General features: G+C 73.4%; 39 protein-coding genes and 1 pseudogene (1 of these 40 running past the window's edge). 23 read left to right on the forward strand and 17 right to left on the reverse strand.

The window, feature by feature from the left end; genetic code table 11:
• Window positions 1-409: 409 nt before the first annotated feature.
• From ACZ3YL_RS24265 to ACZ3YL_RS24280, 4 genes and pseudogenes are all read right to left on the reverse strand, one after another.
• Window positions 410-1,054 carry a dihydrofolate reductase family protein gene (locus tag ACZ3YL_RS24265; protein WP_465659814.1) on the reverse strand — a complete coding sequence of 215 codons (645 nt, stop codon included), beginning with the start codon at window positions 1,052-1,054 and terminating at the stop codon, window positions 410-412.
• Between the two features lie 129 nt (window positions 1,055-1,183).
• A pseudogene (locus ACZ3YL_RS24270) lies at window positions 1,184-1,786 on the reverse strand (transposase); the annotation flags it as partial.
• Between the two features lie 226 nt (window positions 1,787-2,012).
• A complete protein-coding gene (locus ACZ3YL_RS24275; RefSeq protein WP_465659816.1) occupies window positions 2,013-2,207 on the reverse strand; it encodes a DUF397 domain-containing protein in 195 nt (64 codons plus the stop codon).
• Window positions 2,200-3,066 carry a helix-turn-helix domain-containing protein gene (locus ACZ3YL_RS24280; RefSeq protein ID WP_465659818.1) on the reverse strand — a complete coding sequence of 289 codons (867 nt, stop codon included), beginning with the start codon at window positions 3,064-3,066 and terminating at the stop codon, window positions 2,200-2,202. The genes ACZ3YL_RS24275 and ACZ3YL_RS24280 overlap by 8 nt, the downstream gene beginning before the upstream one ends.
• Window positions 3,067-3,328: 262 nt before the next feature.
• On the opposite strand from ACZ3YL_RS24280, the gene ACZ3YL_RS24285 reads away from it, so the two are divergent.
• The 3 genes from ACZ3YL_RS24285 to ACZ3YL_RS24295 are packed head-to-tail and all read left to right on the forward strand — an operon-like array spanning window position 3,329 to window position 4,028.
• Window positions 3,329-3,649 (forward strand): ATP-binding protein, encoded by a 321-nt coding sequence (locus tag ACZ3YL_RS24285; protein WP_465659895.1) that lies wholly within the window; start codon window positions 3,329-3,331, stop codon window positions 3,647-3,649.
• Entirely contained in the window at window positions 3,646-3,891 is a 246-nt protein-coding gene (locus ACZ3YL_RS24290) for a hypothetical protein (RefSeq protein ID WP_465659820.1), read from the forward strand. Before ACZ3YL_RS24285 ends, ACZ3YL_RS24290 begins: the two co-directional genes overlap by 4 nt.
• Window positions 3,888-4,028, forward strand: a complete 141-nt coding sequence (locus tag ACZ3YL_RS24295; RefSeq protein ID WP_465659822.1) for a hypothetical protein — start codon at window positions 3,888-3,890, stop codon at window positions 4,026-4,028. The genes ACZ3YL_RS24290 and ACZ3YL_RS24295 overlap by 4 nt, the downstream gene beginning before the upstream one ends.
• 68 nt (window positions 4,029-4,096) lie before the next feature.
• Here ACZ3YL_RS24295 and ACZ3YL_RS24300 read toward each other — a convergent pair whose 3' ends face one another.
• On the reverse strand, window positions 4,097-4,669 hold the full coding sequence (locus tag ACZ3YL_RS24300; protein WP_188309351.1) for a hypothetical protein: 573 nt from the start codon (window positions 4,667-4,669) through the stop codon (window positions 4,097-4,099).
• 145 nt (window positions 4,670-4,814) lie between these two features.
• On the reverse strand, window positions 4,815-5,810 hold the full coding sequence (locus ACZ3YL_RS24305; RefSeq protein WP_465659824.1) for a helix-turn-helix domain-containing protein: 996 nt from the start codon (window positions 5,808-5,810) through the stop codon (window positions 4,815-4,817).
• Window positions 5,811-5,862: 52 nt separating this feature from the next.
• Between ACZ3YL_RS24305 and ACZ3YL_RS24310 the strand changes: the two genes are divergently transcribed.
• A complete protein-coding gene (locus tag ACZ3YL_RS24310) occupies window positions 5,863-6,258 on the forward strand; it encodes a cupin domain-containing protein (protein ID WP_188309353.1) in 396 nt (131 codons plus the stop codon).
• Window positions 6,259-6,360: 102 nt separating this feature from the next.
• On the opposite strand, the gene ACZ3YL_RS24315 is transcribed toward ACZ3YL_RS24310, so the two are convergent.
• Window positions 6,361-6,777 carry a nuclear transport factor 2 family protein gene (locus tag ACZ3YL_RS24315; RefSeq protein WP_188309354.1) on the reverse strand — a complete coding sequence of 139 codons (417 nt, stop codon included), beginning with the start codon at window positions 6,775-6,777 and terminating at the stop codon, window positions 6,361-6,363.
• A 222-nt stretch (window positions 6,778-6,999) separates the two neighbouring features.
• On the opposite strand from ACZ3YL_RS24315, the gene ACZ3YL_RS24320 reads away from it, so the two are divergent.
• From ACZ3YL_RS24320 to ACZ3YL_RS24330, 3 genes are all read left to right on the forward strand, one after another.
• Window positions 7,000-8,286: a hypothetical protein gene (locus ACZ3YL_RS24320; protein ID WP_465659827.1), complete on the forward strand. Its 1,287-nt coding sequence runs from the start codon at window positions 7,000-7,002 to the stop codon at window positions 8,284-8,286.
• 10 nt (window positions 8,287-8,296) lie between these two features.
• A complete protein-coding gene (locus ACZ3YL_RS24325) occupies window positions 8,297-8,914 on the forward strand; it encodes a hypothetical protein (protein WP_188309356.1) in 618 nt (205 codons plus the stop codon).
• 147 nt (window positions 8,915-9,061) lie between these two features.
• Window positions 9,062-9,499 carry an SSI family serine proteinase inhibitor gene (locus tag ACZ3YL_RS24330; RefSeq protein WP_188309357.1) on the forward strand — a complete coding sequence of 146 codons (438 nt, stop codon included), beginning with the start codon at window positions 9,062-9,064 and terminating at the stop codon, window positions 9,497-9,499.
• A gap of 97 nt (window positions 9,500-9,596) precedes the next feature.
• Here ACZ3YL_RS24330 and ACZ3YL_RS24335 read toward each other — a convergent pair whose 3' ends face one another.
• Window positions 9,597-10,802 (reverse strand): serine hydrolase domain-containing protein, encoded by a 1,206-nt coding sequence (locus ACZ3YL_RS24335; protein ID WP_465659829.1) that lies wholly within the window; start codon window positions 10,800-10,802, stop codon window positions 9,597-9,599.
• A gap of 223 nt (window positions 10,803-11,025) precedes the next feature.
• On the opposite strand from ACZ3YL_RS24335, the gene ACZ3YL_RS24340 reads away from it, so the two are divergent.
• Window positions 11,026-11,745 (forward strand): GbsR/MarR family transcriptional regulator, encoded by a 720-nt coding sequence (locus ACZ3YL_RS24340; RefSeq protein ID WP_465659831.1) that lies wholly within the window; start codon window positions 11,026-11,028, stop codon window positions 11,743-11,745.
• A 66-nt stretch (window positions 11,746-11,811) separates the two neighbouring features.
• Here ACZ3YL_RS24340 and ACZ3YL_RS24345 read toward each other — a convergent pair whose 3' ends face one another.
• The 3 genes from ACZ3YL_RS24345 to ACZ3YL_RS24355 all read right to left on the reverse strand — a co-directional run bounded on the left by ACZ3YL_RS24345 (window position 11,812) and on the right by ACZ3YL_RS24355 (window position 17,516).
• Window positions 11,812-13,065 carry a cytochrome P450 gene (locus ACZ3YL_RS24345; protein WP_411293093.1) on the reverse strand — a complete coding sequence of 418 codons (1,254 nt, stop codon included), beginning with the start codon at window positions 13,063-13,065 and terminating at the stop codon, window positions 11,812-11,814.
• 120 nt (window positions 13,066-13,185) lie between these two features.
• Entirely contained in the window at window positions 13,186-14,139 is a 954-nt protein-coding gene (locus ACZ3YL_RS24350; RefSeq protein ID WP_465659832.1) for an ankyrin repeat domain-containing protein, read from the reverse strand.
• A gap of 170 nt (window positions 14,140-14,309) precedes the next feature.
• The gene (locus tag ACZ3YL_RS24355; RefSeq protein WP_465659833.1) at window positions 14,310-17,516 is read right to left on the reverse strand and encodes a M28 family peptidase; all 3,207 of its coding nucleotides are present in this window, start codon (window positions 17,514-17,516) and stop codon (window positions 14,310-14,312) included.
• A 386-nt stretch (window positions 17,517-17,902) separates the two neighbouring features.
• Here ACZ3YL_RS24355 and ACZ3YL_RS24360 point away from each other — a divergent pair, with 386 nt between their 5' ends.
• The 6 genes from ACZ3YL_RS24360 (at window position 17,903) to ACZ3YL_RS24385 (ending at window position 34,345) form a co-directional block, all read left to right on the forward strand.
• Window positions 17,903-19,327: a helix-turn-helix domain-containing protein gene (locus tag ACZ3YL_RS24360; RefSeq protein WP_465659834.1), complete on the forward strand. Its 1,425-nt coding sequence runs from the start codon at window positions 17,903-17,905 to the stop codon at window positions 19,325-19,327.
• 265 nt (window positions 19,328-19,592) lie between these two features.
• Window positions 19,593-20,450 carry a sterol desaturase family protein gene (locus ACZ3YL_RS24365; protein ID WP_465659835.1) on the forward strand — a complete coding sequence of 286 codons (858 nt, stop codon included), beginning with the start codon at window positions 19,593-19,595 and terminating at the stop codon, window positions 20,448-20,450.
• Window positions 20,451-20,588: 138 nt separating this feature from the next.
• Window positions 20,589-29,918 carry a non-ribosomal peptide synthetase/type I polyketide synthase gene (locus tag ACZ3YL_RS24370; protein WP_465659836.1) on the forward strand — a complete coding sequence of 3,110 codons (9,330 nt, stop codon included), beginning with the start codon at window positions 20,589-20,591 and terminating at the stop codon, window positions 29,916-29,918.
• The gene (locus tag ACZ3YL_RS24375) at window positions 29,905-31,584 is read left to right on the forward strand and encodes a phytoene desaturase family protein (protein ID WP_465659837.1); all 1,680 of its coding nucleotides are present in this window, start codon (window positions 29,905-29,907) and stop codon (window positions 31,582-31,584) included. Before ACZ3YL_RS24370 ends, ACZ3YL_RS24375 begins: the two co-directional genes overlap by 14 nt.
• Window positions 31,581-33,263 (forward strand): phytoene desaturase family protein, encoded by a 1,683-nt coding sequence (locus ACZ3YL_RS24380; protein ID WP_465659838.1) that lies wholly within the window; start codon window positions 31,581-31,583, stop codon window positions 33,261-33,263. The genes ACZ3YL_RS24375 and ACZ3YL_RS24380 overlap by 4 nt, the downstream gene beginning before the upstream one ends.
• A 26-nt stretch (window positions 33,264-33,289) precedes the next feature.
• Complete coding sequence (locus ACZ3YL_RS24385; RefSeq protein WP_188302678.1) at window positions 33,290-34,345, forward strand: zinc-binding dehydrogenase; 1,056 nt, start codon at window positions 33,290-33,292, stop codon at window positions 34,343-34,345.
• Window positions 34,346-34,502: 157 nt separating this feature from the next.
• On the opposite strand, the gene ACZ3YL_RS24390 is transcribed toward ACZ3YL_RS24385, so the two are convergent.
• Window positions 34,503-35,720 (reverse strand): threonine synthase, encoded by a 1,218-nt coding sequence (locus ACZ3YL_RS24390; RefSeq protein ID WP_188302672.1) that lies wholly within the window; start codon window positions 35,718-35,720, stop codon window positions 34,503-34,505.
• Between the two features lie 116 nt (window positions 35,721-35,836).
• Here ACZ3YL_RS24390 and ACZ3YL_RS24395 point away from each other — a divergent pair, with 116 nt between their 5' ends.
• Window positions 35,837-36,139: a hypothetical protein gene (locus ACZ3YL_RS24395; RefSeq protein ID WP_188302671.1), complete on the forward strand. Its 303-nt coding sequence runs from the start codon at window positions 35,837-35,839 to the stop codon at window positions 36,137-36,139.
• A gap of 117 nt (window positions 36,140-36,256) precedes the next feature.
• Here ACZ3YL_RS24395 and ACZ3YL_RS24400 read toward each other — a convergent pair whose 3' ends face one another.
• Window positions 36,257-39,076, reverse strand: coding sequence for a penicillin acylase family protein (locus ACZ3YL_RS24400; protein ID WP_465659839.1), 2,820 nt, complete (start codon window positions 39,074-39,076; stop codon window positions 36,257-36,259).
• Between the two features lie 226 nt (window positions 39,077-39,302).
• A complete protein-coding gene (locus tag ACZ3YL_RS24405) occupies window positions 39,303-40,316 on the reverse strand; it encodes a zinc-binding dehydrogenase (RefSeq protein WP_465659840.1) in 1,014 nt (337 codons plus the stop codon).
• A gap of 101 nt (window positions 40,317-40,417) precedes the next feature.
• Here ACZ3YL_RS24405 and ACZ3YL_RS24410 point away from each other — a divergent pair, with 101 nt between their 5' ends.
• On the forward strand, window positions 40,418-41,077 hold the full coding sequence (locus ACZ3YL_RS24410) for a TetR/AcrR family transcriptional regulator (RefSeq protein ID WP_465659841.1): 660 nt from the start codon (window positions 40,418-40,420) through the stop codon (window positions 41,075-41,077).
• Window positions 41,078-41,277: 200 nt separating this feature from the next.
• Here ACZ3YL_RS24410 and ACZ3YL_RS24415 read toward each other — a convergent pair whose 3' ends face one another.
• Window positions 41,278-41,958, reverse strand: coding sequence for a macro domain-containing protein (locus ACZ3YL_RS24415; RefSeq protein WP_465659842.1), 681 nt, complete (start codon window positions 41,956-41,958; stop codon window positions 41,278-41,280).
• 204 nt (window positions 41,959-42,162) lie between these two features.
• Here ACZ3YL_RS24415 and ACZ3YL_RS24420 point away from each other — a divergent pair, with 204 nt between their 5' ends.
• The 6 genes from ACZ3YL_RS24420 to ACZ3YL_RS24445 all read left to right on the forward strand — a co-directional run bounded on the left by ACZ3YL_RS24420 (window position 42,163) and on the right by ACZ3YL_RS24445 (window position 50,066).
• Window positions 42,163-43,788: an ADP-ribosyltransferase domain-containing protein gene (locus ACZ3YL_RS24420; protein ID WP_188302667.1), complete on the forward strand. Its 1,626-nt coding sequence runs from the start codon at window positions 42,163-42,165 to the stop codon at window positions 43,786-43,788.
• 537 nt (window positions 43,789-44,325) lie between these two features.
• Complete coding sequence (locus tag ACZ3YL_RS24425; RefSeq protein WP_465659843.1) at window positions 44,326-45,057, forward strand: thioesterase II family protein; 732 nt, start codon at window positions 44,326-44,328, stop codon at window positions 45,055-45,057.
• Between the two features lie 87 nt (window positions 45,058-45,144).
• Window positions 45,145-45,336, forward strand: coding sequence for a hypothetical protein (locus ACZ3YL_RS24430; protein WP_465659844.1), 192 nt, complete (start codon window positions 45,145-45,147; stop codon window positions 45,334-45,336).
• Window positions 45,333-46,895: a lyase family protein gene (locus ACZ3YL_RS24435; RefSeq protein ID WP_465659845.1), complete on the forward strand. Its 1,563-nt coding sequence runs from the start codon at window positions 45,333-45,335 to the stop codon at window positions 46,893-46,895. The genes ACZ3YL_RS24430 and ACZ3YL_RS24435 overlap by 4 nt, the downstream gene beginning before the upstream one ends.
• Complete coding sequence (locus ACZ3YL_RS24440) at window positions 46,892-47,830, forward strand: GHMP family kinase ATP-binding protein (RefSeq protein WP_465659846.1); 939 nt, start codon at window positions 46,892-46,894, stop codon at window positions 47,828-47,830. Before ACZ3YL_RS24435 ends, ACZ3YL_RS24440 begins: the two co-directional genes overlap by 4 nt.
• The gene (locus ACZ3YL_RS24445) at window positions 47,820-50,066 is read left to right on the forward strand and encodes a pyridoxal-phosphate dependent enzyme (RefSeq protein ID WP_465659847.1); all 2,247 of its coding nucleotides are present in this window, start codon (window positions 47,820-47,822) and stop codon (window positions 50,064-50,066) included. The genes ACZ3YL_RS24440 and ACZ3YL_RS24445 overlap by 11 nt, the downstream gene beginning before the upstream one ends.
• An 89-nt stretch (window positions 50,067-50,155) precedes the next feature.
• Here the strand turns inward: ACZ3YL_RS24445 and ACZ3YL_RS24450 are convergent, their stop codons facing one another.
• Both ACZ3YL_RS24450 and ACZ3YL_RS24455 read right to left on the reverse strand, forming a co-directional pair.
• Window positions 50,156-55,060: an amino acid adenylation domain-containing protein gene (locus ACZ3YL_RS24450; protein WP_465659848.1), complete on the reverse strand. Its 4,905-nt coding sequence runs from the start codon at window positions 55,058-55,060 to the stop codon at window positions 50,156-50,158.
• 52 nt (window positions 55,061-55,112) lie between these two features.
• Entirely contained in the window at window positions 55,113-56,387 is a 1,275-nt protein-coding gene (locus tag ACZ3YL_RS24455; RefSeq protein ID WP_465659849.1) for an MFS transporter, read from the reverse strand.
• Window positions 56,388-56,688: 301 nt separating this feature from the next.
• On the opposite strand from ACZ3YL_RS24455, the gene ACZ3YL_RS24460 reads away from it, so the two are divergent.
• A protein-coding gene (locus tag ACZ3YL_RS24460) for a non-ribosomal peptide synthetase (protein WP_465659850.1) crosses the window boundary here: on the forward strand, window positions 56,689-57,671 show its 5' portion. The gene runs 2,260 nt beyond the window's last position; the window shows 983 of its 3,243 coding nt (coding positions 1-983); it begins with the start codon at window positions 56,689-56,691; the stop codon falls past the right edge of the window.

Genomic DNA, 57,671 nt, shown 5'->3' on the forward strand with positions numbered 1-57,671 from the left:
CTCAAATCCCTCGCCGACTACCTCGCCAAGATCAACCCAACCAGCCCATCCTCATAGAAATAATTACCCTCGTGATTTGCGGCGCATGACACTAGTGCTCTGGCCGGGAAGGTTTGCCGGGTTGGTGGTCGCGTTCGGAGGCCAGAGCGGGTTGGATGACGGGGCGTGCATGCGACGTGGTGTCAGGGGGCGCGTGGCGGCGAATGAGGAGGACGGCGGCTGTGGCAGGTCGTGGTTCGCGGCGGCCGTATTTGAACCTGTTCAGCTGAGCACCGCTCGCGAACGGTACGGCTGTTTGAGAGTTGCGGACGAGTACCGCGGTCTGTATCGGTAACTCGCCCGCAACTACGTGATCATCTATTGAAACGCGCGCATCGGCCGTGCTGACGTCCCCGAGTGGGCTCTCGTGTCACTTTCGCCAGAACAGGTGGTGCGTCACGCCGCTCGGGCTGGGCACGACCTCGAGATGGAACCGGTCGAGCAGCTCATCGGGTGACTCCCAGAGTCGTAGTCCGGTCCCGAGCTTCACCGGTGAGACCGCCACGTGCATGGTGTCGACGAGGTCGGCGTCGAGGAACTGCCTGATGGTGGCGACCCCGCCGCCAAGTCGGATGTCCTTGCCCTGCGCCGCCTTCCGCGCTTGTTCGAGGATCGTGGCCGGGGCGCCGTCGACGAAGTGGAACGTGGTGTCGGAGAGCGTGAACGAAGGACGCTTGTGGTGGGTCATGACGAACACCGGGGTGCGGAACGGGGGCTTGTCACCCCACCAGCCGCGCCACTCGTGGTCGCGCCAGGGCCCGCGCTGGGGCCCGAACTTGTTGCGACCCATGATCTCGGCGCCGATGTTGCGCGCGTAGTCCCGCGTGAGGTAGTCGTCGAGGCCCCGGCTCCCTCCGGGGTCGGTGCGCATGGGCCAGCTCGCCGTGGCGCCGGCCCAGGCGAACAGCCTCTCGGGGTGGACGTGGCCGAACGGACGCTCGAGGCTCTGGTCCTCACCGGCGCCGATTCCGTCACTCGAGACGTTGAAGTTCTGGACTCTCAGTAGCTGAGCCACGTGTTCCTCCTGTGTTGTCGATAACGGTGGTAAGACACTCCGGGCCGGGAAAACTCATCGCTGCGTCCGTGACCGGCCGAAATTGGGCTACCTGGTGCTCTGGCTGGCAACGTTCCACCGGTTGTCTGATCAAGCGGCGAGGACGGGTCTGCCGCCCCAGCGGATGCCTTTCTCACTGCGGATGCGGGCGCGCTCCTTGCGTTGGGCAGTCAGGACGTCGGGGTGGCGGGCGTTGGCGTTGCGCCAGCGCAGGCAGGTGTGCAGCACGCGGGTCTGGACCGCGTGGTTCGGATGGTTGGAGTTGGCGAGGGTGAACTGCCGCAGTGGTCCGAAGTGCGCCTCGATCGGGTTGGCCCAGGACGTGTTGGTCGGGGTGAAGCAGAGGTGGACGTTGTTGTTCTTCGCCCAGCGGAGGACCTTCTTGCCGTTGTGGGCGGAGAGGTTGTCCAGGATCACGTAGACCGGGGCGCCGTCGGAGCGGGCGGCCCGGATCGAGCGGAGCGCGGCGAGGGTGTTCGCGGTGCCCTTGCCGCGGCGGTTGACGCCCCAGAGGGTGTCGTCGCCGACCGAGTAGCAGCCGTGGAAGTAGGTCACGCCGTGGGTGCGGTGGTAGGTCGCCGGGAGCCGGTCCGGCTTGCCTTGTTCGGCCCAGCACGTGCCTGCAGTGGGGCGGATGCCGAGTGGGCCGAACTCGTCGAACGCGAACGTGCGGTCGGGGAAGCGTTCCAGGACGCATCGCCCGCCGATAGCGCACCGAGCTGGTACTACCCCGGCGCACGATCCGCTGTAACTGCTGGCCCTCTTGATCGGTCAGTCTCCGAACCTTGACCAGCTCCGCCACCCACGCCTCCCCGCACCAGATCGGATGTCCACCGACATCCAACCGGTTCAGACGTCACCACCGCCAACCCGGTGAACCTTCTCGGTCACAGCACTAGCCATCCCGGCCGCCCCTCACTCAGGTGGAGTGGTGGTCGAACTCGCCGCCCTTGGCGGCTTCGAGGAACCTGGCGAATCCGGCGGGCGTGGTGCGGACGACTATGTCGGTGTCGTCGGACTCGCGGAGTTCCACCAGCCCGTCGGCAGTGCGGATTTCGACGCAGTTGTCGTTTGCGGCGGAGTAGCTGGACTTTTGCCACGAGAGACTAACCATGCTTGTCTTCCAGTTCATCTTTGAGGGACCGAATGAGTTCGCGTGACTCTCCCTCGGGGAGAGCACTCGACTCCATCTGAGCGATGAGAGCCCGGAATCTCGCCAGGTGGGCAGGTGTCTCAAAGAGTTGGCCGCCGTGGCCCGTATCCATCTGTGCCGTATCCAGCTCCGTGATCGGCCCTGCCGCGTAGGTGAAGTTCTCGCTGGGGCTCGGGACGACGCTCGCGCCGAACGGTACCACTCGAACCGAGATGTTCGGATGCTCGGAGTCGGCGATAAGGGCCTTGAGCTGGGCAGCCAAGATATCGGGCCCACAGAACTGCATGCGCAGGGTCGTCTCGTGGATGAACGCCGCGTATGGCGTCGCTCCGGATCGGACTATGTGCTGCCGTTGCATGCGGAAGGTCGTCCGGAGATCGACTTGGTGTTGCGGTAGTGGCGGATAGGTCTGGGCGAACAAAACCTGTGCGTAGTCGCTGGTCTGAAGCATCCCTGGCACAAAGGTGGACGTGTATGTCGTCAGCCGCTGCGCGCCGGCTTCGAGCTCTGCGATCTCAAGGAAGTCGGTGGTGAGGCTCTCGCGGTACTCCTCCCACCAACCACCCTTCTCACGAAGCGTGATGATGTTGGTCAAAGCATCGATCAATGGCTGGTTGGCGCACATGCACGTCGCGGCGATCGCGTGCAGGCGATCCAAGCTCACGCTGGTCTTGCCGGTCTCCATCTGTGTGACGTGGGCCGGACTCACGCCGAGTGCTCGTGCGAGCTGAGTGCCGCCGAGGCCAGCTTGCTCTCGCATCCTCCGTAGCTCTGCTCCCAGGCGGCGTTGTCGAAGAGTTGGGTTCTGGCGACCGGGCATGGCTTCCTCTCGGCGTTACGTGGAGATCAATGTGCCTCGTGGTCCGGAGGAAGGACCATCCATCACTCGGGAGAGGGAACTTCCCCGCAACTACCTAAGTTTAAGTCGCGGTGCTCTATGGTTGATGTCACGTCGATCCGACGGATCGTCAGCAACGCCCCGCGCCTGCCGTTCTCGCGGCGCACCTCTCCCCACACCACAGCCTCATGGAGGTTCCCGTGTGCACCCGTAACACCCCCTCCCTCGCCCCTCCCGGCAGGCCCTGCGCAACGCCATGACCCGTAGCGGCGGGTGGGACGCCGACACCATCTTCAACGCCGAACTCGCCCTCACTGAGCTCATCTCCAACGCCTGGCGGCACGGCGACACCGCCTCCCCGGTCGTCTACTTCTCCATCCTCGACCACACCCTGCCCGTCTCCGTCTCCGACGAGAGCGACGCCCTTCCCCAGCCGCGAACGTCCTCCGGCCTCGCCGAGACCGGTCGGGGCCTCCAACTCGTGGAAGGCCTCACCCACCGCTGGGGTGTCGACCCCCAGAAGCGCGGCAAGAGCACCTGGTTCGAGCTGGACTCCACCTCGTGACCCGCGACCCGATCGCGCCCGACGACCCCCGGATGTGCGACTACACCAAGCCCCAGATCACCACCCTCCTTGGCGAGTTGCACCGCCGTGGCCTCCCCGACGGCCTCCTCTGGGGCTCCGCCGACGCCCCCGAGTCCACCCTCGACGGCCGCATCCTGGTCGACTTCGGCAACGCTCCCGTCAGTACTCTGCTCAATCTCCTCGGTCTCCTCCGCGAGATCGAGGGGAGCGGGCGCGGATGAGGTTCCTGATCGGCGCCGCCTTCGCCGTGCTCCTCGCGCTCGCGTTCGCCACCGTCGTCCTGGGCGTGGTCACCGGCCTCCGGATGCCGGGGACGGAGGACCGCACGGACCCCGAGCGGCAGGAGGCCGCAAGGTGAAGCGCGCATCGGCCCCTCGCCTCCGTGGGGGCGAGGGGCCGATGCGAAGGGGGGTCAGGGCTGCCGGTTCAGCAGTTGACGACGCTGTGGACCGGCGACCAGTTGCCGTTCGGGTCCTGGCTGTGGGCGGGCTGGGTGGAGAAGACCCAGGCGCCGCTGGGGCCGTACATGCGGGCGACGGTGCCGCCGGTCTGGTTGTTGTCCCAGGAGCCGGAGCCGGACCAGGTGCTGAAGTAGTAGCGGCCGCAGTTGTACATGTCGACCTCGTCGCCGGAGTACCAGGTGCCCCGGTAGGCGCACATGTGCTTGAAGTCGGCGCCGCCGCCCGCGCACGGGTCGTAGGAGGCGGCTCCGGCGCCGGTCAGGTCGCGGGGGTGGTCCTCGCCGGGGACGGTCAGGTAGACCGTCGCGCCGGCGAGCTGGATCCGGTTGGGGGCGACCTGGGCGCCGCCGGCGGTGGCGAGGTAGCTGTCCGCCTTGGCTTGGAGGGAGGCGGCCTGGTCGGCGCTCAGGCCGGCGGCGCGGGCTTGGGCGGTGAAGGTGGCCGTACCCGGGGCCGCTGTGGCCTGGGCGCCGCCGAGCAGCGCTGTGAAGAGGGCCAGGAAGGCGGCGCTCAGTAACACCGTGATCTTGGATCGCATGGGGCGACTCCTCGTCAGAGTGGTGTTCGTTCGCAGCAGTGGATTGCTGACGGGACGGAGTCTTGTGGCGACGGTCGGTAGCGTCAATCCGAAGAATCGGCCATCATGGACATGGCGAGTTCATCGAAGGGTGCGCCCCGCCCCGTCAGTTTGCCTCCGGCCCGAAGCGCTGCCGGTACGCCGACGGGGAGATGCCCGTCGCCCGGTGCATCAGCGCCCGCAGGTTGGCGGCCGTACCGAGCCCGCTGCGCCGCGCGACCACCTCCATCCGGGGCTCGCCGCGCTCGATCAGCCGGCAGGCCAGGGCGAGCCGCTCCCCGGTGAGCCACGCCAGCGGGGTCGTCCCCAACTGGGCGCGGAACCGGCGGTGCAGGGTCGCCGGGCTGACCGCCGCGCGCGCCGCGAGGCCGGTGACGGTGAGGGGCGCGTCCAGCCGTTCCTGGGCCCAGGCCAGCAGCGGCGCCAGCGACTCGTCGGGCCGGTCGGGCACCGGCCGTTCCACGAACTGCCGCTGGCCGCCGTCCCGGTGGGCCGCGAACACCAGCCGTCGGCTCACCGCGTTGGCCACCTCGGCGCCGTAGTCACGGCGGACGATGTGCAGCCCGAGGTCGAGCGCGGCCGCGCTGCCCGCGGCGGTCAGGATGTCGCCGTCGTCCACGAACAGCACGTCCGGTTCGAGCCGTACGGACGGGAACCGGGCCCGGAAGGAATCCGCCCACTGCCAGTGCGCGGTGGCCCGGCGCCCGTCCAGGACCCCGGCCTCCGCCAGGGTGAACGCGCCGCTGCAGAAGCCGACCAGGCGCGCGCCGCGCGCGTGCGCCCGCCGGACGGCGTCCAGTACGGCGGGCCGGCGGGGCACCTCGACGTCGGGGCGGTTGGGCACGATCAGGGTGTCCGCCGTGTCGGCCGCCTCCAGGCCGGCGACCCCGGTGAGGGTGAAGAACCCGTCCCGCATCAGGATGCCGGGCTCGGGGGAGCAGAGCCGGAAGTCATAGAGGTCACGACCGACCTCCGGCCTGCGCAGGCCGAACACCTCGGTCGCGCAGCCGAGTTCGAAGGGGTTCGAGTTCTCGTCGACGATCACGACGACCCGGTGCACGCCGCCCGCCGGGCGCGCTGACTGCGAGGATCCTTGCGGCATACGCCATTTCTAGCACTCACACCGAGCACCCCGGGCGGCCCAGGATGAGCCCATGAGCAACGAACCCATCGCCCTCGGCCAGGCCCTGGCCTCCTTCGACGCCCTGTGGAGCCCCCGCATCGTCACCCGCGTCAACGACTACGACGTCCGCATCGCCAAGGTCGAGGGTGAACACCTCTGGCACGCCCACGACGACACCGACGAGTTCTTCCTCGTCCTCGACGGCGAACTGCGGATCTCCCTGCGCGAGCCCGCCGGCGAACGCACCGTCGTGCTCCCCCAGGGCGCCGTCTTCACCGTCCCGCGCGGCACGGAGCACAAGCCGCACGCCCCGACCGGCGCCGCGATCCTCCTGTTCGAACCCACCGGAACCCCCACCGTGGGCGACCGCCACGACCCCGTCCCGGCCCACGTGGACGCGACCACCGGGCACGCCCTGGACGCCTGACGGGCCGGACGGGCCTGACGCGCTGGGCGAGCCTGACGCGCTTGGCAGGGCTTGACGCGCCGGACGGGCCTGACGCGCCTCCGCCGTCTCCGGCGCTCGTGATCAGTCGGACCGGGTCATCCCGCCCAGGGGAGCACGCCGGGCCGACACCGTGCGGTGACTGATCCGCCAACCCTCCGCCGTACGCACCACGGTGTCGTCGTAGGACACGGACCCGCAGGAACCGTCCGCCCTGATCCCCAGCCCCTTCGACCGGACCCGCACCCGGCCGTCCGGCGACGCCGTGACGACGACGTTGGTGACGTGATGCGCGAGGGGGTTGGCCGCCCCCAGCGCCCAGGCCGCCTCGCGGACGGCCGCGACCCCGTTCAGCGGCCCCTGGCCGAAGTCGGTGAGGTCGTAGACGACATCGGAGGTGAACACCTCCGCCAACCGGTCGAGGCTCCCGTCGTCGACCAAGTGGCCGTGCAGGGAGACCAGTTCGGTGATGGCCAGGCGGTCGGCCAGGGCGAGTGCCACGCGCGTCCTCTCCGGCCCGCCGTGGAGGGCCGAGCCGAGCGTCGATCCGTCAGCGGTACGGCTCCGAAGCGGCGAACCCCGGCGGTACCGGGGGGCGAACGAGCCATGCCCCCGTGATCCTTCCGCACAACCGGGCGGTCCGCCACCGGGTTTCACCAGCGACGGACGGCACAGGCCGAAAGCCGTTCGCCACCTGCCCGTCGGTGTCGGCAGAATCGCCCGGTGCACCTACCCCCGCTGCTGACCGCCGTCGAGCGCGGCGACGACCCCACGGTGTTCGACCTCCTGGACGAGGTGCCCGGGCACGAACTCGCCGGTGACGACGGGGTCGCCTTGCTGGCCGCCGCCGCGCGGGCCGGGCGCCACGAGGTGGTCCAGCGGCTCGTCGAGGACGGCGTCGACGCGGCCCGCCCCTGGCCCGGTGGGATCGACCCGGTGACCTGGGCGGCCGAGCGCGGGGCATACTCGGTCCTGCTGTCGCTGCTGATCTCCAGCGGCGACCCGTTGAGCGCGGACAGCCCGCACCGCCGGGCGCTCCGGGTGGCCCAGGGGCGCATCGTCGCCGACATCGACATCGACATCGACATCGACGCCGACGCCGACGTCGGCATCGACGCCGACGCCGATGCCGACGCAGGCCCCGGCGACGAGTCCGGGCCGCCCCCGGCCCACCGGGCGATCGTCGGCCACCTGGAGGCCGCCCTCGGGATCCACCGCTCGCGGGACGAGTTGTTGGCCCGCGCCCTGGTCCACGCCCGGCCGGACCACGACGACTGGTCCGAGTCGGTGTTCCAGCTCGCCTGCCGTGTCCGGACCGACCCCGGGCTGTTCGACTGGGCGCGGCAGCTCGCCGAAGACCGGTCCTCGCCGGCCCGCCGGCGATTCGGGCTCGACACGATCAACCTCATGGGCTTCGGCATCGATCCGCCGACCGAGGAGGAACTGCGTGGGGAGCCCGCACCCGACCTGCCGTTCGAACGGGAGGCCGCCGAGTTCCTGCGCCCGCTGCTGACCAGCGAGCAGGACCCGCGCGCCCTGCGCACTGTCATCTCCGCCTACTCCGGCTACTGCTCCGGCGACGAGTTCCGGGCCGTCCTGGTGCACGCCGGCCACCCCGACCCGGACGTCCGTCGACAGGTCGCCTCGGAGCTGTACACCGGCCGGGGCCTCCGCTCGCCTGACGACGCCGAACTGCTGGGCGCCCTGCTGCGCCTGGCCGCCGACCCCGAACCCGACACCCGGGTGTCAGCGCTCCACGCGTTCACCCTGGCGCCCGTCGACACCCCCGAGCTGCGCGCCGTCCTGGCGGGCCACCTCGTGGACCCGCACCCCGCCGCCAGGGTCGAGGCCGCCGCCGCCCTGGCGCTGCGCGGCGACGAGCGCGGCACGCCGGTGCTCGAAGAGACCCGCCGCGGCATCAGGAACCACCGCAGCCCCGGCGCGGGGCGGCTCAGCGAGATCGATCACATGCTGCGCATCCGGGCCGAAGCGGGCGGCCGGGGTCGGTAGCGTCGGGCGCATGAGTGAACTCGGCGACTGGACGTACGTGGTGACGGACATCGAGGTCGACGGCCCGTGGGCGGGGCCCAACTCGATGCGGTCCTTCGCGTCGGTCGCCACGGCGATGGACGGGCGGACGTTCGGCGAGTTCGAGGCCGTCCTCGAACCGCTCCCGGGCGCGGCGCCGAACCCGCGCACCAGGGAGTGGTTCGACTCCGAACCGGGCACCTGGGAGGCCGCGACCGCGAATCCGGAACCCGTCGTGGAGGTGATGGGCCGCTACGTGGAGTGGATCCGGTCGCTGCCCGGGCTGCGGGCGTTCGCCGCCGCGCCGCTGTCCTTCGACGGGACGTGGATGGACTACTACCTGCGCCGGTTCACCCCGTACGGGCTGCACCAGGGGCCGTACGAGGAGGATCGGCTCTTCGACGGGCCTGCGCTGTGCCTGCGCTCCTATACGGCGGCGTTGACCGGGCGCCCGGCGGCGGATCTGCCGTCGCCGAAGCTGCCGCCGCACTGGCTGGGCGGGGTGGAGCACACCCACAAGGCGATCGACGACGCGCGGGGCTTCGCCAATCTGCTGCACTTCCTCGCCCGGAACGCCGGGTCAGCGCCGGTGATCTCCTCGGATGTGTGAGCCAGGTGACAGAAGTGAGGCGTTGACATGCGCCCGACATGAATGTTCATCTGAGCGTAACGCTTCGCTCGCTTTCGGTTGATTGCGTAGCGCACGCAGCTGCCCGGACACACAAAGTCCGGGCAACGTAGAGGAAAGGCATCACAAATGCGACGCATGACAATGGCGGTCACCAGCCTCCTGGCGACCGGCGCGGCCTCGATGATCCTCATGGCCGGCACCGCCCAAGCCGCCACCACGGACACCACGCAGCTCGGCTCGATCCACCTGACCAAGACCGACCAGGCGGGCAACACCACCTCGGCGGACCTGTCCTGTTCCGCCACCCAGGACGGCTCCGGCTTAACCACCATCACCGGCACCGGCACCGTCACCGACCCGAACGCCGCCTGCGGCGAACTGGCCCACGTCAACGGTGACTTCAGCAAGCTGCTGGTGCACCCGACCTGGATGGTCATGGCCCTCCAGGCGCCGATCACCGCCACCGCCCAGGGCAACTGGGGTGCCGGCTCCGTCAACTGGTCGCACACCTACGTCAACGGCAGCGAGCTGACCAAGTTCACCGGCGACGTCCTCGGCTTCTGAGGTCGACTCTGACTCGCCCGCACACACGGCGTGGCCGCTCCCGGGTTCGGGAGCGGCCACGCCCGCGTTTCGGCCCGACGCCCGGCTGGGCCGGCGGTCAGGCCTCGGGGGTGGCGCAGAACTCGGCCTCGAGCTCCTTGTCGAAGACCGAGACCGGGCCGAACGGGAGGCCGTCCGCCCAGTCGCCGTTGACCGAGGTGGCGAGCAGGTGGCGGCCGTCGCGGGTGCCGAAGGTGTAGGACCAGGAGCCGTTGATGGCGCCGCCCATGCCCCAGACGGTGCCGCAGGAGAGGGTGAGGGAGCCGATGCCCAGGCCGTAGTGGGAGTTGGGGATCCAGCCGTTGCCCGGGTCCTGCATGGTGAACATCTCGGCCATCTGGGCGGGCGGCAGCAGGCGGCCGCCCAGCAGGGCCTGGAAGAAGGTGCTGAGGTCGCCCACGGTGGAGATGAGGTCGCCGGCGCCGTAGCCCCAGGTGGGGCTTAGCTCGGTGACGTCGTAGACGGGGTGGGTGGGGTCGTTGAAGACGCCGAGCTTGGAGTAGAAGCGGCCGTGCGGGCCGTTGATGCCGGTGTCGTCCCCGGCGGGCTCGTAGGTGCTCTTGAGGTGCAGCGGCCTGGTGAAGCGGTCGGCGATCTCCTGCCCGAGGCCGTGCCCGGTGGCCTGCTCGACGATCAGGCCGGCCAGCACGTAGTTGGTGTCGGAGTACACGAAGCCGGTGCCGGGGGCGAACTTGGGCGGGACGCTGATCCCGAGCTGGACCAGCTGGCGCGGGGTGAAGGTGTCGAAGCGGTGCTGGAGGAAGGGATCGCCCTGGAACTCGGCACTGACCTGGTCCGCGGACGCGAAGTTGGCGATCCCGCTGGTGTGGTTGAGGAGCTGGCGGATGGTGATCGCCGAACCGTCGTAGCCGTTGCCGTCCACCAGGCCGGGCAGCCAGTGCTCGACGCTGTCGTCCAGGCTCAGCCGGTGCTCGGCCTCCAGCTGGAGCAGCGTGGTGGCGACGAAGGTCTTGGTGGTGCTGCCGATCCGGAACCGGTCCTGCGGGCGGAGCGGCCGGCCGGTGTCCTGGCCGGCGGTGCCGGACTGCCCGAACCAGGTCGCGCCGTCGTCGTGCACCTGGGCCATCGCGCCCGGCAGGTGGGCCTCGGTGACGGCCTGGTCGAGCGCGGTCTGCAGGGCCTGGTGGCCGTCGTGCCGGTGAGCCGAGGGAGCGGCGGAGGCGGTCGGGGCGGCGGTGAGCAGGGCGCCGGCCACCACGGTGGCGAGGGCGGCGGTGAGGGCGGTGCGGGCGGTGGTCTTCACGGTGGGTCCCCCTGGTGTGTCGGGCTTTCGTCGTCGGTGAAGAACGTACGGTCGGATTCGACGATCCATCAACAAGCAATCGTCGCAACTCCGATGAACGCGCAGGTCAAAGGCGGTCAATCATTGCAATGGGCCTGACGACGAATGCAATCGCGGTTGCAACCGGCCCCCGCATCCGGATACTCGTCCTGAGCGTCCCGAGGACAGAGGAAAGGAGCCGCCCGTGCCAGGCGCCAGGCTGAGCCCGCAGGACCGCCTCGCGATCGCCACCGGTCTTGCCAAGGGGCTCGACTACGCGGCCATCGCCCGGCTGATAGCCCGCCCCACCTCCACGGTGACGCGGGAGATCGCCCGCAACGGCGGACCCGGCCGCTACCGCGCGGAGACCGCCCAGCGCGCCACCGTACGGCGGGCCCGCCGTCGGCCGGGCCGCCCCCGGCCCGTCGGGGACGGAGCGCGCGTGACGGACGGGCGCGACCCGGCCGCGATCGCCGCGTTCGCGGGCCGCTTCGCCGACCTGCTGGAGCAGATGGGCCTGCCGCGCATGGTGGCCCGGGTGCTCAGCAGTCTGTACGTCACCGACGACGGCAGCCTGAGCGCGGCCGACCTGGTGCAGCGCCTCGGCGTCAGCCCGGCGTCGGTCTCCAAGGCGGTCGGCTACCTGGAGGCCCAGGGGCTGATCCGCCGCCAACGGGACGGCCACGGCCGCCGCGAACAGTACGAGATCGACTCCGACGTCTGGTACCGCTCGATGCTGGCCAGCGCCCGACGCAACGTCCTGCTGGCCGAGTTCGCCCGCGACGGCGCCGACCTGCTCGGCGCGGCCACCCCCGCCGGGCAGCGGCTCGACACGGCCGCGGACTTCCTCGCGGAGATCGGCACCGACCTCGTCCGCGCGGTGGAGCGGCGGCGCTCCGCCCAGGGGCGGCCGCCCGGGCGTTAGCGCCGGGGGCGCCCGCTCGTCAGCGGCCGGGGCCGGTGAGCCGTTGGCGGCCCGGGACGGCGCCGATTACGGGCGCAGCACCGCCGGGGTCGGGCCGTCGGGGCGGACGGTGATGCTGTAGGCCGCGCCGGCCGGGCGGGAGCGGAACTCCACGCTGCCCAGCGGGAGCAGGAGTTCCAGCAGCGCCGTGGTCTCCCGGAGGGCGAACTGGGTGCCCAGGCAGGCGCGGGCGCCGAGGCCGAAGGGGAGGTAGGCGCCCAGGTGGGCGGGGCGGGCGGCACCGGGAGCGAACCGGGTGGGGTCGAAGCGTTCCGGGTCGGGCCACAGGGCCGGGTCGCGGTGGGTGAGGTACGGGCAGACCAGGACGTCGGTGCCGGCGGCGATGTGGTGGCCGTTGATCACGTCGTCCTGGACGGCGTGGCGGGGGAGCATCCAGGCGGAGGGGTAGAGCCGGAGGGTCTCGCTGACCAGGGCCTGCGGGTCGGCCCCGCGCGCCCCGGGGTTGTCCTCCAGCAGCAGGAACAGCCAGGTGAGGGTGGTGGCGGTGGTCTCGTGACCGGCGACCAGCAGGGTGACCAGCTCGTCGCGGATCAACCGGTCGGTGTACTCGGGGTGTTCCTCGGCGGCGTCGAGCAGCACGCGCAGCACACCCGGTTCGCCGCCGTCTCCGCAGGGGTCTGCGGTGCGGGCGGTGTCGATGGCGGCCTGGGCGACGGCGTCGATCCGGGCGAGGTCCTCGGCGACGGCGTCCCGGGCGTCGGCGGCGTTGGTCGGCAGGGTGGGCATCACGGACACCACCCGTTCCACCGAGCGCAGTTCGGCGTCGGTCCGGTCGTCCAGGGGCAGGCCGGTGAGCGCCCGCCAGACGGTGTCCAGGGCGAAGCCGCGCATCTCCTCGGCCACGTCGAAGGTCTCCCCGGTGCGCCGGTACCCCTCCCAGCGGTCGGCGGTGCGGCGCGCGGCGGCGGCGATCCGCTGTTCGTAGCGGCGCATCCCGGTGCCGGTGAACTGGGACTGCAGCAGCCGCCGTTGGCGCTTCCAGGGCTCGCCGGTGGCGGACAGCACGCCGTCGCCGACGAGCATCCGGGCCCGGTGCGAGCGCTTGACGTACCGGTCGGGGTGGCGGCCCAGCACGTGCTGGACCGCGGCCGGGTCGGTGACCAGCACGGTCGGCGCCGGCCCGCCGAGCCGGAAGGCGGCGATGCCGCCGACGCCCCGCTGGGCCCGGGCGAGCAGCTCGACCAGCTGGGCCTCCTCGGCCCGCCACTGTTCGACGGCCTCGGGGGCCAGTTCCGGTACGGGCACGGCGTCCGTGGTCACCAGGGGTCTCCTCGACTCGGCTGACGAAGGTCGGGGCGGGCTCGCCCGGCGCCCGACTCTACGTCAGCTGGGTTGCCACCCGGTCACGCCAGGTCACTTCGCCGGCCGGGCCCGGGCTGGTCAGCCTTCCCCGTAGCCGCGCTCGGGCAGGCGTATCCAGGTGTCCGCGGGCCCGGTGACGGCGCGTGCGTCGGTGGGGTGGAGGCCCGCGAAGGCGCAGGCGTGGGCGATGGCGTTGTGGCGGTAGAGGTAGTAGGCGAGGACCTCCTCGCGGGTGTGGCCGGCCATGGGTGAGCCGCCGGGGTGGGGGTGCCAGCCGTCTTCCCTGCCGTCGCGGTAGGCGTGGCCCTGGTTTCCGCTCTTGGGGTTGGCGAACATGCTGTAGCCGACGGTGCCGGCGGTCAGCCGGGCCATCGTGCGGCAGGAAGTGGGGGCGAAGCCCCAGGGCTGGGTGACGATGCAGCCGCCGGGCACGGTGGTGACACCGACCAGCAGCGGACTCTCCGCGCGTCGGAACGGGTGCGGTTCGTCGAGGAAGTCCGCCATGAACGCCTCGTCCACCGGCGTGCCGGCCAGGCGGTGGATCGCCTCGGCGGCGTCGATGCCGGCGATGCAGGCGATCCCGGTGCCGTCGTAGTAGAAGTCCCCGATGGCGGCGATGAGTTGTCGCGCACGCCGGGCGGCGGCCTGCTCGGCGGCGGTCAGCCCGGGCTCGCCCGCGGGCAGCGGGAAGAGGTCGGGGACCGGCCCGGCGAGGGCGAGCCGGCCCGGGGACCAGCCGCCGAGCTGGGCGCGCCAGGGGTCGGCCCCGGCGGCGGCCAGGGCCCTCGCGGTGTCCGGCCGGTCGGACAGCACGGCCTCCCACAGCGCTGTCGTCCCGTCCTCCAGTGCGTCCACGTCCGCCGCCCGGCGGGCGAGTTCGGCCACTGCCTCGGGTGAGCCGTAGCGCAGGGCCCGGTGCAGGGGCCGGCGGTCGTCGCCGAAGGAGTCCGGGTCGGCGCCCGCGTCGAGGTGCGCGCGGATCCCCGCGGCGTCCCGCCAGCCGTCCCAGGTCACGTTCGTCCAGCCCGTCATGGTGCCTCCTCGGTCCCACGGCCCTCGGATACTCGTGCGCACACGAAAGCACACGGGACTGACAACGCGGCCCGCCGGACGGCAGCACACACGGCTGCGCCGCGGTCCGTCCCCCTCGACGGATCGCGGCGCAGCGGCTCGGCGGGGTCAGTCAGGGCGGCCCGGGTGGGTCACAGCTGCTGCCAGAGGGCGGGGACGATCGGCGGTTCCCAGCCGACCTGGGCGGTGTGGCCCTGGACGCAGCGGTAGCTGACGCCGTTGTAGGTGACGATGTCGCCGGCCTGGTAGGTGGTGCCGGGGGTCCAGGCGTTGCCGGGGTTGGGGGTTCCGCTGTCCACGACCAGGGTGAAGCTGGTGGTGTGGGTGGCGGAGCCGGTTCCGGTGAGGGTGATGGTGTAGGTGCCGGCCGCGGTGGACGCGGCGGTGGCGACGGTCATGGTGGCGGAGGCGCCGGACTGCACCGAGGCCGGGTTGAAGGAGACGGTGACCCCGGCCGGGGCGCCGGTGGCGGTGAGGTTGACCGTCTGGGCGGAGCCGGAGGTGGTCGCGGTGGCGACGGTGGCGGTGGTGGAGGCGCCGGGCTTGACGGTGGCGGTGGCCGGGTTCACCGCGAGGGAGAAGTCGTTGGCGGGGGTGGTGCCGCCGACGGAGGTCTTCCAGAGGGTGTAGGCCACGCCGTTGGCGTTGCGCTTGAGGACGGTGGCGTCGACGTTGCCGGTGGTGTCGCAGGACTGGTGGTAGCAGGAGTCGTAGGACTGCCCGGCCGAGCCGCCCCACTTGGCGGCCTGCGCCGAGGTCTTGACGGCGCTGGCGCCGGCCGCGTAGCCGGAGGTCGGGATGCCGGCCTGCTGGAAGGAGGAGTCGTCGGAGCGGCCCTGGCCTTCGACGTTCTCCTCGGGCCGGAGGTTGAGGGAGTCCCAGTAGGCCTTCATCGGCGCGGAGGCCGCGGAGGTGAGGTTGTTGATGAAGTAGCCGGCGTTGGGCGAGCCGACCATGTCGAAGTTGTAGTAGGCCTTGATCGCCGAGCGCTGGGTGGAGCCGAGCTGGCCGACGTAGTACTGGGAGCCCTGGAGGCCCTGCTCCTCGCCGGTCCACCAGGCGAACCGGACGTGCCGGGTCAGGGTGGGGTTCTGCTGGGCGAGCGCGAGGGCGTTCTCCAGCAGGACGGCGGAGCCGGAGCCGTTGTCGTTGATGCCGGGGCCGGCCGAGACGCTGTCGAGGTGGGCGCCGAGCATGGTGACCTGGTCGGACGGGCCGCCGGGCCAGTCGGCGATCAGGTTGTCGGACTGGTAGGTGCAGGAGGTGCAGGTCTGCTCGCTGACGGTGAAGCCGGCCGCCTGGAGCTTGCCCTTGAGGTAGGCCACGGACTGGCTGTGCCCGGCGCTGCCGGCCCGGCGGTTGCCGCCGTTCTGGTTGGCGATGGTGTTCAGCTGGGCCAGGTCGGCCTGGATCCTGGCCACGTCGATGTCCGGCGCGGGCCCGCCGGGCGTGCCGCCGCCGCCGACGGTCAGGGTGTACTGGGCGGTGTGGGTGGCCGCGCCGGCGGTGCCGGTCACGGTGATCACATAGGTCCCGGCGGGGGCGCCGGAGGAGGCCGAGAGGGTCAGCGTCGAGGACGAACCCGTCTGCACGGAGGAGGGGTTGAGCGTCGCGGTGACCCCGGTCGGGGCGCCGGTGGCGGTCAGGTTGACGGTCTGCGCGGTGCCCGAGATGACGGCGGTGGAGACCGTCGCGGTGGTCGACGCGCCGGGCTGGACGGATCCGGCGGCCGGGCCGAGCGCGAGCGAGAAGTCGTTGTTGCCGGACGGCGTGCAGCTCGGGTCGCCGCTCTGCGCGGGCACGCTGACGGCGTCCCAGGCGGCCTTGGTCCGGTTGTAGAAGGTGCAGCTCGGGTCGAGGTTCTTGGCGGCGGTCAGGGTGGTGGTGCGGTAGCGCTTGTACGTCATGCCGCTGGTCTTGAGCAGCATGCCGCCGTACCAGACCTGGCCGGCCTGCTTGACGCCGATGCCGGTGACGGCGGAGTTGTTGCAGGTCGGGCTGGTGGGCTTGCCGCCGCCCGGGTTGGAGCCGTTGGACAGCAGGTAGAACCAGTGGTTCAGCGGGCCGGCGGCCGCGTGCACCTCGGTGCTGGGGATGGCGGAGGAGTAGCAGTTCGGGTCGTTGTTGACCAGGGAGGGCTGGTAGAGGTTGCGGATCGGGCCCTGGCCGACCAGGTTGATCTGGCGGCCGACCTGGTAGTCGGGGTAGTCGTACGGCGCGGGCTCGTTGTTGTACTCCTTGGTGAGCGCGCCGAAGATGTCGCCGGTGCCCTCGCCGAGGCCGTTCTCGTTGTTGGCGCCGCCGGGGGTGTACTGGTCGATGCCGTGGCCGAACTCGTGGCCGACGACGTCCTGGGCGCCGATCCACTCGCCGGCCTGGTTGTGGCCGATGGAGACGGAGCTGCCGTCCCAGTAGGCGTTGACGTCGTTGAGGCCCATCTTGATCGGCCAGCTGCCGCCGTTGCCGTCGTGCCCGTTGCGGCCGAGCCAGTCGCGGAGCATGTCCCATTCCTTCTGGGCCGCCCACATGGCGTCGCCGCAGCCGGTCTCCCGGCTGGAGGGGTTGCCGTTGCCCCAGGAGTCGGAGGACTTGGTGAACACCTGGCCGGTGTCGTTGTCGGAGCAGGACAGGCCGGGCCGGCCGGGGTCGCGCAGCGCGTACGAGCCGCCGGAGTTGGTGGTGCTGATGGTGAGCGGGCCGGGGCCGTTCCACTTGCTGGCGACGGTGCCCGCCTCGACGTCGTCGTAGCTGTCCACCACCTCGCCGGTGGCGGCGTCGACGAAGACGTGCAGGCGGCTGGGCGCGTGCTCGGTACGGCCGTTGAGCACCGTCTCCCAGGCGAGCCGGCCGGCACCGTTCTTGACCCGGACGACCAGGCGGCGGGACTCCACCGTGTCCACGGTCGGCAGCTTGGTGCGCGCGGTCTTCTCCGCCTGGGCGGCGCCGATCTGCGGGGTCGTCGAGCCGCCGACCGGCCCGGTGGCGGCGGACTGGAGGCCGCGGACGGTGCCCCTGCCGTCGGCGAGCACCACGGCGTCGCCGCCGACCACCGGCAGGCCGCGGTAACTGCGTTCGTAGGAGACGGAGTAGAGGCCGTTCAGCCAGGGGGTGACGGTCTTCCGCTCGTAGGTCTCGCCCGGTCCCTTGGCCAGGGCGTCGGTGCCGGCCGCGGCGGCCGCGTCGGCGGCGCTGACGGCGGCGGCCAGGGCGCTGGGCGGCGCGGGGGAGGGGGCGGGTGCGGCGGTGGCCGTTGCGGCGGTGGCGCCGATCAGGCCGGCCAGTACGGTCAGGGTGGTCGCCGTGGTGAGCAACCGGCCTGGGGAAACTCTGCGTTGCATCGAGGCTCCTCGCACGTGGGGGTCCTCGACCGCGGACGGCAAGGCTGGTGGCGCACCGCAGGGCCGTGTCCGGGGGACGGCCGCTGCGGGCCGTCCGCGCTCGGGTGCCCGAACACTCACATGGCGTCATGCCCGGGTCAATGGCTGGTGCAGGCTCTGCATAGGGTTGGCAAATTCCGTCAAGGCGCGGGCGTCGTTTCCCGTCAAGCTGGGCTTTCTCGGCAGTGGTTGAGACCACCTCATGTACGGGGCCGGGGTCATTCGAGTACCGTCCTCCTCGTCGGAGCGGGCGGGCCGGGCGGGCCGGGCGGACCGGTCGGGCTCGTCGGACTCATCGGACTCGTCCCAGGGCCCCGCGTCAGGGGCCCGTCCCCGGGGAGGCAGCCGTGCAGCGGAACCGTGTGGCCCCCGCCGCCTCGGCCCCGGCACCGTCGAGGCTCCAGGACCAGTGCGCCTGGCGGGAGTTCGGTGCCCGGTTGCGGCACTGGCGGCGCCGGGCCGGGCTCACCCAGGCGCAGCTGGGCGCCGGGATCGGCTATGACCACACCGCGGTCAGCAAGATCGAGCACGGCGCCCGCCGGGTCACCCCGAGGGTCGCCGGGCGGATCGACGAACTCCTGCGCGCCGGGGGAGAGTTGGTCGCGGCCTGTCTGCGCGCCGAGACCGCCGAGCTGCCCCGGCCGGCCCCCTTCGCCCCCGGCCTGCTCCGGCCGCCGCTGCCCGGCGGCGCACCGGACGGCCCCGCCCCCGGTGGCCCGGTCTTCCTCGCGCCGGCCCGGCTGCCGGACTACGGACTGCTCTGCCCGCTGCACGACGCCGAGGGTTGCGAGGTGCCGCCGCCCGGCGAACTCGCCGCGCTGTACGCCGAGTTCTGCGCCACCGAGCCGGCTGTCGCGCCGCCGCTGGACGCCGCCACCGCGCACGCCCTGGCCGGGCTGCTCGCCGCCCAGCTGCGTGCCGGGGAGGCCGGCGCCCTTCCGGGACTGGTCGCCGCCGTGGAGCGGACCCTGGCGGTGGTGCTCGCCCGGCTGGCCGTCGCACCCGCCGCCCAGCGCCGTCCGCTCGCCCGGCTGGCCGCCGAACACGCCCACGCCGCCGGGGCGTTGCGGATGCAGGACGGCCGCAACGCCACCGCGATGGCCTGCTTCGACCGCGCCCTCACCTGGGCCGAACTGGCCGGGGACCAGGCCACCCAGGTGGGCACGCTCAGCGACCTGAGCATCCTGGCCCGGCTGGACGGCGATCCGGTGGCCGCGCTCGGCTACGCCCGGGAGATCGACAAGGTCGCCCCCGAGCGGGCGTGGGCCGGGGCGATGGGCCGGATCAGCGAGGCCCGCGCCCGGGCCCTGACCGGGGACGTGCGCGGCACCGTCCGGCAGATCGGCCTGGCCCGGGCGGACGTGGAGCACATCGGCGCCCGGGACGAGGCGGACGTCCCGTGGCTGTCCATCGCCTCGATGCGGCTGCGGGTGGAGTCCGCCGCGGCCGCCGCGTTGCGCGACCTGGCCGCCGCGGTGGACGATCCCCGGCTGGCCCGGCGGGCGCTGGCCGCCACCGAGACCGCGCTCGGTCTGCTCGGTCCGACCCAGCTGCCGTCCAGCCGCCTGCTGTTCACCGTCCGGGCGGCCGACTGCCATGCCTGTGCGCACGATCCGCGGGCGGCCGTCGAACTGCTGGGCCCCGCACTGGAGTCCGTCCCGGTGGCCGCGCTGCCCGCGCTGGTCGGGCACGAGCTGCGCGGCCTGCGGGGGCGCCTCGCGACACACGAGCCGCAGGCCGCCCGGCGGTTGGCGGAGCTGGCGGGCTCCTGAACCGGGGCGGGCTCGGGTAGCGGAGGTCCTGAGCGGGGGCGCGGGTGGTGAGCCCTCCGAGCGTTTCCCGCACCGCGCCCCGACGGCCGGCGGAGATCGGCCGAACGCGCCCCATTCACACCGGTCATACGTCAACTTCGTGCGCGGACCTTCCGCCGATCGGGTTATTCATGGCGTTAACACGTCGAATGACCGACCCCGCCAGCGGCTCCCGCTAGAGTCTCTGACGTTTCCATTCGTTAGTCCGCGAAGAACAAGGGGGAGCGTGCTGTCCGCCATCGCACGCCGGCTCGCCCATCCGCTTCTGCTCCTGGGGGTGCTGTGCACTGCCGTCGCGACACTGCGCTTCCACTGGGCGCCCGACCGGGTCTCCCCGCTCGTGCTGATCGCCGTCATCTGCTACCTGGCGGCGCTGGAGCGGGTGATCCCCCACCGGATCGACTGGCGCCCGAGCGGGCGTGAACTCCGCTGGTACGGGGCGTACTTCGTGCTGAGCATGCTCGGTGGCGGACTGGCCCAGGGGCTGGTGTCCGCGCTGGTGGAGGCGCTCGGGCCGAGCCGTCCGGCGCTGCCGTTCGCGGTGGAGATCCCGCTCGCCCTGCTGGTCGGCTCGCTCGGCGACTACCTGGTGCACCGCTGGTCGCACCACAACCGCTGGCTCTGGCGGCTGCACGGCGTGCACCACGTCCCGGCCAAGGTGAACGTCGCCAACAACGGCGTCAACCATTTCCTGGACGTGCTGTTCGCGCAGTCCGTGGTCCAACTACTGCTGGCGATGATCGGATTCTCGGCGGATTCTGTGTTCGTGGTCGGAATATTCGTCATGGCGCAGGGGTATTTCGTCCACGCCAACATCGACGTCCGCATCGGCTGGCTCGGTCACGTCCTGGCCGGCCCGGAACTCCACCGCCTGCACCACAGCACCGACCTCGCCGAAGCCGGCCACTACGCCTCCGACCTGTCGCTGTGGGACCACGTGTTCGGGAGCTTCACCTGGCGGCCCGGCCGGATCCCGGAAGCCGTCGGCCTCACCGACCCGACCGCGTTCCCGGCCACCGGCGAACTCGGCGCCACCCTGCTGCACCCCTGGCGCCGGACGAAGACCACCGAGCAGTCCGTCTGACCCCCCGGTCGGCCCGCCAGGCCGACGGCCGACCCGACGAGTCCCCGCCACCCGACGAGACCCGCCGGGCCCGGGTCCCCGCCCCCACGCCCCCCGCCCGGGCCCGCGCCGCCCCCACCACCACCCTCGGAATGGACCATGACGACCTCGCCCTTCGCCGTGCCCTGCGAACGGATCGCGATCACCGGCATCGGCTGCCGCCTGCCGGGACACGCCAACGACCACCGGACCTACTGGCGCAACCTGATCGAGGGCCGGGACTGTCTCACCGACACGCCCGCCGACCGGTACGACACCGGCACCCTGGGCAGCCGGGACCGGGCCAAGCCGGGGCGGCTGATCGGCGGCCGGGGCGGCTACATCGACGGCTTCGACACCTTCGACCCGGCCTTCTTCGGGATCAGCCCGCGCGAGGCCGAACACATGGACCCGCAGCAGCGCAAGCTCCTGGAGGTGAGCTGGGAGGCGCTGGAGGACGGCGGGCTGCGCCCCGGCGAACTGGCCGGGCGGGACGTCGGCGTCTACATGGGCGCCTTCACCCTGGACTGGAAGATCCTCCAGTTCGCCGACCTCGACTTCACCACCATCGCCGCGCACACCGCCACCGGCACCATGATGACGATGGTCTCCAATCGGATCTCGCACTGCTTCGACTTCCGCGGCCCCAGCGTCTCGATCGACACCGCGTGCAGCTCCTCGCTGGTCGCAGTCCACCTCGCCTGTCAGAGCCTGCTCCGCGGCGAGAGCGAACTCGCTCTGGCTGGCGGCGCGTTGCTGCACATGGCGCCGCAGTACACGATTGCCGAGACCAAGGGCGGCTTTCTCTCCGCCGACGGCCGCTCGCGCGCCTTCGACGCCGCCGCGGACGGCTACGTCCGGGCCGAGGGGGTCGGCGTGGTGGTGCTCAAACGGCTCTCCGACGCGCTGCGCGACGGGGACCAGGTGCACGCGGTGATCCTCGGCAGCGGCGTCAACCAGGACGGCCGCACCAACGGCATCACCGTCCCCAGTGCGGACGCCCAGGCCACCCTGATCGAACGGGTCTGCGCCGGGGCGGGTGTTCTGCCCGGAAGCCTGCAGTACGTCGAGGCGCACGGCACCTCCACCCCGGTCGGCGACCCGATCGAGGCGGCCGCGCTCGGCCGGGTGCTGGGCCTCGGCCGCCGCGAGGGGGAGCGCTGCTACGTCGGCTCGGTGAAGACCAATATCGGGCACACCGAGGCCGCGGCCGGCGTCGCCGGGCTGATCAAGACCGCGCTGGCGCTCAAGCACCGCCGCATCCCGCCGCACCTCAACCTGGAGCGGCCCAACCCCGCCATCGACCTGGCCGCGCTGCCCTTCGACATCCCGACCGCCGCCGTCGACTGGCCCGACCACCAGGGCCCGGCCCGGGCCGGCGTCAACTCCTTCGGCTTCGGCGGCACCAACGCCCACGTCCTGCTGGAGGAACCGCCGCCGCCCGCCCCCGTCGCCCCCGCGCCGCGGCCGGCCGTCACGGTGCTGCCGCTGAGCACCAGGGACGCCGCCGGACTGCCCGAACTCGCCGCCGCCGTACGGCAGGAGCTGGCCGACGGCGCCTGCCCGGCCGACCTCGGCCACACCCTGGCGCACCGCCGACAGCACCTGTCCGAGCGGCTCGCGGTGGTTTACTCCGGCCCCGCCGACCTGGCCGAGGCGCTGGCCGCCGTGGAACGCGGCGACGCCCACCCCGGGGTCGTCCAGGGCCGGGCCCGGGAGCGCCGACAGCGGCGCCTCGCCTGGGTGTTCACCGGCATGGGCCCACAGTGGTGGGGGATGGGCCGGGGCCTGTACGAGAGCGAGCCGGTCTACCGGGAGGCCGTCCGGGCGGTGGACGCGGAGATCCGCGCCCAGGCCGGCTGGTCGCTGCTGGCGGAACTCGGGCGCGACGAGGCCGACTCCCGGATGGCCGGGACCTGGCTCGCCCAGCCCGCCAACTTCGCCGTCCAGCTGGGCCTTTCGGCGCTCTGGCGCAGCCACGGGGTGCGCCCCGACGCGGTGGTGGGCCACAGCACCGGCGAGGTCGCCGCCTTCCACGAGGCCGGGGTCTACGACCTGGCCGACGCCGTCCGGGTGGTGCTCGCCCGCAGCGGGCTCCAGCAGCGGCTGGCCGGGACGGGCTCGATGCTCGCCGTCGGCCTGCCGGAGGCCGAGGCGGAGCGGCGGATCCGCCCGTACCGCGCCCTGGTCTCGCTCGGCGCCGTCAACAGCCCCTCCGCGGTGACCCTCGCCGGGGACGCCGAGGCGCTGCGCGAACTGGCCGGGGAACTCGACCGGCAGGGCGTGTTCGCCCGCTTCCTGGACGTCGAAGTCCCGTACCACAGCGTGCGGATGGACCCGATCCGGGGCGAACTGCTCGCCGCCCTGGCCGGGATCAAGCCGCAGCAGACGAAGCTGCCGCTCTACCTGACCGCCCGCGAGGGCCTCGCCCGGGGGCCGGAGCTGGACGGCGCCTACTGGTGGGGCAACGTCCGCAACCCGGTGCGCTTCCGGGCCGCCGTCGAGCGGATCGCCGAGGACGGGCACCGGCTGTTCCTGGAGGTCGGCCCGCACCCGGTGCTCGGGCACGCGATCCGCGAGTGCGCCGAGCAGGCACACCCCCTGCCGTCGATCCGCCGGCAGCAGGACGAACCCGAGCGCATCGCCCGCACCCTGGCCGAACTGCACACCCTGGGCGTCGAGTTGAGCTGGGACGCGCTGCACCCGGCCGGGCGCCCGGTGCCGCTGCCGAGCTACCCGTGGCGGCGCGAACGGTACTGGGTCGAGCCCAAGCCGGTCGAGCAGGTCCGGCTCGGGCGGCTCGACCACCCGCTGCTCGGCCGCCGCACCGCCGCCGCCCAGCCCACCTGGACCACCACGCTCGACCCCGAGCGGCTGCCCTACCTGGACGACCACCGGATCGAGGGCCGGGCGGTCTTCCCCGCCGCCGGGTACCTGGAGATGGCCGCCCAGGCCGTCCGGGCGCTGACCGGCGGCACCGAGGTGGTGCTGGCCGAGATCGAACTGCACCGGGCGCTGTTCCTCTCCGACACCGAGCCCGTCCCCGTCCAGCTCGGCTACGCCCCCGAGGACGCCCGCTTCACCATCGCCGCCACCCCGGCCGGCGGCGAACCCGTCGTGCACGCCGGCGGCCGGGTCCGCACCGGCCAGCGCCGCTCCCACGGGCCCGCCGCCGACCTCGACGCGCTGCGCGCCCGCGGACAGCGCCTCGACGGCCCCGACTGCTACCGGCGCCTGGCCGAGCGCGGCTACGACTACGGGCCCGCCTTCCGGGCCATGGCCGAGGTGTGGGCCGGGCCCGGCGAGGCGCTCGCCCGGATCCGCCCCACCGAACGGCTCGGCCCCGACGCGGCCGGCCACCACCTGCACCCCGTCCTGCTCGACGCCTGCTTCCAGACCCTGCTCACCACCCGGCTGCACGGGCCCGAGGACGGCGGCGTCCGGCTGCCCGTCTCCATCGAGGAAGTCCGGCTCGACGCCATCGGCGACCAGCCGCTCTGGGCGCACGCCACCGTCACCCGGGACGGCGGCGGCGAACTCCTCGGCGACCTCGCCCTGTACGCCGAGGACGGCACCCCGCTCGGCCGGATCACCGGCTTCAAGGCCGCTGACGTCACCCGGGCGGCCGGCTCGGTGGGCCTGGCCACCATCGACGGCTGGCTCACCGAACTCGGCTGGCAGGACGCCCCGGCCGGGCCCGCCGAGCAGCCCGTCGGCGACCTGCTGCTGTTCGCGGACGACGACGACGGCCTCGCCGAGCGGCTGGCCGCCCTGGCCGCCGAGCGCGGCGCCCGCGGCCACCTCGTCCGGCCCGGCGCCTCCTACACCCATACCGACGCGGCGAGCACCGTACGGCCCGACTCCGTCGAGGACCTCCGCCGGCTGTTCGCCGACCTGGACCCGTCCTACCGGACCGTCGCCCACCTGTGGAACCTCGACCTGCCCGCCCTCGACGCCACCGACCCCGGCCAGCTCGACCGGCTCGCCACCCTCGGCGCCTACTCGCTGATCACCCTCGCCCAGGCGCTGCCCGCCGCCCGCCCCGACGGCCGGCTGCACATCGTCACCCGGGGCACCCAGGCGGCCCGTCCGGGCGACCGGGTCGAACCGCTCGGCGCCCCCGCCTGGGGCATCGGCCGGGTGCTCTGGCAGCAGGAACTCGTCGCGCAGCGCGGCCGGCTGATCGACCTGGACCTCGCCGCCCCGGCCGCCGGACAGGCCGAGGCCCTGCTCGCCGAACTCGCCGCCCACCAGGACGGGGAACAGGAACTCGCCCTGCGGGCGGGCCGCCGGCTCACCAGCCGGCTGCGCCCCGCCGAGGGCCTCACCCGGCCGCTGCCGCCGGTGCTGCGCCCGGACGGCAGTTACCTGGTCACCGGAGCCTTCGGCGCCCTCGGCCGGCTGCTCTGCCGTACCCTGGTGCGCCGCGGCGCCCGGCGGCTCGTCCTGGTCGGCCGCACCGCCCTGCCCCCGCGCGCCGAGTGGCACACCGTCGACCCGACGACCCCGGCCGGCGAGCGGATCGCCTTCCTGCGCGAACTGGAGGCGCTCGGCGCCGAGCCGCTGCTCGCCGCGGTGGACGTCACCGACGGGACTGCCCTGGCCGACTGGCTCGCCGAGCACCGGCAGCGCCGGCTCCCGCCGGTCCGCGGGGTGTTCCACCTCGCCGGACAGGTCAGGGACACCCTGCTGGCGCAGATGGACCGCCCCGCCTTCGACGCCGGGTACGCCCCCAAGGTGGCCGGCGCCCACCTGCTGCACCGGCTGCTGGCCGACGAACCACTCGACCACTTCGTGCTGTTCGCCTCCGTCGCCTCGCTGCTCACCACCGCCGGACAGACCAACTACGCGGCCGGCAACGCGTTCCTGGACGCCCTCGCCCACCACCGCCGGGCCGCCGGCCTGCCCGCGCTCAGCCTGGACTGGGGGCCCTGGGCCACCGGCATGATCGAGGAACTCGGCCTGGTCGCCCACTACCGCGACGCCCGCGGCATGAGCTCGCTCCCGCCGGAGGCCGGCACCGCCGTCCTGGAACGCGTCCTCGGCCAGGACCGCGCCCAACTGCTGGTCGCCACCGTCGTCGACTGGCCGACCTTCCTCGCCTGGTACCCCGCGCCGCCGCCGCTGGTCGCCGAACTGGCCGCGAACGCCGCCGAGCGGGCCCCGGCCGAGCGCGGCGGCTTCCTGGACGACTACGGCGCCGCCGATTCGCAGACCCGCCGCCGGCTGGTCACCGAACGGTTCACCGCGGCCGCCGCCGCCGTGCTGCGCACCGGCACCGAGCGGATCACCCCCGACACCGGACTCGGCGCCCACGGGCTGGACTCGCTGCTCGCCATGGAGCTGCGCGCCCGGGTGCACGGCGAACTCGGCGTCGCCCTGCCGGTGGTGGCACTGCTCAGCAACGGCACCGTCGCCGACCTGGTCGAGCTGCTCACCGAGGGACTGGCCGAGCGGCTCGCCGCCGAGGGCGGCCCCGAGCGGGCCGAGGTCGCGCCGCACACCGACGAGTCGCGCTACCCGCTCACCCACAACCAGCAGGCGCTGTGGTTCCTGCGCCAGCTGCACCCGGACGGCTTCGCGTACAACATCGGCGGCGCCGTCGAGGTGCGCGCCGAACTCGACCCGGAGCTGATGTTCGCCGCCTTCGCCTTCCTGGTCGCCCGGCACCCCGGACTGCGCGCCGCGTTCACCGCCGAGGAGGGCCGCCCCGTCCAGCGGATCCGCGCCGAAGTCGTCGCCGACACCGGGCTGTTCGACGTCGAGGGCCGCCCCTGGGAGGAGATCCACGAACTGATCGTCCGCGAGTACCGGCGGCCGTACGACCTCGCCGAGGACCCGCTGGTACGGCTGCGGCTGTTCCGGCGCGGGCCGGACCGCTGGGTGCTGATGAAGGCCGTCCACCACATCGTCTCGGACGCGATCTCCACCTTCACCTTCATCGAGGAGCTGTTCGAGGTCTACCAGGCGCTGCGCCGGGGCCGCACCCCCGAACTGCCCCCGGTGGCCGCCCGCTACCTGGACTTCCTCAACCACCAGAACCGCTTCCTGGCCGGGCCGCAGGCGCAGCGGATGCTCGACTACTGGCGCGGCCACCTGCCCGCCGGGGTGCCCGTCCTCGCCCTGCCCACCGACAAGCCGCGCCCGGCGGTGCAGACCCACAACGGGGCCTCCGAGTTCTTCCGGCTGGACGGCGAACTGACCGCGCGGGTGCAGGAGATGGCGCGGGAGCACGGCGCCACCCCGTTCATGGTGCTGCTCAGCGCCTACTACCTGCTGCTGCACCGCTGGTCCGGGCAGCCGGACATCGTGGTCGGCAGCCCGGTCACCGGCCGCACCCAGGAGGAGTTCGGCTCGGTCTACGGCTACTTCGTCAACCCGCTGCCGCTGCACGTCAGCCTGGCCGGCGAACCGACCGTGGCCGAGCTGATCGCCCGGGTACGGGAGAGCGTGCTCGGCGGGCTGGACAACCAGGAGTACCCGTTCCCGCTGCTGGTCGAGCAGCTGGGCCTGCAGCACGACCCGAGCCGCTCCGCGGTGTTCCAGGCGATGTTCATCCTGCTCACCCACAAGGTCGCCGTGGAGCGCTTCGGCTACCGCCTGGAGTACATCGAACTCCCGGAGGAGGAAGGACAGTTCGACCTGACCCTGTCCGCCTACGAGGACCGCGCGGACGGCTGCTACCACTGCGTCCTCAAGTACAACTCCGACCTCTTCGAGCCCGGCACCGTCCGGCGCCTGGCCGCGCACTACCGCAACCTGCTGGACGCCATGACCCGGGCCGCCGAGGACGAACCGGCCGGCCGGCTGCCGATGCTGGACCAGGCCGAACGGCGCCGCATCCTGGACGAGTTCAGCGGCGCCGGGCGGCGGACCGACCACGACGTGCCGCTGCCCGAACTGATCGCCAAGGCCGCCGCCGAGCACCCGGAGGCCGTCGCCGTGGTCGCCCCCGGGCGGGACGCCGTCCGGCGGCTGAGCTACGGCGAGCTGGACCGGCAGTCCCGGCGGGCCGCCACCCGGCTGCGTGAACTCGGGGCCGGCGAGGGCACGGTGGTCGCGGTCTGCCTGGACAAGTCGCCCGAGCTGATCACCACCCTGCTGGCGGTCTGGCGGGCCGGCGCCGCCTACCTGCCGCTCGACCCCGGCCACCCGGCCGACCGGCTGGCCTACCAGGTGGCCGACGCCGGCGCGGCCCTGGTCGTGGTGGACGAACGGCAGCCCCTCCCGGCCGAACTGCCCGCCCGGCCGGTCACCCTGGAGGAGCTGTCCCGCCCCGCCGAGGTGAACGGACCGCTGCCCCCCGCCGACCCGGACCGGCCCGCGTACGTGATCCACACCTCCGGTTCCACCGGGCGCCCCAAGGCCGTCCGGGTCGACCACCGCAACCTGGCCGCCGCGACGGCCGGCTGGCGCGCCGAGTACCGGCTGGACACCGAGGCCCGGGTGCACCTCCAGATGGCCGGCAGCGCCTTCGACGTGTTCTCCGGCGACCTCGCCCGGGCACTCGGCACCGGCGGCACCCTCGTCCTGGTCGACCGCGAACTGCTCTTCGACACCGCCCGGCTCTACCGGGTGATGCGCGAAGAGGCCGTGGACTGCGGCGAGTTCGTGCCCGCCGTGGCCCGCGCCCTGCTGGCCCACTGCGAACGCTCCGGGCAACGGCTGGACTTCCTGCGGCTGCTGGTCGTCGGCTCCGACTCCTGGAAGGCCGCCGAACACCGCCGGCTGCGCGCCCTGTGCGGCCCGGCGACCAGGCTGGTCAACTCCTACGGCCTGACCGAGGCCACCGTGGACAGCAGCTACTACGAGGGCGGCGCCGAGGACCTGGAACCCGGCCGGATGGTCCCGATCGGGCGCCCCTTCCCGAACAGCGAACTGTACGTGCTGGACCGCTACGGCGAGCCCGTCCCCGCCGGGGTGGCCGGCGAACTGTGGATCGGCGGCGCCGGCGTCGCGGCCGGCTACCTGAACGACCCGGAGCAGACCGAACGGCGCTTCCGGAGCCTCGACCTGGACGGCACCCCCCGGCGGCTCTACCGCACCGGCGACCTCGGCCACTGGGACACCTCCGGCACCGCGCACCTGCTCGGCCGGATCGACAACCAGGTCAAGGTGCGCGGCCACCGGATCGAACCGGGCGAGATCGAGGCCCACCTCACCGCCCGGCCCGAACTCGCCGAGGCCTGCGTGACGATCCGCCAGGACGGCTCCGGCGAGGCGGTGCTGGCGGCCTACCTGGTGCCCGCCGAGGGCGTCGAACTGGACCGCCGCGAACTGCGCCGCCACCTCGCCGAACACCTGCCCACCGTGATGATCCCCTCCTACCTCACCGAACTCCCCGCCCTGCCGCTCACCCCGAACGGCAAGATCGACCTCGCCGCCCTGCCCGAGCCCGAGGCCGACACCGGCGGAGCGCGGCACGAACCGCCCGTCACCCTCTACGAGGTGCGGGTCGCCGAGCACTGGCAGAAGCTGCTCGGACTGGCCGAAGTCGGCCTCCAGCACGACTTCTTCGAGCTCGGCGGCAGCTCCATCCGACTGATCGAACTGATCCACCACCTGCAGACCGAGTTCAACATCGGCATCCCGGTCGGCCTGCTGTTCAAGGTCACCACCCTGCACGGCATGGCCCGCACCGTCGAGCAGATCATCACCGGCGAGGTGGCCGGCGGCCAGCCCCACCTGTGGTTCAACGCCGAGGCGCCCGAGGAGCGCACGCTGTTCTGCTTCCCGCCGGCCGGCGGGCACGGCCTGGTCTACCGGCAGCTCGCCGCCCACCTGCCCGGCCACCGGATCGCCGCCTTCAACTACCTGACCGGCGAGGACAAGACCGCCCGCTACGCCGACCTGGTCGAGGCGCTGCACCCGGACGGGCCGTACCTGCTGCTCGGCTACTCGCTCGGCGGCAACCTCGCCTTCGAGGTGGCCAAGGAGCTGGAACGGCGCGGCCGCACCGTCGACGCGCTGCTGCTGGTGGACGCCTACCGCGTCCTGGACGCCTTCGACCTGGGCGCGGAGCACGTGGCCGTCTTCGAACGCGAACTCCGGGACCACCTGCACCGGCACACCGGCTCCCGGATCGTCGCCCAGGAGACCCTCCACCAGGCCCGGGACTACCTGGAGTTCTGCAGCCGCACACCCAACACCGGCACGGTCCGGGCCCGGTTGGAGGTGGTCTGCGAGCGGGAGCGGCTCATCCTCCACACGGCCGGCGAACCGGGCTCCTGGCACGGCGCCTCCACCACCGGCACCGCCGTCCACCCGGGCCACGGCAGCCACTCCGAGATGCTGGACGGCGAGTACGCCGCCCGCAACGCCGAACTGGCCGCCGCCCTGCTGGCCGCCGACCCGGTCGTCGGCCTGGCTGTCGACCCGGCTGTCGACCCGGCCGGCGATCTCCCGATGGCCGACCTGCTGACCGGAGGCGGCGTCGATGGCCGCGGCTGACCACGGGCCGGACTGGTCCGTCCGGGAGCGGGCCACCGCCGGCCCGCCCCGGGTGATCGTGATCGGGGCCGGCCTGGCCGGCCTCGCCACCGGCTGCTACGCCCAGATGAGCGGACTGGAGACCCGGATCTTCGAGAAGCACGTGCTGCCCGGCGGCTGCTGCACCGCGTGGTCCCGGCAGGGCTACCTCTTCGACTACTGCATCGACTGGCTGATCGGCACCGCCGAGGGCGCCGGCGCCCACCAGGTCTGGCGCGAACTCGGCGCCCTGGACGGCAAGTCGGTGACCCACTTCGACACCTTCAACCGGGTCGTCGACGAACACGGCCGGGCCGTCACCTTCCACACCGACCCGGACCGGCTGGAGGCCCACCTGCTGGACCTCGCCCCCGGCGACGCCGCGCCGATCCGGGCCTTCTGCCGGGACCTGCGCCGCTTCGCCGCCATCGACCTGCCCTGGGACCTCACCCCGCCGCCGCTGCGGACCACGGCCGAACGGCTGCGCACCCTGCGCGCCGTGCTGCCCGCCTTCCGGCTGTTCTGGCGCACCGCGGCCACCCCGATGAGCCGCTTCGCCGAACGCTTCCAGGACCCCCTGCTGCGCCGGGCCTTCCCCACCATGTTCCTCCAGGAGCCGGCCGGCTTCCCGCTGCTGCCCTACCTCTACACCCTGGCGGCCGCCCACACCGGTAACGCGGGCTTCCCGCAAGGTGGTTCGCTCGGACTGGCCCGCTCGGTGGAGGAGCGGTACACCTCGCTCGGCGGGGTGATCGGCTACCGCCGCCGGGTCGACCGGATCCTGGTCGAGGACGGACGCGCCATCGGCGTCGAACTGCGCGACGGCACCCGGCACTTCGCCGACCACGTGGTGGCCGCCTGTGACGGCCCGACGGTGCTCGACCGGCTGCTGCGCGGCCGGTACTCCAGCCCCGCCACCGACCGGCTGTACGGCGAACTGCTGGACAAGCCCGGCAACCTCTACCCGGCGGTGGTCTCCGCCTTCGTCGGCGTGGACGGCCCGCTGCCGGCCGGCGAACCGCACAGCACCACCTACCTGCTGACACCCGAGGACGGCGCCCGGCTGCCCGGTTCGCTCCAGCACAGCCTGGTGGTGCAACTGCGCTCGAACTACGCGGAGGGCTTCGCGCCGCCCGGCAAGTCGGTGCTGCACTGCACCTACTTCAGCGACTACCGCTCCTGGAAGGAACTGCGGATCCGCGACCGCCGGGCCTACCGGGAGCGCAAGCAGCACGTGGCCTCGTTCGTCCGGGAGTTCCTGGAGCGGACCCACCCTGGGATCGGCGCGCGGATCGAACTGGTCGACGTCGCCTCGCCGGTGACCACCGAACGGTTCACCGGCAACACCTACGGCAGCATCCTCGCCTGGCAGGCCTTCTCCGAGGCCGAGGACGCCGCCAACCGGCTGGTCAACCGGGACCGGATGCGGCTGCCCGGACTCAGCGGCTTCTCGATGGCCGGCCAGTGGGCCTCGCTCGGCGGCCTGATCCGGGCCGCCACCAGCGGACGGTACGCCGCCCAGTACCTCTGCCGGGAACTCGGCCGGCCGTTCCGGGCCTGGCCCAGCGACGACAGGGAACCCTGGCACCCGGGCAAGTGGGGCCGGCTGCCGCAACTCGACGTGGCCACCTTGGGAGTGAGCGAATGAGCCCCCGGCAGTCCGTGATCATCGTCGGCGGCGGCCTCGGCGGCCTGTCCACCGGCTGCTACGCGCAGATGAACGGCTACCGCACCCGGATCCTGGAGATGCACGAGCTGCCCGGCGGCTGCTGCACCGCCTGGGACCGCGGCGAGTTCACCTTCGACTGCTGCGTCAGCTGGCTGCTGGGCAGCGGCCCGGGCAACGAGATGCACCGGATCTGGCTGGAACTCGGCGCACTGCAGGGCAAGCGGATGCGCAACTTCGACGTCTTCAACGTGGTGCGCACCCGGGACGGCCGGGCGGTCCACTTCTACTCCGACCCGGACCGGCTGGAGGCCCACCTGCTGGACCTCGCCCCCGAGGACGCCCGGCAGATCCGGCAGTTCTGCGCCGGCCTGCGCCGGTTCCGCCTGGCGCTCGCCCGGTACCCGTTCCTCAAGCCGGTCGGGCTGATGGGCCGGTGGGAGCGCTGGCGGATGCTCGCCTCCTTCCTGCCGTACGTCAACGTGATCCGGCGCTCGATCTCGGTGCTGATGAGCGACTACTCGGCCCGGTTCCGCAGCCCGCTGCTGCGCGAGGCGTTCAACTTCGTGCTGTACGAGCAGCACCCCAACTTCCCGGTGCTGCCGACGTACTTCCAACTCGCCTCGCACGCCGGGCAGTCCGCCGGCGTGCCGGAGGGCGGCTCGCTCGGGCTGGCCCGCTCGATCGAGCAGCGCTACCGGCGGCTCGGCGGCGAGATCACCTACAACGCCAAGGTGACCGAGATCCTGGTCGAACGGGACACCGCCGTCGGGGTGCGGCTGAGCGACGGGCGCGAGCTGCGCGCGGACATCGTGGTGGCCGCCTGCGACGGCCGCACCACGATGCTGGACCTGCTCAAGGGCCGCTACCTGAACGACACCTACCGCCGGCTCTACACCCAGACGCTGACCGAGCCGGGCATGGTCTTCCCCGGCTACCTGACCGTCTTCCTCGGCCTGCGCACGCCCTTCCCGGCGGGCGACCCGTGCACCACCTACCTGCTGGACGACGACCTCGCGGCCCGGCTCACCGGCATCCGGCACCCCAGCATCAACATCCAGTTCCGCAGCCGGCACTACCCCGAGCTGTCGCCCGCCGGGACCACCGTCGTCTACGCCAGCTACTTCTGCGACATCGCCCCCTGGCGGGCGCTGAGCACCGGCCCCGAGCAGGCGCCCCGGCTGCGGCGCGGCGAGGAACTGCACACCCTGCCGGTCGGCCGGGGCCGGGAGTACCAGCGGGAGAAGCGCCGGGTCCGCGACGCCGTCATCGAGTTCCTGGACGGCCACCACCCCGGGCTGCGGGACGCGGTGGCCGTCAAGGACGTCTCCACACCGCTCACCCAGGTCCGCTACACCGGCAACTACGACGGCACGGTGCTCGGCTGGCAGCCCTTCGTGGAGAGCGGGGAGACCCTGGAGGAGGAGATCAAGCGCAACGGCCCGGGGCTGCCCGGCCTGGCCAACTTCTACCTCTCCGGCGTCTGGGCGACCACCGGCGGCCTGATCCGCGCGGCCGCCGCCGGCCGGCACGTCGTCCAGTTCATCTGCCGCGACGACGGCCGGCCGTTCACCGCCGAGGTGGACGACAGCGCGCCACCGCCCACCCTGATCACCGACCCGGTCGGGCTCGACGACCGGCAGTTTGGAGTCACTTCGTGAGCCTGTCCCTGACGACCGTCGAGAAGGTGCGGATCGAGAAGTGGGTCGTCCGCGCGCACGTGGACGGCGTACCGGACGTGGACCGGATGTACGAGAAGGTCGTGGAGGAGGTGGACGTCCGGCTCGCCGAGGACGAGATGCTGCTGCGCACGCGCTACGTGTCGGTGGACCCGTACCTCCAGGGGATCGCGCTGGACACCCCGGTCGGCGACCACATGGGCGCCGACTCGATCATGGAGGTGGTGCGGGCCGGGCCCGCCGCGCGGTTCGCGGTCGGCGACCTGGTCCAGGGCTTCGGCGGCTGGCGCAGCCATGTGATCAGCGACGGCGCCGCCGTGCCCTGGCAGACCGGCACCTTCCCGATGGTCTTCCCGGCGTACCGGCGGCTGGACCGCGCGGACTACGACGAGCAGCTGCCGATCACCACCGCGCTCGGCGTGCTGGGCGGGCCCGGGATGACGGCCTGGGGGACGGTGGAGAAGTTCCTCGATGTCCGGCCCGGGCTGACGGTGCTGGTCAGCGGGGCCAGCGGCGCCGTCGGTTCGGTGGTCGGCCAGCTCGCCCGGCACCGGGGCGCCCGGGTGATCGGCACCACGGCGACCCCGGCGAAGGCCGGCCGGCTGCGGGAGCTGGGCTTCGACGCGGTGCTGGAGTACCGGGACGGCGACGACCCGGAGCTGCTGGCGAAGGAGCTGGCCCGGCTCGCCCCGGACGGCATCGACCGCTACTTCGACAGTCTGGGTGGGGCGCTCACCGACCTGGTCTTCGGGATGCTCGCGGTGGACAGCCGGGTGGCGGTCTGCTGGCAGTGGGGCAGCCAGGTCGGCGGCGAGTGGGTGGGCCCCCGGCTGCTGCCGATGATCATGTTCCCGCGCACCGTGATCCGCGGCATCTTCTCGCTGGAGTGGTTCACCGAGGAGAACTGGGTGGCGCTGCGGCGGGACCTCGGCGCCCTGGTGCGCAGCGGGGAGCTGAGCTACCAGCAGACCGTGCACCGGGGGTTCGACAGCATCCCGGCGGCGTACCGCAGCCTCTACCTGGACCGGTCGGCGAGCCGGGGGAAGGTACTGGTCGAGCTGTGAACGCGGGCGCGTCGGCGGCACTCGCCTGGTGGCTGGTGCGGCGGGGGCGGACCACGGTGTAGCCCCGGTACGGGGGCGGAGTTGTCCTCGGCCGCCCAGGAGCCCGCCACGATCAGGTACTGGCCGAGCGCGTTGCGGCGCCGGTCGCGCGGTTCGGTCAGGCGGTGATCCCGGCCGCGCGCAGGCGGCGCTCCACCTCCTCCCAGGTCGGAGTGGCCGGGGCCGTCCGGTGGGCGCCCATGCCCTTGTCCTTGAAGCCGCTGGAGGTGGAGACGCAGACCACCGGGCCGTCGTCCGGGGCCTGCGCGCCGAGGCTGCGCAGCCCGGCCAGTCCGGCCGCCGCGGACAGCTCGGCCCACAGCCCGGCGCCGGCCATCTCGCGCTGGGCGTCCGCGAGTTGACCGTCGTCCAGGGTGAGCGCCGCACCGCCGCTCTCGCGCACCGCCAGCACGCCCCGGTAGCCGCTGACCGGGGAGGCGATCGAGTAGGCCGCGCTCGGGCCGACCGTCACGTGCGCGGCCGGCAGGCCCTCGGCGATCGCACGGTGCAGCGGGCCGGAGGCCGCCGACTCGCAGGCGAAGATCCGCGGCACCCGGTCGGCGAGGCCCAGCCGGCGCAGCTCGACGAATCCCTTCCACACCCCGAACAGCAGCTCGCCGTACCCGGTCGGGACGAACACCGCGCTCGGCACGCCGACGTCCTGGAAGATCTCGTACGCGACGGTCTTGTAGCCCTCGGGGCCGTACGCGTGGCCGGTGTGGGTGGGCGTCAGGTTGCTGACCGGGTGCAGGCCGAGCCGCTCCACCACCTGGCGCAGCAGCGGCCAGCGGGCCTCCCACGGGACGGGCAGCACCACGGCGCCGTAGGCGTTCAGGAAGGCGTCCACGGCGGGCGGGGTGTCCGGGCCGGTGAACACCACGCAGGGCAGTCCGGCGCGGGCGGCGTAGGCGGCCGCCGAGGCGCCGTGGTTGCCCGAGGAGGCGACCGCGATGCCGGGCGCGCCGGCGCCGACGGCGGCGCTGGTGGTGCAGCGGTTCAGCCGGTCCTTGTGGCTCCAGGTCGGATTGCGGGACTCGTCCTTGACGTACACGCCCGGCCCGAGCTCGACCAGCGGGGTGGCGCCCTCGCCGAGGCCGGGGGCGAGCAGCGGGGGCAGCAGCGGCGCCCAGCGCTCCAGGCCGCCGCGGGCCCGGACGGGGGCGAACAGGGCGGCCGGGTCGACCTTGTCGTAGGCGTAGTCGACCTCGACCGGGTAGGAGACGTCCGCCGTGCCGGTGCGCGGGCAGCCCGAGGTCAGCGGGGGCCAGAGGGGGTAGTCGAGCGTGGGGTCGCCGAGCGAGCGCTGGCCGGTTGCGAGGGAGTCGTCGGTTGCCATGTAAGCAGCCTAGGGCGGTTTAGGGTGCTACCGGGTGGGTTTTTGAATCTTGGCCGACAGGGCACACTGACGGGGATGTCCGAACACGGACAATGGAACGGCGGCTTGGGAGCGGGATGGACAGCGGGATTCGGGCGATGGTCGACGCGGTCGACGAGGCGCGGCGGCAGCTGCGGGAGAACGCCCTGCCGAAGGCGAAGGACAGCGGGCGGGACAAGGTCCCGGCGGCGGAGGCGGCCGTGATGTTCGGCTCGCTCGCCGATCTGGTGGAGGTCGCGGGCGAGCTGGCGGCGGCGCTCTCCGAGCGGATGGCCACGGCGCAGAGCCCCAAGGCCTACCACCTGGCGGGCGTGCGGCTCAGGGACGAGGCGGACAACCTGCGGGAGGCGGAGCGGGAGGTCACCAAGCGGGTCGGCTGAGCGTGCCACGGCCGCCGGTGCCCCGGGTGGGGCGCCGGCGGCCGCTTCGGCGGGGCGGTGGCAGTGGCCGGTTCGGCGGGTCGGTGGCGGTGGCTGCTTCGGCGGGGCGGTGGCGGCTCAGCGGTGGCCGGAGAACTGCACCACCTGCTGGTACGTCGGGCGGTTCTGCCAGGTCGTCTTGTCGTCCGTCACCCCGCCCAGCGGGCGCTGGATGATGGTGTCGGCGCACCACTGGTCGCCCGCCGCGCAGTCCGTGTCGCCCGGGTAGACCTGGGCGGGGGTCTGGGCGGCGGCTTGGGTGAGAGTGGTCAGCAGGACGTTGCGGCAGGCGGTGAGGTCGCCCCCGCCGCAGAAGGGACGGGCCAGCGGGCCGGCGACCGGGTCGCCGAGGACGGCGCGCAGGTCCTTGTCCAGGTAGCTCCACCAGCCGTACTGGAAGGCCGAACCCTTGTGCGGGATCGACTCGTTGGCACTGACCGGCCCGCCCGCCGTCGCCCCGCCCTGGCCGCCGGACGGGGACTCGTTGATCTGCAGCGCGCCGGTCAGCGAGCCGAACAACCGGTCGCCGAGGCCCGGTCGCATCACCCCGTCGGCGACCAGCGGCCACCAGGCGTCCATCACCCGGATCGCGGCCGCGTCCGCGTAGCTGTGGCTGCCCGGCGAGGTCTCCTTGCGCTGGTCGCCGTCGGCGAGCCAGGCCTCCAGCTGCTGAAGGGCGGTGGCGGCGGCCGGATCGGTGACCGGTGCGCTGCGCAGCACCCGGATCAGGTCGGGCAGCACGTCCTCGGCCCGCAGATCGGCCAGAGCGGCGCCCTCCATCGCCTGGGTGAGGGTGACCCGGCTCGCCTTTCCGCCGTTCCGCAGCAGGGACTTGACCCGGTCGTCCAGCAGGTTGGCCCGGTGCACCGAGCCGTTGCCGAAGCCGGCCGCGGTGAAGCCGTCCGCCTGCTTGTTGTTCCAGGAGACGTAGTAGTCCTGGTTGACGGACTGCGGGTGCTCGGCCGGCGGGGTGTACCGGGCGGTGTTGGTGACCGGGTCGAAGTCGGCCCACTCGTAGGCGGGCTGGGCGAGCACCGGCAGCCCGGCGTCGACCCCGGGAGCGCGGACCGGGTTGCTGCCGGAGTTGTAGTAGGCGATGTCGCGGGAGTCGGCGTAGAACCAGTTGAAGGTGTAGTTGATGTCCTGCGCCGCCCGCTGGAAGCTCGGGGCGTCGTGCACCGCGCCCGGGTCGTTCAACTCCTGGAAGCCGATGATGGAATCGGCCTCGTGCCGGTAGGTGGAGCGCAGCGAGGTGAAGGCGACCGGCGCGCCGCCCACGGTGCCGCGGGCCGTCACCAGCCCGTAGTTCGAGCGGTACGCCACCAGGGTGTACGAGCCGGCCGGGGTGGAGTCGGCGGTGGTCGGGCTCCACACGTCCTTGCGCTCCAGCCGGTCGAAGGGCAGGCACTGACCGTGCCAGAGATAGGAGTTGGCGGCCGTGGTGACCGGCGAGCCGTCGGTGGTGCAGAGCGGGACGGCGTAGGTGTCGGTGATGTCCTGCCCGGCGGAGGTGGCGCTCCACGCGTAGTCCTGGCCGCGGCCGAGCTGCACGTAGAAGCTGAGGCCGGCGAAGGCCGCGCCGCGGGCACTGATCCCGGGGCCCTGGATCTCCTCCAGCATCAGCAACTGCGGTGCGAAGTAGCCGGTTTGGGGACCGAACACGGCGACCGGGTGGCCGTCGTCGGTGTGGGCGCCGGAGACCAGCAGGGCGTTGGACATGCCGTGCTTGGCGGTGAGCAGGTTGCCGGGCAGGACGCCCTTCGCCGCGGTTGACGCGGTGTTCGCGGACCCGGTGGCGTCGTAGATCATCCGCTCGGGCACCACCGAGCCCGGGTCGGGCATTGCCTGGCCCTGCGGGGCGTCGGGCACCGTCGCGTACGGGAAGCTCTGCCCGTCGTGCAGGGTCCGGACCGCCTCCGGGTCGTCGGCCTCGCGCAGCGACGTCCACACCGCGTCCCCGGCGTCCTTGCCGTACCGCGCCTCGGCGGCCGACTTGACCTGGGCGGAGGCCAGTTCGCCGCCGCCACCGGAGCCGAACAGCGCGCCGACCACCGAGGCGAGGGCGACCAGGTCGGTCAGCTTGAAGGGCTCGATCGAACCGGCGTTGGTGATCGGGTCGATGTGCCCGGTGAGGTCGTACTCGCCGGGGAACGTCCGGCCGTTGTACGCCGCGGAGACGTACTGGTTGATGCCGTCCAGGTACGCGTTGGCGTCCGCCAGCGCCTGGGTGGCCCGGCCGCCACGCGCGGCCAGCGCGTCGATCTGCTGCTGCAACTCGGCCTCGGTGTACGGCGCGGCCTGCCAGAAGCTCTGCTCCAGCTGCCGGTTGGCGGCGGCGCCGCCCGCGAAGCCGGACAGCTGGCCCCGGCCGACGTGCCGGAACAGGTCCATCACCCACAGCCGGTCCTGCGCGGCGGCGTAGCCCGCGCCGAACTCGGTGCCGTACCGGGTGGTGCCGCTGATGTGCGGCACCCCGGTGGCCTTGTCGCGCACGATCGTCACGTCCGGGCGCGGGGTCGCGGTGCTGGCCACCTGGTCGGCGGGGACGCCGAACGAGGCGTCGTTGAAGAAGCCGCGCAACCCGGCCTCGGTCAGCCCCGGATAGCCGGAGGCGAGCGCGGAGTACGGGCCCAACTGGTCGTCGGTGTGCGCGGGGCGGCTGCCGAACATCCGGTTGAGCAGGATCTCGGCGAGCGTCGCGTTGCCGTTCTCACCGGGCGGCAGGATGTCGGTGCACCGGCCGCCGCAGTAGTCGGGTGCCGCGGCGGGGGACGCGGTCGCGGTCGTGGGGGTGGTGAGGGCGGCGGTCACGAACAGGGCCGCCGCGAGGGCGACGGCCGCCGCCCTCGGGAATCTGCTGGAGTGTCGGAGGCGGTGCGGGCGTGTGCGTGGGGGCATGGCGAGCTCCTCCGTCGAAGCCACGGGGAGTCGACGGTAGGGGCGCTACTGGACGGTTGGCTAGTGGCGTGCATGCCATTTCGTCTGCGATGTGGCGGAGTTGGGGCGCGACGGGCCGCCGGCCCGCCGAGTCGGGGGGCGGTGGGTGGGCCGGCAGCCGGGGAGAGGCTGCCGGCCCGGTGCCGTGCCCGGCTCAGTCGGGCAGGTGCGGGGGCGGGTGCGGCCGTCAGGGCTTGAGGACCAGGCGGATGGGGTTGCCCTCCTTGCGCTCCAGGGCCTCGACGGCGCGGGCGGCGTCGGCGAGGGGGAAGGTGCCGCTGACGGAGCGGGCGAAGTCCAGTCGGCCGCCGCGGACCAGGGCGACCAGGTCGATGACGTCCTGGCCGTCGGAGCCGTAGTGGCCGAGGATCTGTTGGCGCAGGTAGCTGACCCGGGTGCCGTCGGTGACGGTCAGTGGCTGGTCGGTGAGGCCGACGAGGACCAGGCGGCCGCGTTCGCCGAGGGTGGCCATGGCCTGCTGGCGGACCGGGGCGACGCCGGCGAAGTCGAAGGCGGCGGAGAGCGGGCGGCCGCCGGTGGCCGCCCGCAGCTGTTCGGTGAACCGGGGGTCGGCCGGGTCGAGGGCGGCGTCGGCGCCGAAGGCGAGGGCGCGGTCGCGGGCGGCCGGGAGCGGGTCGACGGCGACGATGGGGAAGGCGCCGACGGCGCGCAGCAGCTGGACGCCGTGGGCGCCGAGTCCGCCGACGCCCCAGACGCCGACGGCCTCGGCGGGGCGGACGGCGCCGGTGCCGGTGATCGCGGCCCACGGGGTGGAGACCGCGTCGGGGATGAAGCAGGCCTGCTCGAAGGGGAGTTCGTCCGGGATCGGGACGAGCGTGGTGGCGGTGGCGAGCGTGTACTCGGCCCAGCCGCCGTCGTAGTCCACGCCGCGGGTGTACAGCCGGCCGTTGCGGGTCTCGCCGGCCTGGAGCAGGACCCGGTCGCCGACGGCGGCGGTGGTCACGGCCTCGCCGAGGGTGTGCACGGTGCCCGCGACCTCGTGGCCGAGGGTGACCTTGTCGCCGTCGAGGAGGAACGGCTTGAGGGTGCCGTCGATCAGGTGGACGTCGGAGAGGCAGACGCCGGCGGCCTCGACCTTGATCAGCACCTCGCCCGGGCCGGGTACCGGGACGGGCACCTCCTCGACGGCGAAAGCGCCCTTGGCGACGTCGAGGCGGCCGGCGAGCATCGTGGCGGTCATCGGGACTTCCCTTCTGCCGGGGGCGGCGGGGTCGGGGGAGTGCCCCGCCGTCCCGAACTTGCTTGTTATTCAACAAGCAAGTTCGACCCTAGCATGGTGCCATGCCCACGCACGATGACCTGACCGCCCGCACGACCGCCCCGCCGGACGCCCAGCCCCGCCGCACCCAGGCCGAACGGCGCGCCCACGCCGAGGCCGCGCTGCTCGCCGCCGCGGCCCGGCTGATCGCCGAGCACGGCAGCACCGGGGTCACCCTGGCCCGGGTCGGCGAGGAGGCGGGATTCAGCCGGGGCCTGGCCACCCACTACTTCGGCTCCAAGGCCGCGCTGCTCGCCCGGCTCCAGGAGGAGGCCCTCGCCGAGGCGATGGCGGCGGCGGCGCCCGAGCGCAGTGGTGCCGGGGCGGTGGAGGAGCTGTACGGCTTCGCCCGGGGAGTGCTCGACGGCGTGCGGAACCCGACCGATCTGGGCCGGGCCTTCGTGGTGCTGGGTGCCGAGGCGCTGGCCGGCGCCTCCGAGCTGACGGCCGCGGTGGCCGAGCTGGACTCCCGCATGCGCGGTTGGGTGGCGGACGTGGTCGGTCAGGGCGCGGCCGAGGGGGAGGTGCGCGGCGGGGTGGACCCGCAGGCGTTCGCGTTCGCCTTCGTGGGGCTGCTCAAGGGGCTGGTGGTGCAGGCGGCGGCCGCCCCGGAGGCCTTCGACGTGGCGGTGGCCACCGCGGAGGCGCAGCGCTGGATCCGGCTGGCGCTCGTCGCTGACTGACGGAGTGGACTGACGGAGTGGAGTGGCGGAGTGGACCGGCGGGGTGGACTGGCGGAGCGGCGCGGGGGAGTGGGCCGCCGGAGCAGACTGCCGGAGCTGACTGATCGGGAGGCTCTTCCGGTTCCGCGTGATGGGGAACGCCTCGCGCCACGCCGGAGAGTCGGCGCGGCGCGGGGTCGGCGGGCTGGGTCGGTCTCCGGTCAGCGCCCGGAGCGGCTGCGGGCCGCCGGTGCCGTGATCCGCACCCGGGTGGTGGCGGGCGCCTTCTCGATGTCGTCCAGCTGGGCCAGGATGGTGGCGCGCAGCTCGTCGTCGTCCTCGAAGTGGTGGTCGTTGAAGAGCGTGTAGCCCGTCCACATCAGGTTGGCGCAGACCCGGGCCGGCACCCGGCCGGTCTGGGCGCCCATGCCGACCAGTGCGACCGAGCGGATGCTGCCCGGCGCCAGTCGGTTCTGCCGGTGGACGGCCTGGAAGGCGGCGGCGCAGGCCAGGGCGACGTTCAGGGTCTCGCTCACGTTCTGCGCGGAGCTCTGCATGGTGGGCGCGGAGATCAGGAACTTCGGGGTGACCGCGCCGGAGGGCACGCAGACCGCGCTGCCCACCGGCAGGGTGCCCGCGTAGTGGTTGCGTACCTGCCGCTGCACCTTCAGCTGGATGCCCGCGCCCAGGTGGCGCTTGATCGCGGCGTCCGTCCCGCCGTCCATCCGGCCCTTGGAGTTGGTCGGGCTGACCCAGGCGTCGACCTGCTCGGCGAGGATCGAGCCGTGCCGGATCTCGATCTCGGGGGTGTCGGCGAAGGCGGCCCGCCACGACTCGACCACCGTCGCGTTGAGGTCCGTCAGCACCACCCGGAGCGGGGACTGGGCGCGGTCCGTCGTCATGCTGCAACTCCTGTCGCTTGGCTTGCTCGGCGAGCTCTTCCCGCTGTCGATACCGACGCTAGTGGGCCCGACTGACAATCCGGCCGCCGCCGGCCGGGCGGGCGGGACTGTCAGCGCCGGCTGTTAGGAATGTCCCTGTCCGTCGGTGAGCTGACGGGCCGTCATTCGATGCCCCGCGTGGGCCGATCCAGCCGGAGTACCACCATGAGCGCTGCCGACACCCCCACCCCCACCCAGCCCGACCCGAACGACCCGCTGGCCCTCACCGAGCTCTTCCAGGGCGGCGGCGAGGCGTGGCTGCCGGTGCTGAAGCCCGTCATCGAGGCGCGGCCCGGCGCGGCCTCGTTCATCGGCCCGGGGCGCGACCCGGAGGTCGTGCCGGTCCGCGAGCTGACCTTCCAGGCGCTCAAGCCGCACGCCCCGCACCAGTGGAAGGTCGTGGTCTTCGGCCAGAACCCGTACCCGCGGCCGGAGAGCGCCACCGGCATCGCCATGTTCGACAACGCCTTCCACGACTGGAAGGACAGCCAGTTCGGCCGGGTGATCAGCATCCGCTGCATCATCAAGGCCGCGGCGATGTGGAAGTACGGCATACCGAAGAAGACGCCGATCGCGGACATCCGGGCGCTGCTGAAGAAGGAGGAGACGGTCCAGCCGCCGGAGTGGTTCCAGGCGATGCTGACCCAGGGCGTGCTGCTGCTGAACGCGGCGCTCACGGCCAGCGCCGACGGGGCGATGGGGCCGGACCAGCACACCGGGTTCTGGCGGCCGGTGGCCGAGCGGATCGTGGAGGAGATCCTGCGGGCCAAGCAGCAGGCGGGGGAGGAGGACCGGGGCGTCGTCTTCGCCTGGTGGGGTGCGCACGCGCGCAGCCTGAAGAGTGTGGTGCAGCGGCTGGAGAAGAAGTACCCGGAGGTCGAGGTCCGGCACATCGACCACGCCAACCCGGCGGCCCAGGGCGACATCTTCTGCGACAACGAGCACTTCGCCACGGTGAACGCCGCGCTGGCCTCGCTCGGCGCGGACGAGGTGGACTGGCTGCCCAGCAAGGGCTGGAACACCGACGCGGCGACGGGCGGCGGCGCGGACGGCGGTGTCGCCGAGCGGATGGGCGCGTTCATCGCCTCCACGATGGAGCTGCACCAGCTGTATCTGGACCGCCTGGCCGGCGTGAAGGACGAGGGCCTCGAACTCCCGCCGATCAGCGGGGTGTTCGACACGCCGCTGATGGGCTTCCGGGAGGCCGTGGCGCCGGTGGCCGAACTGCTGCGCGGCCTGGACCGGCACGTCACCCTGTCGCACGAGTTCGGCAGGCGGCGGGCGGACGAGGGGGCGACGGCCGGGCTGTCCGCGGACGCGATCGCCGCGCTGTACCTCTACACCTGCGAGTCCGCGTTCTACCGGGAGATCAACGCGGTGCTGCGCTCGCCGGACCGCGGCCGGCTGGTGCCCTACCTGCCGTACCTGCGGCTGCTGTTCGCGGCGGTGTCGCGGCTGCCGGTGCGGACGGAGCCGCTCTGGCGCGGGGTGTCGCTGGACCTGCGCAAGCAGTACCCGCTGGGGCGGACGGTGACGTGGTGGGGCGTGTCCTCCTGCACCTCCGAGCTGGGGGTGGCGAAGTCCTTCCTCGGCAGCCGGGGCAAGCGGACGCTGTTCGAGGTACGGCCGCTGCGCGCCACGGGGATCCAGCGGTTCTCGGCGTTCACCGGGGAGGAGGAGTACATCCTGCTGCCCGGCACCCAGTTGGAGGTCACGGACGTGCAGGCCCAGCGCGGCGGGCTGTGCACCGTGACGCTGACCGAGATCGCGGAGGGGCCGCTGGTGTCCTGAACCCCTGGTGTCCTGAACTGCCGAGGCCCTGAGCCGCTGATGCCCCGAACCAGGGGCTGACCAAGGCGGGCGGGGCAGGCGCGCGGGCCGCTGCGCGCCGCCACCCCGGCGTGCTCACGCCCGTCCGCACGAACGGCGTTGGATTGGTCAATGCGAGTTCCGCGTGAGTTGCGCCACCGATTCCCCGCCGGGGTGGGCGGGTCGGGAAAATCGGAGCCCTTTCGGGAGGGGGCGTCGTAGAGTGGGACGGCCGATGATCGTCAACTATTGAGCGTGCTCACTCAGCTGAGGTACAGTCATCAGCGGTTGATCGGCACACTATTCATCATCCTCGATGGCAGAACCGACCAGGCGGCACAACCGGCCTCCGCAGAGCGGCGATCCAGGGACGGATCGAATGGGTTCTGGCATCTTTTCCAGAAAGGCCGCTTCGGAGACCATGGACTTTCCGGACGACCTCGGGCCAAAAGCCGGACTTCCGGGATGGCGCCCGTGAACGGCCAGATACCTCCCGACAAATGGTTCGTTTCCCGAGAATTGCGTCCGGAGGCGCCGGTCAGGCTCGTCTGCTTCCCCTATGCGGGCGGCGCCACGGCGGTCTACTCCCGCTGGCCGGCCGCGCTCGGCCCCGATGTCGAGGTCGCCGCGCTGGCCCTGCCCGGCCGGGAGCGCAGGATCGGTGAGCCCGCGGCCGTGGAGGTGGAGCGGATCGCGGAGGCCGTCGCGGCCTCCGCTGACCGGCCGTACGCGCTGTTCGGGCACTCGATGGGCGCGCTGCTCGCGTTCGAGGTGGTCCGCCGGCTGCGCCGGGCCGGGGCCGAACTGCCCGTCCACCTCTTCGTCTCGGGCTGCCCCCGGCCCGACCAGCAGCGCGGCGAGGACATCTTCGACGGCCTGTCCACCCTGCCCGACGAGGAGTTGCTGGCGCGGCTGGTCCGCGGTGGCGGCCTGCCCGCCTTCGTCCTGGACGAGCCGGAGCTGCTGGAACTCGTGCTGCCCGTCTGCCGGGCCGACTTCGGCTGGCTGGACGCGTACGACTGCGGCGACGAACCGCCGGTGCCGGTGCCGATCACCGCCTTCGCCGGCACCGAGGACGCCTCGGCCCGCCCCGAGGACGCGGCCGGCTGGGCCGCGCACACGACCGGTCCGTTCGCCCAGCACGCCGTGCCGGGCGGCCACTTCTTCCTCGACGACAACCTGGACGCCATCAGCCGGGCGATCCGCGCCGCGATCGGGAGCCCCGCGATCGGGAGCTCCGTGGCGGGGTAGCCCCGTGGCGTGACGCCGGGTGCCCCGGCCGGGAGCCGCGAGGGGCCCCGGCCCGCGAGGGGTCGGAACGACGAGTCAGGAACTGTGATGGGGGATGGAACTACCGGGCCGGCCGCGCCCGGGGCGGACGGTCAGCGGCGCGCCCGCGGGGCCGTGGTGGCCGGTCCGCCGCGCGAACCCGCCGACCGCACCGCCCGGTTGCCGGGCGGCACCGCGCCGTCCGCCCCCGCCCCCGTGCGCGGCCTGCTCGAGGACTACCTGCTGAGGAGCACGTCATGACGGTGACCGGTCGGATCGACGGCATACCGAGCGAGGTGTGGCACCAGGAGGTGCTGGCACCGCAGTTCGCCTACGAGGCCGAACACCTGCTGCGGCACTACGTGGCGATCGAACGGGTGCTGCTGCTGGAGTACCGGCGGATGGGACTGGTCGACGCGGCCGGCACCGCCGCGATCGCCGCCCGGCTGGACGAGGTCTCCCCGGAGACCGTCCGCGCGAACCCGCGCGAGAACATGTCGGACATCTCCTTCGCCCTGGAGCGGCACGTCGCGGCCGGGCCGGTCGCGCCGTTCGCGGCCTGGCACGCCGACCGCAGCCGCAACGACCTCCAGGTCTGCGCCCAACTGCTGTCCGCCCGCGAGCAGGTCCGGGCGCTGGCCGCCGACCTGCTGGCCTTCGACGCGGCCGTCCGCGAGCTGGCCGGGGGCGCGGTCGAGGTGCCGATGCCCGGCTACACCCACTCCCAGGCCGCCCAGGTGATCAGCCCCGGCTTCTACCTGGCCGCCCTGTCCAGCGAGACGTTGACCGCCGTGCGCCGGCTGCTGGCCGCCTACGACGAGATCGACGCCTCACCGCTGGGCGCCGGCAGCATGGCCGGGCAGGAACTCGACTGGGACCGCTCCCGGATGGCCGAGCTGCTCGGCTTCGCCCGGCCCCAGCCGCACGCCCTGGTGGCCGTCGCCTCGCGAGGCTGGGCGCTGGCGATCGCGGGCGAGGCGGCGCACTTCGCCGTGGCGCTCAGCCGCTTCACCACCGACCTGATGGCCTGGGGCGGCAGCGCCCACGGCTTCCTGGACCTCCCGGACGAGCTCTCCGGGATCTCCGCCGCGATGCCGCAGAAGAAGAACTTCCCGGTGCTGGAACGGATCCGCGGCCGCTGCGCGCTGGTGGCGGGCAGCGCGGCCGAACTGGCGGCGGCGCAGCGCAACACCCCGTACACCAACACCGTCGAGGTGTCCAAGGAGGCCGGCGCGCACCTGCGGGTGCAGACCGAGGCGCTGCGTTCGACGCTGCGGCTGGCGCTCGCCGTGGTCAAGGGGCTGGTGTTCCGCACCGACCGGATGCGGGCGGCCTGCGAGGGTGAGTTCCTCGGCGGCTTCACCCTGGCCAACCGGCTGACCCTGGACGAGGGCGTGCCGTGGCGGAGCGCGCAGGTGATCGCGGGCCGCTACATCAAGGCGGCGCTGGACAAGGGGCTGGCCCCGGCGGACGGGGACGCCGCGCTGCTGGCGGCCGTCGCGGCGGAGGCCGGGCACCGGCTGTCCGGGCCGCGGGCGCTGCTGGACGCGTCGCTGAGCGTCGACGCCGGGCTGCGCGCCAAGACCTCGGTCGGCTCGACCCACCCCGACCAGGTCCGCGCCACCCTCGCCGAACTCGCCGCCGAGCGGGAGCGCCTGGCGGAGGGCTGGGCGCAGCGGTCCGCGGTGGCGGTGGCGGCGGCCGAGCGGGTCGCGGCGCTCCTGGCGCCGTCGGCGCAGGCCCCGGCAGCGCAGACCCCGTCGGCGCAGGCCCCGCCGGCGCAGGCCCCGGCAGCGCAGACCCCGGCGGAACGGTCTTGACCCCGCACCCGCCCGGCCCGCCGAACCGGCCCCCGGCCCCTGGCGTCGAGCTGCGGACCGGCACGGCCCGCGCCTTCGGCACCTTCGGCGAACTGCTCCAGGGCGCCCTGCCCGACGGCCCGGAGTTCCTGGTGACACTGCCGGTCGACCGCTGGGCGCGGGCCCGCTTCCGGCTGGACCCGGACGGCCCGCTGCGGGTGTTCCCCGCGGACAAGACCAAGACCCGGCGGGTGGCCGAGGCGATGCTCGCCGCCCGTGGCGTGCCGGCCGGCGGGGTGCTGGTGCTGGACGGCGACCTGCCGGTGGGCAAGGGCATGGCCAGTTCCTCGGCCGACCTGGTGGCCACGGTCCGGGCGGTCGGCGCCGCGCTGGGCCTGGACACCTCGCCGGCCGCGGTGGAGCGCTGGCTGCGCCCGATCGAGCCGACCGACGGGGTGATGCACCCCGGGGTGGTGGCCTTCGAGCACCGTGAGGTGCGGCTGCGCGAGCGCCTGGGCGGCCTCCCGGCGGCGACGGTGGTGGCGGTGGACGAGGGCGGTCTGCTGGACACGGTGGCGTTCAACCGGGTGCCGAAGGCGTACTCCCCGGCGCAGCGCGCCGAGTACGCGGAGCTGCTGGCGGAGCTGGCGGCGGCGGTGCGGGCGGGGGACCTCGCCCGGGTGGGTGCGGTGGCGACCCGCAGCGCGGTGCTGAACCAGCGGCTGGCGCCCAAGCGGAACCTGGACGCGATGCTGGCGATCGCCGCGCGGGTCGGCGCCGAGGGGGTGGTGTGCGCGCACAGCGGCACCCTGCTGGGCGTCCTGCTGGACGGGACGGCCGCGGACCACGGGCCCCGGCTGGCGGCCGCCCTGGCGGCCTGTTCGACCCTGCCCGGCACCGCCACCACGGTCCGGGCCCTCACCCTTCAGGACATGGAGCTCGCTCATGCGGCATGAATCGATCGTCGACGCCATCGGCCACACGCCCCTGGTCCGGCTGCGGGTGCCCGCGCCGGAGGGTGTCGAGGTTTACGCCAAGCTGGAGCTGGCGAACGCCTTCGCGATGAAGGACCGGGTGGCCCGGCAGGTGGTCACCGAGGCCCGGCGCAGCGGGGCGTTGAAGCCCGGGGCGCCGATCGTGGAGAGCTCCTCGGGGACGATGGCGCTGGGCCTGGCGCTGGTCGGCACCCATCTGGGCCACCCGGTGCACATCGTCACCGATCCGCGGATCGACCCGGTCACCCTGGCCAAGCTGCGCACCCTGGGCTGCGAGGTGCACGTGGTGTCGGCGATGGGCGAGCAGGGCTGGCAGTCGGCCCGGCTGGACCTGCTGGCCGAGCTGATGACCGGGCTGCCGGGCGCGTTCTGGCCGCGGCAGTACTCCAATCCGCAGAACCCGGCGGCGTACCGGGGCCTGGCGCAGGAGCTGGTCGCCGACCTCGGGACGGTGGACGTGGTGGTGGGCTCGGTGGGCAGCGGCGGTTCGCTGTGCGGGACGTCCCGGGCGCTGCTGGAACGTTTCCCCGAGCTGAAGGTGGTCGGGGTGGACGCCGTCGGCAGTGTGCTGTTCGGCCAGCCCGACGTGCCGACCCGGCGTCAGGGCGGCCTCGGCAACAGCCTCCACCCGGACAACATCGACTACCGGCTGATCGACGAGGTGCACTGGCTCTCCGACGACGAGGCCTTCGCCGCGACCCGGGCGCTGGCCCGGGAGCAGAAGATCTTCGCCGGCAACACCTCCGGCTCGGTCTACCGGGTGCTGACCCACCTGGCGGCGCACGCCGCGCCCGGCACCCGGCTGGTCGGCATCATGCCGGATCGCGGCGACCGCTACGTGGACACCGTGTACGCGGCGCACGCCGACCTCACCGGGGACGCCCTGGTCGCGACCGAGCCCGCCCCGGTGCGCTACGGCGAGCTGGTCCACAGCTGGTCCTACGCGGAGATCTCCCGCCGGGAGCGCCCGCTGCTGCTGTTCGTGGAGTCCAACACCACCGGCACCGGCATGCTCGCGCTGACCACCGCGGTACGGCTGGGCCTGGAGCCGGTGCTGTTCGTGGTGGACCCCTCCCGCTACCAGGGGCTGGCCGGGACCGGCGCCCGGGTGGTGGTCTGCGACACCGACGACCCCGAGCTGCTGCGCAAGGCCGCCGAGGAGGCGGCCGGCGGCCGCGAGGTGGCGGGCGTGACGACCACCAGCGAGTACTACCTGGTCCAGGCGGCGGCGCTGGCCGAGGAGTTGGGCGTGCCGGCCAACCCGGCGGCGGCACTGGCGGCCTGCCGGGACAAGTCGGCGACCCGGCGCACCCTGTCGGCGCACGGGGTGCGCCAGCCCCGCTTCGCCGAGGTCCGCGACCCGGCCGAGGTCGCGGCGGCGGTCGCCGCGGTGGGCCTGCCCTGCGTGGTCAAGCCGGTCGACGAGTCCGGCTCGCACGAGGTGCTGTGGTGCGAGGACGTCGCCACCGCCACCGAGCAGGCCCGCAGGCTGCTGGCGGTCACCCGCAATGTGCGCGGCCAGGCCAGCGCCCGGACGGTGCTGGTCGAGGAGTACCTGACCGGCCCGGAGTTCAGCGCCGAGATGTTCCTGACGGACGGCGAGGCGGTCTGCGTCGGCATCACCCAGCGCACCGTCAGCGAACTGCCGTACTTCGTCGAGACCGGGCACCTGTTCCCGGCCGTCCTGCCCGAGGAGACGGCGGCGGCGATGGCCGACACCGCCCGGCGCGCCCTCGCGGCGGTCGGGCTGGAGCGCGGCCCGGCGCACGTCGAACTGCGGCTGACCGCCGACGGGCCGGCCGTCATCGAGATCAACGCCCGGCTGGCCGGCGGCATGATCCCGGAGCTGATCCGGCCCGCGACCGGCATCGACCTGCTGGACCAGCAGATCCGCGCCGCCGCCGGCCTGCCGCTCAACCTGGCCCCGGAGCGCGCCCGCTCCGCCGGGATCCGCTTCCTGCTCGCCGCCGAGGAGGGCCGGCTGGCCGCCGTCGAGGGCGTCGGGAGGGCGGGCGCGGTCGCCGGGGTGGAGCGGGTCACCGTGACGGCGGCGGTCGGGCGCCCGGTGCGGCCGGTGCGGGAGTCGTACGACCGGCTGGGCCATGTGATCGCGGTGGGGGAGGGGCCGGAGCAGGTGACCGGGGCCCTGGACGCCGCGCTGGCCGAACTCACGGTCGTGGTCGAGCCCGCGGAGTAGCACGGCCTACCGGAGCGCCCGCGGAGGAGCACGGCGGACGGGAGCGCCGGCGGACCACCCGTCCGCCGGCGCTCCCGTCCGTCCCGGGGTCAGGCCCGCCGCTCCGGCGGGACGCGCAGCGCCGCGCGGTCGGTCCGGCCGGAGGGCAGCGTCGGCAGGGCGTCGAGCACCACGAACCGGGCCGGCGTCATGACCCGGGGCAGCGAGCGGGTGCAGTGCGCCCGCAGCTCGGCCGGGGTCGGCCGGACGGGCGGGGTGGGCCGGGCAGCCGGGTCGGCCGGGCCGGTGGGCGCCGTCGGGGTGACGAAGGCGACCAGCGCGGGCCCGCCGGCCGCCGAAGCGTCCAGCACCACGGCCGCGTCGGCGACCTTGCGGTGGGCGCCGAGGACGGCCTCGATCCCGCCGGGCTCGATCCGCTCCCCGTCGATCCACACCTGGTCGTCGGCCCGGCCCAGCCAGTGCAGGTCGCCGTCGGCCGTCCAGCGGGCCAGGTCGCCGGTGCGGTACATCCGCTCGCCCGGCGCGCCGAACGGGCAGGGCAGGAAGCGGTCGGCGGTCAGCTCGGGGCGGTTCAGGTAGCCGCGGGCCAGGCCCGGCCCGGCGAGGTGGATCTCGCCGGTGACGCCGGGCGGGACGGGGCGCAGCTCCTCGTCCAGGACGAACAGCCGGGAGCCGGCGATCGGCTCGCCGAGCGGCGGTACGTCCTCCCCGGACGGCAGGACGCGCAGCGGGCCGGACAGGGCGCCGAGCACGGTGGCCTCGGTCGTCCCGTAGGCGTTGTGCAGCCGGCGGCCGCGCCCCCAGCGGGCCACCGGCTCGGCGTCGAGCGGCTCGCCGCCGCTCACCAGCGCGCGCAGCGCGGGGAACGCCCGGTCGGGCAGCCCGGCCAGGGCGCTCGGGGGCAGCACGGCGTGGCTGATCCGCCGCTGCTCCAGCAGCAGGGCGAGTTCCTCGCCCCGCACCGGGTGGGCGGGCGCCACCACCAGGGCGGCCCGGGAGCGGAAGGCCAGCAGGAGTTCCAGCAGGTACGGGTCGGAGGTGGGGGAGGCCTGCTGGAGCACCCTGGGCTGCTCCCCGTCACCGCCCGCGATCCGGTGCAGCCGCTCGCCGAGCGGGGCCAGCCCGGCGTGGGTGACCACGACGCCCCGGGGCCGCCCGGCCGACCCGGAGGGGTACCGCAGGTACGCGGCGTTCGCGGGGTGGACGGGTGCGGTGGCCGGGCGGTCGCCGGAGTGGTCGGCGAGGGCGTCCAGCAGGTCAGGGTCGTCCAGCAGCAGCGCGGGCGGGGCGCCGACGGGCAGGGCGGCGGCGCCGGCCTCGTCGGTCACCACCAGGGCGGGCCGGGCGTCGGCGAGCACGAACGACAGCCGCTCGACCGGGAACCGGACGTCCAGCGGCAGCACCACCCCGCCCGCCTTGGCCACGGCCAGCACGGCGAGCAGCAGTTCACCGCCGCGCGGCAGGGCGAGCGCGACGGTGCGCTCCGGGCCGACGCCGCGGGCGACCAGTTCGGCGGCCAGCCGGTTCGCCTGCTCGTCCAGTTCGGCGTAGCTGAGGGCGAAGTCGTCCGTCTCCAGGGCAGGGGCGTCCGGCGCGGCCGCCACCGCCTGCTCGAACTGCTCGGCCAGGGTGGCCGGTTCGGGGGCGGGGGCGCCGGTGCCCCAGGCGCCGAGGACGGCTTCACGCTCGCCCGGGAGCAGCAGCTCCCACCGGGAGATCGGCAGGTCGGGCTGCTCGGTGGCGACGGCGAGCGCGAGCAGCAGGCGCCGGGCCAGTGCCGCGCCGCCCGCCTCGTCGAAGCGGTCGGCGCCGACCGTCAGGGTGCCGCTGATGGTGGCGCGGGCGCGGTCCTCGGTCAGCTCGACGATGACGTCGAACGGGGTGGCGGGGGTGCCCAGGTCGAAGGCCTCGGTGGGCAGCCCGCCGAGCGCCGGCACCGGCTCGGGCTCGCCGTTGAGGCTGGTCATCACCTGGAACAGCGGGTTGCGGCCGGGCCGGCGGGGCGGGTTGAGGGCGGTGACGATCTCGTCGAAGGGCAGGTCCAGGTGGTCGTGCGCGGCGAGGTTGGTCTCCCGCACCCGGGCGATCAGGGTGCGGAAGCTCGGGTCGCCGGAGGTGTCGGCGCGCAGCACGGCGGTGTTGATGAAGCAGCCGACCAGCTCGTCCAGCGCCTGGTCGGAGCGCCCCGCGGTGGGGCTGCCCAGCGGGATGTCGGTGCCGGCGCCGAGGCGGGTGAGCATCGCGGCCACTGCGGCCTGCAGCAGGATGAACACGCTGGCGCCGTGCTCGTGGGCGGCCGCGGTGATCCGCCGGTACAGCTCGGGGCCGGTGTCGACGGGGGTGGGCAGGCCGCGGAAGGTCGGCGCGGCGGGGCGCGGCCGGGCCCCCGGCAGGGCGAGTTCCTCGGGCAGTCCGGCCAGCGCCTCGCGCCAGAACGCCAGGCTGCGGCCGAACGGGCTGTCCCGGTCCTCGGCCCGGCCCAGTTGCTGTGCCTGCCAGAGTGCGAAGTCGGCGTACTGGAGGGGAAGTTCATGCCATTCGGGGGCCCGGCCGGCGGCCCGGGCGGCGTAGCCGGCCGCCAGGTCGCGGCAGAGCGGGGCGAGCGAGAGCCCGTCGCAGGCGATGTGGTGGACGTCCACCAGCAGCACGTGGGTGCGCGGGCCGGTGCTGAACACGTGCAGCCGCAGCGGGACTTCGGCGGTCAGGTCGAACGGGGTGTCCAGTGCCGCCCGCAGCGCCCGCTGGAGGTCGTCGGGGTGGACGGCGACGGTCCGGACCACCCCGGCCAGGGCCTCGGGCGGCTGAATCGACTGGCGCGGCGCACCGGACCGGGTGTCGGCGGGGAAGAGCGTCCGCAGGATCTCGTGCCGCCGGCCGAGGTCGACGGCGGCCGCGGCGAGCGCGGCGAGGTCCAGGGGGCCGTCGATCCGCACCGCCAACGGCATGTGGTAGAAGGCCTGTTGCTGCTGCTGCCCGAGCCGGTTGACGGTCCAGATCCCGCGCTGGGCCATGGACAGCGGAAGCACCTCGGGCCGGGGCCCGGTGGCGGCCGGGATCGCGCTGCGGGCCGGTGCCTCGGCGGGCGCCGCGGTGGTCTCGTCCAGCAGCCTGGCCAGGTCGGCGAGCACCGGGGCCTTGAGGACGTGACGGACGGACAGCTTGACCGACCACTGCCGGCGGATCCGGGCGACCAGCCGGGTGGCCAGCAGGGAGTCCCCGCCGTCGCGCAGGAAGTCGGTGTTCCGGCCGACCGCCTCGGTGCCCAGCAGCCGGGACCAGATTGCGGCGAGGGCCCGCTCGGTGGCGGTCGCGGGGGCGGTGGACCCGGCGGACCCGTCGGTGGCCGGGGCGGGACGGGCGGCCGGGGCCTGCGGGTCGGCGGCGTACTCGACCCGGCCGTCGGCCAGGACGCGCGCCCGGCGCCCGCTCGGCGCGCCCGCCAGCAGCAGCTCGCCGTACACCCCGGTGGGCGCCCGGTTGCCGTACCGGTCTCGGACCTCCGCCTCGGCGCCGTCCGCCGTGGCGGGCCCGTGGGTGCCCAGCGGCAGCCGGCCGACGCCGGTCGCGGCCGTCGGGCCCGTCCCGTCCGCCGTGTCGGTGTCGCCCTCGGTGAGGAAGGCTTCCAGCAGGGCCAGGTAGTCGGCGGCGAGCCGCTCCACGGTCTCCCGCTCGAAGAGGTCGCTGGCGTAGTCGAAGGCGAAGCCGACCTCGTCCGCGGTGTAGCTGACCGCCAGCTCCAGGTCGAACTTGGCGGAGTCGTTGCGCATCTCGGTGATCTCGACGGACAGCCCCGGCAGCTCCGGCGGCGGCACCACCTGGTTGACGCTGCACATCACCTGGAACACCGGGTTGCGGGACGGGTCCCGGGCGACGCCGAGCGCCTCCACCACCCGGTCGAACGGCACGTTCTGGTGGGACAGCGCCTCCGCCGCCACCGTCCGTACCTGTCCCAGCAGTTGGCGAAGACTCGGATCGCCGGCCAGGTCGACCGGCAGCGCCAGGGTGTTGGCGAAGTAGCCGATCACCGGCTCCCACTCGGCCCGCGGCCGGTTGGCCACCGGCACGCCGACGACCACCCGGTCCTCGCCGTTGTAGCGGTGCAGCAGCGCGGCGAGCACCGTCACCGCGGTGGCGAACAGCGAGGCCTCGTGCCCCGAGCCCCAGGCGGCCAGCCGCTTCTGGAGGTCCGCCGGGACGGGCACCGTGACGGTGGCGCCCTCGCCGCTGAGCAGCACCGGCCGGGGCAGGTCGGCGGGGATCCCGGCCTCCTCCGGCAGCCGGGCCAACTGCTCGCGCCAGAAGGCCAGCTGGCCCCGGTAGAGCTCCACCGTGGCCGGTTCGGCCTCCCAGGCCGAGTAGTCGGCGTAGCGCACCGCGAGCGGCGCCGGCGCGGTGGCCGGGCCGCCGGCCCGGGCGGTGTAGCAGGCGCCCAGCTCCTGGAAGAGCAGCCCCTCCGACCAGCCGTCGGTGATCGCGTGGTGCAGGGTGACGGCGAGGTGGTGCACCGAGGCCCCGACGCGGATCAGCTTCACCCGGAACAGCGGCCGGCCGGCCAGCGCGAACGGGATCCGGCTCTCCTCCTCGATCAGCGCGATCGCGGCCGGCTCGCCGCGTTCGGTCAGGTCCAGCTGCTCCCAGGGCAGTTCGTCCGGGTCGAGCAGCAGCTGGAAGACCTCGTCCTCGTCGCCGGCGAAGGTGGTGCGCAGACCCTCGTGCCGCGCGACCAGGTCGCCGACCGCGAGCCGCAGGGCCTCGGTGTCGAGCTCGCCGGCCAGCCGGAGCCGGAACGGCACGTTGTAGGTGGAGTTGGGTCCGTTCAGCTGCTCCAGGAACCAGAGCCGCTTCTGCGCCAGCGACGCGGGCGCCCGTCCGCCACCCGGGCGGGCGGCCTCGGTGGCGGGCACGGTGACGGGCGTGGGGGTCGCCTCCTCCGCGAGTGCGCGGGAGAAGACGGCGTCCAGTGCGGCGCGGCCGACCGCGTCGGTGTCGTTCAAGAGACCTTCTGGCCTTCCTGGTCGTGGGGGAGGTGACGTAGCTGACGAAGTGTCAGATGGTGGCTGGGGTGGGGGCGGGGGCCTCGGCGGGGGCGCCGGTCGCCCGGCGCACCGGGGAGAGGCCGAGCAGCAGGGCGGCCAGGCCGATGCCGCCGGCGCACACCACGATCGCCGGCCGGGTGCCCAGGAGGGCGCCGAGGGCGCCGCCGGCCATGGCGCCGAACGGGGTGCCGGCCATCACGATCATCCGGGTGGAGGCGTTCATCCGGCCCTGCATGGCGTCCGGGGTGATCGCGGCCTGGTAGCTGCGGATGTTGACGCTGCTGGAGATCACCAGCACGGCGTAGGCGATCTGGACGAACATCAGCATCGCGAAGGCGATGCCCGCGGGCATCAGCGTCGCGGCCGGGATGACCAGTTCGACGGCGGTCATCGCCACCGTCACCCAGACCACCATCCGGCCGAACGGCAGCAGCCGGCCCAGCCGGGCCGCCAGCAGGGCGCCCACCAGGGAGCCGGCGCCCGTCCCGGCCAGCAGGGCGCCGACCAGGATGCCGGGCAGGTCCAGGGTGCGGGTGACGAAGACCAGGAACAGCGGGTCGATCGCGATGGCGGAGAAGTTGATCAGGAAGGTGGCGGGCACCAGGAAGCGCAGTGTCGGGTTGCCGAAGACGAAGCCGAGGCCCTCGCCGATCTCCTGCCAGAGCGAGGACGGCTCGCCGCCGGTGGGCCTCTCCGGCACCGGCTCGCGCCGGCGGATGCGCAGGGTGCAGGCCGCGGCCAGCCCGAAGGCGAAGACGTCGAGCAGGATGACCACCGGGCCGGTGAGCAGTTGCACCAGCAGGCCGCCGACGGTCCGGCCGCCGATGTTGGAGACCGAACTGCTCAGCTCCAGCTTGCTGTTGCCCTCGACCAGGTCCTCGCGCTCCACCAGGGCGGGCAGGATCGAGGCGCTGCCGATGTCCGAGACGGTGCTGCAGGCGCCGGTGCCGAACACCACCACCAGCAGCAGCGGGACGCTCAGCAGGCCGGCCCAGGCCAGCAGCGGGACGGACAGCAGGATCAGCGAGCGCGCGACGTCCGCCGCCACGATGATCAGCTTCTTCGGCCGCCGGTCCAGCCAGACCCCGACGAACAGGCTGATCAGCAGGTAGGGCAGGAACTCGGTGGCCAGCAGCAGGCCCATCTGGAACACCGAGGCGCCCAGGCTGACCGCGGCGAGCAGCGGGACGGCCACCGCCACCATGTTGGCGCCCAGCATGGAGAGCGTCTGCCCGGCCCAGAGCCTGCGGAAGTCCGCGTGCTCCCACAGTCCGTCGAGCTTCACGCCGTCGGTCCTTCCTGCGTCGTGAATGCGGAAAGTGGTGGGGGGTGCCCTGGAAGTCGGATGTCCGGTGCCGCGCGTCCGCCGCACGTCCGTCGCGTGTCCGTCGCGCGTCCGATAAGGCGGGGAACTCGATTCGGCGCCCCTGGAAGCCGCCCCCGGAACGCCAGCATACAGCCGGTAAATGGCCCGGCAAGGGGCAAGATCTCACGCCGCCGGTAAGGGAATTGACCTCTGTCATGATCGCTGCGAGTAGGGTAGTCTCGCCGGGTCTTGCACTGATGAGAGCCGGGGGATCAGTCCAATGCACGACCGTGTCGTTCCGATCTCGCCGCAACAGCGGAGGTTGTGGCTGCTGCACAACCTCCATCCGCGGCTTCCGCTCTACAACGGCCCGGTGGCGCACGAGATCCGCGGAGAACTCGACGTTCCGGCGCTGGAACAGTCGATCCGTGCACTGATATCCCGTCATGCCGCCTTACGCACCGGCTTTTCCGTGATGGACGACCAACCCGTCCAAGTGATAGCCGACCGGCTGGAGTTCAGCCTTGCCGTGCACGACCTGAGGGGGGATCCCGATTCCCTCCGGGCCCGGGTGCGGGAGGCCGCCGCGACGCCCTTCGACCTGGAACGCCCCGGGCTCTTCGACATCCGGCTGTTCCGCTCGGCGGACGACGCCTGGACGCTGCTGGTGAACCTGCACCACATCGTCACCGACGGCTGGTCGAACGCGGTGATCAGCACCGAGATCGGCCGGGACTACGCGGCCGCCCTGGCCGGCCGCCCGCTGCCGGTCGCGGAGACGGGGAACGGCTACGGCGCGTACGGCGTCGCGCTGGCCGAGCGGCTGGCCGGTGGACTGGCGGAGCGTCAGCTCGCCTACTGGGCCGAGCACCTGGCCGACGCCCCCGACCTGCTGCGACTCCCGCTGGACCGCCCCCGCCCGGCCCGGCAGCGCTTCCACGGCGAACTGCTGCCCATCGCGCTCGACGCCGCCCTCATCGAGCGGGTGCGGCAGACCGCGGCCCGGCACCGGACCACGGACTACGTGGTGCTGCTGGCCGCCTTCACCCTGCTGATGCACACCTACACCGGCGAGCGGGACGTGGTGGTCGGCGCGCCGGTGTCCACCCGGGACGACGCGGCCCTCGACGAAACCGTCGGATTCTTCGTCAACATCCTTCCGCTGCGCAGCCGGAGCCGGATCGGCGAGAGCTTCTCGGAGTATCTCCAGCGTTGTCGCGCGACGTTCATCGGCGGTTTCCGCAACCAGTCCGTTCCTTTCGA

This window comes from Kitasatospora sp. NPDC023176, from assembly GCF_055560495.1.

Excerpts from the sequence above, each read along its gene's own strand:
- ACZ3YL_RS24330 (WP_188309357.1), top strand. The coding sequence starts at position 9,062 with ATGCGACGCATGACAATGGCGGTCACCAGCCTCCTGGCGACCGGCGCG.
- ACZ3YL_RS24430 (WP_465659844.1), top strand. The coding sequence starts at position 45,145 with ATGGGGGATGGAACTACCGGGCCGGCCGCGCCCGGGGCGGACGGTCAG.
- ACZ3YL_RS24350 (WP_465659832.1), bottom strand. The coding sequence starts at position 14,139 with ATGACGGGCTGGACGAACGTGACCTGGGACGGCTGGCGGGACGCCGCG.
- ACZ3YL_RS24310 (WP_188309353.1), top strand. The coding sequence starts at position 5,863 with ATGAGCAACGAACCCATCGCCCTCGGCCAGGCCCTGGCCTCCTTCGAC.
- ACZ3YL_RS24400 (WP_465659839.1), bottom strand. The coding sequence starts at position 39,076 with ATGCCCCCACGCACACGCCCGCACCGCCTCCGACACTCCAGCAGATTC.
- ACZ3YL_RS24435 (WP_465659845.1), top strand. The coding sequence starts at position 45,333 with ATGACGGTGACCGGTCGGATCGACGGCATACCGAGCGAGGTGTGGCAC.
- ACZ3YL_RS24390 (WP_188302672.1), bottom strand. The coding sequence starts at position 35,720 with ATGGCAACCGACGACTCCCTCGCAACCGGCCAGCGCTCGCTCGGCGAC.
- ACZ3YL_RS24295 (WP_465659822.1), top strand. The coding sequence starts at position 3,888 with ATGAGGTTCCTGATCGGCGCCGCCTTCGCCGTGCTCCTCGCGCTCGCG.
- ACZ3YL_RS24325 (WP_188309356.1), top strand. The coding sequence starts at position 8,297 with ATGAGTGAACTCGGCGACTGGACGTACGTGGTGACGGACATCGAGGTC.
- ACZ3YL_RS24420 (WP_188302667.1), top strand. The coding sequence starts at position 42,163 with ATGAGCGCTGCCGACACCCCCACCCCCACCCAGCCCGACCCGAACGAC.
- ACZ3YL_RS24405 (WP_465659840.1), bottom strand. The coding sequence starts at position 40,316 with ATGACCGCCACGATGCTCGCCGGCCGCCTCGACGTCGCCAAGGGCGCT.
- ACZ3YL_RS24275 (WP_465659816.1), bottom strand. The coding sequence starts at position 2,207 with ATGGTTAGTCTCTCGTGGCAAAAGTCCAGCTACTCCGCCGCAAACGAC.
- ACZ3YL_RS24355 (WP_465659833.1), bottom strand. The coding sequence starts at position 17,516 with ATGCAACGCAGAGTTTCCCCAGGCCGGTTGCTCACCACGGCGACCACC.
- ACZ3YL_RS24415 (WP_465659842.1), bottom strand. The coding sequence starts at position 41,958 with ATGACGACGGACCGCGCCCAGTCCCCGCTCCGGGTGGTGCTGACGGAC.
- ACZ3YL_RS24300 (WP_188309351.1), bottom strand. The coding sequence starts at position 4,669 with ATGCGATCCAAGATCACGGTGTTACTGAGCGCCGCCTTCCTGGCCCTC.
- ACZ3YL_RS24280 (WP_465659818.1), bottom strand. The coding sequence starts at position 3,066 with ATGCCCGGTCGCCAGAACCCAACTCTTCGACAACGCCGCCTGGGAGCA.
- ACZ3YL_RS24305 (WP_465659824.1), bottom strand. The coding sequence starts at position 5,810 with ATGCCGCAAGGATCCTCGCAGTCAGCGCGCCCGGCGGGCGGCGTGCAC.
- ACZ3YL_RS24375 (WP_465659837.1), top strand. The coding sequence starts at position 29,905 with ATGGCCGCGGCTGACCACGGGCCGGACTGGTCCGTCCGGGAGCGGGCC.
- ACZ3YL_RS24445 (WP_465659847.1), top strand. The coding sequence starts at position 47,820 with ATGCGGCATGAATCGATCGTCGACGCCATCGGCCACACGCCCCTGGTC.
- ACZ3YL_RS24380 (WP_465659838.1), top strand. The coding sequence starts at position 31,581 with ATGAGCCCCCGGCAGTCCGTGATCATCGTCGGCGGCGGCCTCGGCGGC.
- ACZ3YL_RS24395 (WP_188302671.1), top strand. The coding sequence starts at position 35,837 with ATGGACAGCGGGATTCGGGCGATGGTCGACGCGGTCGACGAGGCGCGG.
- ACZ3YL_RS24410 (WP_465659841.1), top strand. The coding sequence starts at position 40,418 with ATGCCCACGCACGATGACCTGACCGCCCGCACGACCGCCCCGCCGGAC.
- ACZ3YL_RS24370 (WP_465659836.1), top strand. The coding sequence starts at position 20,589 with ATGACGACCTCGCCCTTCGCCGTGCCCTGCGAACGGATCGCGATCACC.